The sequence below is a fragment of the Olivibacter sp. EAT-5 genome, assembly GCF_044784325.1.
In the GTDB taxonomy this organism is placed as follows: domain Bacteria; phylum Bacteroidota; class Bacteroidia; order Sphingobacteriales; family Sphingobacteriaceae; genus Olivibacter; species Olivibacter oleidegradans.
The window spans coordinates 1211102-1268772 of record NZ_CP173028.1 but is presented as its reverse complement, the minus strand read 5'-3'; the positions used below and the strand labels follow the sequence as shown (position 1 = coordinate 1268772).

The 57671-nt window shown below is 41.0% G+C and carries 49 protein-coding genes (2 of these 49 running past the window's edge); 26 read left to right on the top strand and 23 right to left on the bottom strand.

The genetic code is table 11. The annotated features are described in order from the left end of the window. The 5 genes from ACH11B_RS05230 to ACH11B_RS05210 form a co-directional block, all read left to right on the top strand. Window positions 1-702 carry the 3' portion of an AraC family transcriptional regulator gene (locus tag ACH11B_RS05230; protein ID WP_013664291.1) on the top strand. 177 nt of this gene lie to the left of the window's left edge, so the window shows 702 of its 879 coding nt (coding positions 178-879); its start codon lies off the left edge, out of view; it ends in the stop codon at window positions 700-702. Between the two features lie 138 nt (window positions 703-840). After that, window positions 841-1770 carry a dihydrodipicolinate synthase family protein gene (locus ACH11B_RS05225; protein WP_377612004.1) on the top strand — a complete coding sequence of 310 codons (930 nt, stop codon included), beginning with the start codon at window positions 841-843 and terminating at the stop codon, window positions 1768-1770. Window positions 1771-1788: 18 nt separating this feature from the next. After that, window positions 1789-3276, top strand: coding sequence for an aldehyde dehydrogenase (NADP(+)) (locus tag ACH11B_RS05220; RefSeq protein WP_377612002.1), 1488 nt, complete (start codon window positions 1789-1791; stop codon window positions 3274-3276). 106 nt (window positions 3277-3382) lie between these two features. Further along, on the top strand, window positions 3383-4381 hold the full coding sequence (locus ACH11B_RS05215) for a 4-hydroxyproline epimerase (protein WP_149105110.1): 999 nt from the start codon (window positions 3383-3385) through the stop codon (window positions 4379-4381). A 122-nt stretch (window positions 4382-4503) separates the two neighbouring features. Continuing rightward, on the top strand, window positions 4504-5766 hold the full coding sequence (locus tag ACH11B_RS05210; RefSeq protein WP_130854845.1) for an FAD-binding oxidoreductase: 1263 nt from the start codon (window positions 4504-4506) through the stop codon (window positions 5764-5766). A 114-nt stretch (window positions 5767-5880) separates the two neighbouring features. Here the strand turns inward: ACH11B_RS05210 and ACH11B_RS05205 are convergent, their stop codons facing one another. The 3 genes from ACH11B_RS05205 to ACH11B_RS05195 form a co-directional block, all read right to left on the bottom strand. Next, a complete protein-coding gene (locus ACH11B_RS05205; RefSeq protein WP_013664286.1) occupies window positions 5881-6057 on the bottom strand; it encodes a hypothetical protein in 177 nt (58 codons plus the stop codon). 92 nt (window positions 6058-6149) lie between these two features. Continuing rightward, entirely contained in the window at window positions 6150-6824 is a 675-nt protein-coding gene (locus tag ACH11B_RS05200) for a lipid-binding SYLF domain-containing protein (RefSeq protein WP_130854846.1), read from the bottom strand. A 96-nt stretch (window positions 6825-6920) separates the two neighbouring features. Next, window positions 6921-7793, bottom strand: coding sequence for an AraC family transcriptional regulator (locus ACH11B_RS05195; RefSeq protein ID WP_013664284.1), 873 nt, complete (start codon window positions 7791-7793; stop codon window positions 6921-6923). A gap of 348 nt (window positions 7794-8141) precedes the next feature. Here ACH11B_RS05195 and ACH11B_RS05190 point away from each other — a divergent pair, with 348 nt between their 5' ends. The 6 genes from ACH11B_RS05190 to ACH11B_RS05165 all read left to right on the top strand — a co-directional run bounded on the left by ACH11B_RS05190 (window position 8142) and on the right by ACH11B_RS05165 (window position 18313). Then, on the top strand, window positions 8142-9299 hold the full coding sequence (locus tag ACH11B_RS05190) for an iron-containing alcohol dehydrogenase (RefSeq protein ID WP_377612000.1): 1158 nt from the start codon (window positions 8142-8144) through the stop codon (window positions 9297-9299). A gap of 57 nt (window positions 9300-9356) precedes the next feature. Further along, entirely contained in the window at window positions 9357-10295 is a 939-nt protein-coding gene (locus ACH11B_RS05185; protein ID WP_013664282.1) for a dihydrodipicolinate synthase family protein, read from the top strand. Further along, window positions 10288-11328 carry a 4-hydroxythreonine-4-phosphate dehydrogenase PdxA gene (pdxA, locus tag ACH11B_RS05180; RefSeq protein WP_013664281.1) on the top strand — a complete coding sequence of 347 codons (1041 nt, stop codon included), beginning with the start codon at window positions 10288-10290 and terminating at the stop codon, window positions 11326-11328. The genes ACH11B_RS05185 and pdxA overlap by 8 nt, the downstream gene beginning before the upstream one ends. Next, entirely contained in the window at window positions 11325-12479 is a 1155-nt protein-coding gene (locus ACH11B_RS05175; RefSeq protein ID WP_377611997.1) for a four-carbon acid sugar kinase family protein, read from the top strand. The genes pdxA and ACH11B_RS05175 overlap by 4 nt, the downstream gene beginning before the upstream one ends. Before the next feature lie 31 nt (window positions 12480-12510). Next, window positions 12511-14163: a sodium:solute symporter gene (locus tag ACH11B_RS05170; RefSeq protein ID WP_377611995.1), complete on the top strand. Its 1653-nt coding sequence runs from the start codon at window positions 12511-12513 to the stop codon at window positions 14161-14163. 79 nt (window positions 14164-14242) lie between these two features. After that, window positions 14243-18313, top strand: coding sequence for a two-component regulator propeller domain-containing protein (locus tag ACH11B_RS05165; RefSeq protein ID WP_377611993.1), 4071 nt, complete (start codon window positions 14243-14245; stop codon window positions 18311-18313). A 385-nt stretch (window positions 18314-18698) separates the two neighbouring features. Here the strand turns inward: ACH11B_RS05165 and ACH11B_RS05160 are convergent, their stop codons facing one another. The 3 genes from ACH11B_RS05160 to ACH11B_RS05150 all read right to left on the bottom strand — a co-directional run bounded on the left by ACH11B_RS05160 (window position 18699) and on the right by ACH11B_RS05150 (window position 21053). Next, the gene (locus ACH11B_RS05160; RefSeq protein WP_130854852.1) at window positions 18699-18911 is read right to left on the bottom strand and encodes a hypothetical protein; all 213 of its coding nucleotides are present in this window, start codon (window positions 18909-18911) and stop codon (window positions 18699-18701) included. Window positions 18912-19032: 121 nt separating this feature from the next. Beyond that, on the bottom strand, window positions 19033-20355 hold the full coding sequence (locus ACH11B_RS05155; protein WP_377611991.1) for a sensor histidine kinase: 1323 nt from the start codon (window positions 20353-20355) through the stop codon (window positions 19033-19035). A 17-nt stretch (window positions 20356-20372) separates the two neighbouring features. Continuing rightward, window positions 20373-21053 carry a response regulator transcription factor gene (locus ACH11B_RS05150; protein WP_130854854.1) on the bottom strand — a complete coding sequence of 227 codons (681 nt, stop codon included), beginning with the start codon at window positions 21051-21053 and terminating at the stop codon, window positions 20373-20375. A 220-nt stretch (window positions 21054-21273) separates the two neighbouring features. Between ACH11B_RS05150 and ACH11B_RS05145 the strand changes: the two genes are divergently transcribed. The 3 genes from ACH11B_RS05145 to ACH11B_RS05135 all read left to right on the top strand — a co-directional run bounded on the left by ACH11B_RS05145 (window position 21274) and on the right by ACH11B_RS05135 (window position 27459). Beyond that, on the top strand, window positions 21274-24504 hold the full coding sequence (locus ACH11B_RS05145; protein ID WP_377611989.1) for a SusC/RagA family TonB-linked outer membrane protein: 3231 nt from the start codon (window positions 21274-21276) through the stop codon (window positions 24502-24504). A gap of 11 nt (window positions 24505-24515) precedes the next feature. Beyond that, complete coding sequence (locus ACH11B_RS05140; RefSeq protein ID WP_377611987.1) at window positions 24516-26510, top strand: RagB/SusD family nutrient uptake outer membrane protein; 1995 nt, start codon at window positions 24516-24518, stop codon at window positions 26508-26510. A gap of 85 nt (window positions 26511-26595) precedes the next feature. Next, the gene (locus ACH11B_RS05135; RefSeq protein WP_013664277.1) at window positions 26596-27459 is read left to right on the top strand and encodes a family 16 glycosylhydrolase; all 864 of its coding nucleotides are present in this window, start codon (window positions 26596-26598) and stop codon (window positions 27457-27459) included. 190 nt (window positions 27460-27649) lie between these two features. Here the strand turns inward: ACH11B_RS05135 and ACH11B_RS05130 are convergent, their stop codons facing one another. Next, the gene (locus ACH11B_RS05130) at window positions 27650-29233 is read right to left on the bottom strand and encodes an ABC-F family ATP-binding cassette domain-containing protein (protein WP_377611985.1); all 1584 of its coding nucleotides are present in this window, start codon (window positions 29231-29233) and stop codon (window positions 27650-27652) included. Between the two features lie 241 nt (window positions 29234-29474). Further along, the gene (locus ACH11B_RS05125) at window positions 29475-30143 is read right to left on the bottom strand and encodes an NAD(P)H-dependent oxidoreductase (RefSeq protein ID WP_377611983.1); all 669 of its coding nucleotides are present in this window, start codon (window positions 30141-30143) and stop codon (window positions 29475-29477) included. A 117-nt stretch (window positions 30144-30260) separates the two neighbouring features. Between ACH11B_RS05125 and ACH11B_RS05120 the strand changes: the two genes are divergently transcribed. From ACH11B_RS05120 to ACH11B_RS05095, 6 genes are all read left to right on the top strand, one after another. Next, complete coding sequence (locus tag ACH11B_RS05120; RefSeq protein WP_377611981.1) at window positions 30261-30632, top strand: winged helix-turn-helix transcriptional regulator; 372 nt, start codon at window positions 30261-30263, stop codon at window positions 30630-30632. Window positions 30633-30691: 59 nt separating this feature from the next. After that, window positions 30692-31291, top strand: coding sequence for an RNA polymerase sigma factor (locus ACH11B_RS05115; RefSeq protein ID WP_377611979.1), 600 nt, complete (start codon window positions 30692-30694; stop codon window positions 31289-31291). Window positions 31292-31359: 68 nt separating this feature from the next. After that, window positions 31360-32343, top strand: a complete 984-nt coding sequence (locus ACH11B_RS05110) for a FecR family protein (protein ID WP_377611977.1) — start codon at window positions 31360-31362, stop codon at window positions 32341-32343. Between the two features lie 69 nt (window positions 32344-32412). Further along, window positions 32413-35901: a SusC/RagA family TonB-linked outer membrane protein gene (locus ACH11B_RS05105; RefSeq protein WP_377611975.1), complete on the top strand. Its 3489-nt coding sequence runs from the start codon at window positions 32413-32415 to the stop codon at window positions 35899-35901. 10 nt (window positions 35902-35911) lie between these two features. Further along, window positions 35912-37450, top strand: a complete 1539-nt coding sequence (locus ACH11B_RS05100; RefSeq protein WP_377611973.1) for a SusD/RagB family nutrient-binding outer membrane lipoprotein — start codon at window positions 35912-35914, stop codon at window positions 37448-37450. Between the two features lie 9 nt (window positions 37451-37459). Continuing rightward, the gene (locus tag ACH11B_RS05095; RefSeq protein ID WP_377611971.1) at window positions 37460-39289 is read left to right on the top strand and encodes an alkaline phosphatase; all 1830 of its coding nucleotides are present in this window, start codon (window positions 37460-37462) and stop codon (window positions 39287-39289) included. 62 nt (window positions 39290-39351) lie between these two features. Here the strand turns inward: ACH11B_RS05095 and ACH11B_RS05090 are convergent, their stop codons facing one another. The 5 genes from ACH11B_RS05090 to ACH11B_RS05070 form a co-directional block, all read right to left on the bottom strand. Continuing rightward, a complete protein-coding gene (locus tag ACH11B_RS05090; protein WP_165446912.1) occupies window positions 39352-40080 on the bottom strand; it encodes a LytTR family DNA-binding domain-containing protein in 729 nt (242 codons plus the stop codon). Further along, window positions 40058-41140, bottom strand: coding sequence for a sensor histidine kinase (locus ACH11B_RS05085; protein WP_377611969.1), 1083 nt, complete (start codon window positions 41138-41140; stop codon window positions 40058-40060). Before ACH11B_RS05085 ends, ACH11B_RS05090 begins: the two co-directional genes overlap by 23 nt. Window positions 41141-41317: 177 nt before the next feature. Further along, the gene (locus tag ACH11B_RS05080; RefSeq protein ID WP_377611967.1) at window positions 41318-43768 is read right to left on the bottom strand and encodes an FtsX-like permease family protein; all 2451 of its coding nucleotides are present in this window, start codon (window positions 43766-43768) and stop codon (window positions 41318-41320) included. Between the two features lie 194 nt (window positions 43769-43962). After that, window positions 43963-44607 carry a hypothetical protein gene (locus tag ACH11B_RS05075; protein ID WP_013664265.1) on the bottom strand — a complete coding sequence of 215 codons (645 nt, stop codon included), beginning with the start codon at window positions 44605-44607 and terminating at the stop codon, window positions 43963-43965. A gap of 105 nt (window positions 44608-44712) precedes the next feature. Next, window positions 44713-44982: a DUF6010 family protein gene (locus tag ACH11B_RS05070; RefSeq protein WP_377611965.1), complete on the bottom strand. Its 270-nt coding sequence runs from the start codon at window positions 44980-44982 to the stop codon at window positions 44713-44715. Between ACH11B_RS05070 and ACH11B_RS05065 the strand changes: the two genes are divergently transcribed. Further along, on the top strand, window positions 44961-45569 hold the full coding sequence (locus ACH11B_RS05065) for a very short patch repair endonuclease (RefSeq protein ID WP_246860240.1): 609 nt from the start codon (window positions 44961-44963) through the stop codon (window positions 45567-45569). The genes ACH11B_RS05070 and ACH11B_RS05065 overlap by 22 nt on opposite strands. A 195-nt stretch (window positions 45570-45764) precedes the next feature. Here ACH11B_RS05065 and ACH11B_RS05060 read toward each other — a convergent pair whose 3' ends face one another. The 7 genes from ACH11B_RS05060 to ACH11B_RS05030 form a co-directional block, all read right to left on the bottom strand. Further along, the gene (locus tag ACH11B_RS05060) at window positions 45765-46331 is read right to left on the bottom strand and encodes a DUF4256 domain-containing protein (RefSeq protein WP_130854868.1); all 567 of its coding nucleotides are present in this window, start codon (window positions 46329-46331) and stop codon (window positions 45765-45767) included. A gap of 74 nt (window positions 46332-46405) precedes the next feature. Next, the gene (locus tag ACH11B_RS05055; RefSeq protein WP_013664262.1) at window positions 46406-47005 is read right to left on the bottom strand and encodes a YdeI family protein; all 600 of its coding nucleotides are present in this window, start codon (window positions 47003-47005) and stop codon (window positions 46406-46408) included. Between the two features lie 50 nt (window positions 47006-47055). After that, window positions 47056-47460: a DoxX family protein gene (locus tag ACH11B_RS05050; protein ID WP_013664261.1), complete on the bottom strand. Its 405-nt coding sequence runs from the start codon at window positions 47458-47460 to the stop codon at window positions 47056-47058. Beyond that, the gene (locus ACH11B_RS05045) at window positions 47457-47933 is read right to left on the bottom strand and encodes an SRPBCC domain-containing protein (RefSeq protein ID WP_041387097.1); all 477 of its coding nucleotides are present in this window, start codon (window positions 47931-47933) and stop codon (window positions 47457-47459) included. Before ACH11B_RS05045 ends, ACH11B_RS05050 begins: the two co-directional genes overlap by 4 nt. Before the next feature lie 5 nt (window positions 47934-47938). Beyond that, window positions 47939-48262 carry a helix-turn-helix transcriptional regulator gene (locus ACH11B_RS05040; protein WP_041387956.1) on the bottom strand — a complete coding sequence of 108 codons (324 nt, stop codon included), beginning with the start codon at window positions 48260-48262 and terminating at the stop codon, window positions 47939-47941. A gap of 135 nt (window positions 48263-48397) precedes the next feature. Then, window positions 48398-48835 carry an NIPSNAP family protein gene (locus ACH11B_RS05035; protein ID WP_013664258.1) on the bottom strand — a complete coding sequence of 146 codons (438 nt, stop codon included), beginning with the start codon at window positions 48833-48835 and terminating at the stop codon, window positions 48398-48400. Window positions 48836-48884: 49 nt separating this feature from the next. Continuing rightward, on the bottom strand, window positions 48885-50513 hold the full coding sequence (locus tag ACH11B_RS05030; RefSeq protein WP_377611962.1) for an arylsulfatase: 1629 nt from the start codon (window positions 50511-50513) through the stop codon (window positions 48885-48887). 293 nt (window positions 50514-50806) lie between these two features. Here ACH11B_RS05030 and ACH11B_RS05025 point away from each other — a divergent pair, with 293 nt between their 5' ends. Next, on the top strand, window positions 50807-51601 hold the full coding sequence (locus tag ACH11B_RS05025; RefSeq protein ID WP_377611961.1) for a DUF6597 domain-containing transcriptional factor: 795 nt from the start codon (window positions 50807-50809) through the stop codon (window positions 51599-51601). A 136-nt stretch (window positions 51602-51737) separates the two neighbouring features. Continuing rightward, on the top strand, window positions 51738-52589 hold the full coding sequence (locus ACH11B_RS05020; RefSeq protein WP_377611959.1) for a class I SAM-dependent methyltransferase: 852 nt from the start codon (window positions 51738-51740) through the stop codon (window positions 52587-52589). A gap of 5 nt (window positions 52590-52594) precedes the next feature. Here ACH11B_RS05020 and ACH11B_RS05015 read toward each other — a convergent pair whose 3' ends face one another. After that, window positions 52595-53788 (bottom strand): MFS transporter, encoded by a 1194-nt coding sequence (locus ACH11B_RS05015; protein WP_377611957.1) that lies wholly within the window; start codon window positions 53786-53788, stop codon window positions 52595-52597. Between the two features lie 230 nt (window positions 53789-54018). Continuing rightward, the gene (locus tag ACH11B_RS05010; protein ID WP_157622183.1) at window positions 54019-54162 is read right to left on the bottom strand and encodes a hypothetical protein; all 144 of its coding nucleotides are present in this window, start codon (window positions 54160-54162) and stop codon (window positions 54019-54021) included. A gap of 530 nt (window positions 54163-54692) precedes the next feature. Here ACH11B_RS05010 and ACH11B_RS05005 point away from each other — a divergent pair. The 3 genes from ACH11B_RS05005 (at window position 54693) to ACH11B_RS04995 (ending at window position 57296) form a co-directional block, all read left to right on the top strand. Next, the gene (locus ACH11B_RS05005) at window positions 54693-55070 is read left to right on the top strand and encodes a hypothetical protein (protein ID WP_013664252.1); all 378 of its coding nucleotides are present in this window, start codon (window positions 54693-54695) and stop codon (window positions 55068-55070) included. A 161-nt stretch (window positions 55071-55231) separates the two neighbouring features. Then, the gene (locus ACH11B_RS05000) at window positions 55232-56035 is read left to right on the top strand and encodes an HAEPLYID family protein (protein WP_377611955.1); all 804 of its coding nucleotides are present in this window, start codon (window positions 55232-55234) and stop codon (window positions 56033-56035) included. Window positions 56036-56225: 190 nt separating this feature from the next. Continuing rightward, window positions 56226-57296, top strand: a complete 1071-nt coding sequence (locus ACH11B_RS04995; protein WP_377611953.1) for an NAD(P)H-dependent flavin oxidoreductase — start codon at window positions 56226-56228, stop codon at window positions 57294-57296. Between the two features lie 37 nt (window positions 57297-57333). On the opposite strand, the gene ACH11B_RS04990 is transcribed toward ACH11B_RS04995, so the two are convergent. Continuing rightward, window positions 57334-57671, bottom strand: the 3' portion of a protein-coding gene (locus tag ACH11B_RS04990) for a DinB family protein (protein ID WP_013664248.1). It continues 166 nt past the right edge of the window; only the last 338 of its 504 coding nucleotides appear in the window; its start codon lies off the right edge, out of view; its stop codon occupies window positions 57334-57336.

Sequence of the window (57671 nt, the reverse complement as noted above, 5' to 3'; positions counted from 1 at the left end):
AACGACATTTTCTTGCTCGGCGCCAATCAATCGCATGTTTTTAAAAGTAATGCGGAGTACTTTGACGAGGCTCATCCGAAGCAGGTCCGCTCGATTTCCGTGTTCTTCGATCCAAACGGAAAGTTGGCTTCCTTGTTTAACTTGCCGGAGCTTTATATGCTTCAAAGCTTTGTGAAGGATTACGAAAGAGGCTTTAAAGTGCCGAATGAGTATTTTAAAGAAGTGTCAAGGCGCGTATTGCGCTTAAAGGAAGCCAGTCAAATGGATCAGCTTATGCACTTCTTTTATTTGTTGCGTACGTTATGCCATGTATCAAAGCAAGTAAATGCGTTATCGGGCGGTAAAAACTCCTCGATTTCTGAAAATGAAGGTATCCGTATTGGTTCTATTTACAATTACATAGCCCAAAACTTCACGAAGCCAATCACCTTGGAGGAAGTTGCCGATCAGGCAAATTTAACTCCTCAAGCTTTTTGCCGATATTTTAAAAAGCACACAGGAAATACTTTTGTCGCATTTTTAAACGAAATGCGTGTACACGAGGCTTGTAAAAAATTAACACACCATAAATGTGAAAGTATATCCGGCGTTGCCTATAACTGTGGATTCAATAGTATTACGAACTTTAATAGGGTGTTTAAAAGTGTAATTGGTAATTCGCCAAAAGAATACATGGTGAATTTTCAGCGAAACGTACAGTAGAGATACATTCTTTGATTTGGCTATTTACGCGAGGCAAAGTGCCTTGCTAAAAAAGTTAAAATATGCGCATGATTGATTAATACATGGATGGATACCTTTAAATGTTCGTTTTACTTTTGAAAAAAAATAAGAACTATAATGAGTAAAGAACTTTGGAAAGGAATTTATCCTGCATTATTAACTCCATTTAAAGAAAGTGGAGAGATCGATTTTGATATGTTCGGTAAGAATCTGACTGCCCAACTTGAAGGGGGCGTACATGGTTTGATTTTAGCGGGCTCATTAGGTGAAGCCAGTACGTTAACTACACAGGAAAAATACGATTTATTGACATATACCGTTAACTTTGTAACGGGTAAAGACGTTCCTGTTATTTTGGGTATTGCGGAACAAGCTACCGCTGAAGCGATCAAAATCGCCCGGAAAGCAGAGGAATTAGGTGCAGATGGATTGATGGTATTGCCACCTATGCGCTATAAGGCAGATGATAGAGAAACAGTAATTTTTTTCACAACGATAGCGAACAGTACAAGTCTTCCTATCATGGTTTACAACAACCCTGTTGACTATGGTAATCTGGTAACGTTGGATATGTTTGAACAGCTGGCTATTGTACCCAATATCCAGGCCGTTAAGGAGTCTACGCGCGATTTGACCAATATCACCCGTATGATCAATCGATTTGGCGGCCGTTTTAAGATTTTAGGTGGAGTTGATACCATTACTACAGAAGCTTTACTAATGGGAGCGGATGGGATTGTGGCCGGCTTAGTGGACGCTTATCCAAAAGAAACGGTTGCGATCTATGATTATGTAAAAGCGGGTAAAATAGAAAAAGCATTAGCTATATTCCGTTGGTTTTTGCCTTTACTAGAGTTAGATATCCATGCCAAACTAGTTCAATACATCAAATTAGCGGCAACGAGTGAGGGTATTAGTAATGAAACCGTGCGTGCACCTCGCTTACCGTTAGTAGGTGAAGAACGCGAACGTATATTGAAAGTTATTGCCGATAGTAAGGTGAATAGGCCAAACTTGGAAACAAAGGGTTCCGGTAGCCTAGTTTAATTATTGAAAGGAAATAGAATGTACACAGAAACACCACAGGAACAAGTCAAGGAATTACTGCACAAGGCAGAAGAAGCATTTCAATACCTAAAAGGAAGAAGCGCAATCGATAGAGCAGGTTTAATGTATGCGATTGCAGCCAAAATAGAGGGATTGGGGACTGAATTGATCGCAACAGCAATGGAAGAGAGCCACCTTCCCGAGGCTCGTCTGATCGGAGAGAAAGCCCGGACTGTCTTTCAATGGAGAAGCTATGCCGATCATATAAAAGAGGGCCTATGTTTTGAAGCAAGAATTGATACAGCGATTCCAGACAGAACACCACCGAAGCCGGATTTGCGTAAAATCAAGGTTGGGGTTGGTCCGGTAGTTGTTTTTGGTGCAAGTAATTTCCCCTTTGCTTTTTCGACCGCCGGTGGAGACACGGCGAGCGCTATCGCAGCGGGTTGCCCGGTAATTCTTAAAGCACATCCGGGACATCCCAAGACTTCAGCATTAATGGCGGAGGCTATTTTCGGCGCGATAAAAGAAGAGGGATGGCATGATGGAATTTTTTCCCACATATACGGTAATTCAAACGAGTCGGGGGCTTATCTTGTTCAACATCCTATAGTCAAATCGGTTGCGTTTACGGGCTCTTATGGAGGAGGGAAAGCGTTATTTGATTTGGCTAATCAACGAAAGGAGCCCATACCGGTATTCGCTGAGATGGGTAGTGTAAACCCAGTCTTTGCGCTGCCGGAAAAAATGGCGACTGATCCGCGAGGTTTAGCGAACCAGTATTTAAGTTCGCTAACGCTCGGTGTGGGTCAATTTTGTACCAATCCAGGTGTACTCATCGCTGTCAAGGGGAAAGATCTTGAGACATTTAAAGAAGTTCTCCGCCAAGAAGTTTTAAGTTGCCCTCCAGCGAACATGCTTCATGCAGGTATTGCTAAAGCTTACCATGCCAATAGCGAACGCATGTTAACGGAATCCACCATTCGCGTAATAGGCAAAGCAGAACAAATCGCTGCAGAAGGCCAAGGAGCTGCGCTGCTTGTTGAAACCGATGCGAAAAGCGTTGTAGAAAATGACGCTTTACTTGAAGAGGTGTTTGGTCCTTTCGGATTAATCGTGGCGTGCGAGAGCGAAGAGGAAATGCTGAATATTGCCGATCATATAAAAGGACAGCTAACAATTACTGTGGCTGCCACCGAGGCGGATGCCGTCAGACATAGTAAATTAATAAGTCTTTTACAGGATAAGTGTGGGCGATTGTTGTTTAACGGTATGCCTACCGGCGTAGAGGTATGTATAGCTATGCAGCATGGAGGGCCTTTTCCGGCAACGACAGATGCACGGTTCACCTCCGTTGGATCAGATGCTGTGCAGCGTTTTCTACGTCCCATCTCTTTTCAAAATTGGCCGAACGCACTATTGCCTGATGCCTTGAAAAATGAAAATCCCCTAGGTATTTATCGTACTGTAAATAACGTATTGACGAAGGACGCTTCTGCGTTGTAAGTTATAAATTTTAAGGAAGGTAGTGGGGCTTTTCAAGCGAATAAAATTAATAGCTAAAATATTTAATTTAACAGCAGCTAATAGCTAAAGGCTAATTGCTACAACAATGAAAAAAACTTTTTTCTGTATAGACGCCCATACCTGTGGCTGCCCGGTACGGCTCGTTGCAGGCGGCGGCCCACTGTTGGAGGGGAATTCCATGATGGAGCGACGTTTGCACTTCATGAAAGAATACGATTGGATTCGGAAGGGGCTGATGTTTGAGCCACGGGGCCATGATATGATGAGTGGAAGTATATTGTATCCACCTTGCGATCCGGCGAATGATATCGGCGTACTATATATAGAAACCAGTGGCTGTTTGCCCATGTGTGGACATGGCACAATCGGGACGGTTACTATTGCTATTGAAGAGGGCTTGGTTGAACCCAAGACACCGGGTAAATTACGTCTCGAAACACCGGCAGGTCTGGTCTTAATTGATTACAAACAAGAAGGTAAACGGGTTAAGTCCGTTAAATTGACGAATGTTAAATCGTTCTTATACGCGGAAGGACTTGAAGTAGTTTGCCCTGATTTAGGGATGATACGTGTTGATGTTTCCTTTGGAGGTAATTTCTATGGTATCATTGATCCACAGGAAAATTTCGAGGACATCAACCGGTTTTCTGCCAGCCAACTCATTTACTACGGTAAAGTAATTCGAAAGCTATTAAATGAAAAGTATCAGTTTATTCATCCGGAGAACAGTAATATTTCGGGTCTAAGCCATATACAATGGACAGGGAGTGTTTTGGATCCTTCGTCGACTGGGCGAAATGCAGTACTTGTAGGAGAGAATGCATTAGATAGGTCTCCATGTGGCACCGGCACTTCTGCACGAATGGCTCAATGGTACGCCAAGGGCAAGCTGAAAAAAGGAGATCGGTTTATTCACGAAAGTTATATCGGGTCAAAATTTCTTGGTACGATCGAGGAAGAGGCGACGATAAATGGAAAACCGGCTATTATACCCGGTGTAGAGGGCTGGGCTTTAATTACAGGATATAATCATATCATCATTGATGATGAGGACCCTTATGCTTTCGGTTTTCAGGTGATTTAAATTCAAAAGTAAAAAGTAAAAATTCAAAAGTAAAAAAGTCTGTTATGCGTTTCAGTTTGGTTCTTGGTAAATTCAAAAAGCCGAGAACGGACAAAGAAAGCTGACAACTAGTATGCTAACACATGGATAAAGAAAATAAGGGGAGTGTTCTGATTATTGGAGGAGGTATTGCTGGATTATGTTCAGCCTATTATCTGTTAAAAGATGGTTGGAAAGTTACGCTTCTAGACAGCGGTGATTTAAAAGACAACTGTTCTTATGGTAACGCCGGAATGCTGGTTCCCAGTCACTTTACACCACTCGCGGCTCCAGGTATTGTGGCGCAGGGAATCAAGTGGATGTTTAACAGCAAGAGCCCATTTTATGTAAAACCGAGTTTGAGTGCTAATCTTATCTCTTGGGGGTTAAAGTTCATTAAACACGCGAATGCTACCCATGTTAACCGTTCTGCACCAAGTATTCGCGACCTAAATCTCCTGAGCAGTAACTTATACGACGAAATGGTGAAAACGGATGAATTCTCCTTTGAATTAGCACATAAAGGAATTCTCATGCTATATAAAACAGAGAAAATGGCAGAGGAAGAAATCCATTTGGCTGAAACGGCGAAAGCACTGGGTTTGGACGTAGAGGCTTTGTCGAAAGAGCAAGTACAATTGTTGGAACCAAATAATAAGCTTGATGTATTGGGCGCGGTACACTATCGTTGCGATGGTCATTTATATCCACAAGCGCTAATGGCGCAGCTTATTGCTTTTGTGAGACAAAAGGGTGCAGTGATACATGAGCACACTACGGTAACGGGTTTTGAATCCGGTATGGGAAAATTGCAGGCCGTTATTGCCGGAAACAAGAAGTTCAGTGCCGATAAATTTGTGATGACCGGAGGCGCTTGGTTGCCGGCAATTGCAAAAAAGGCGGGACTTCGGATTCCGTTAATGCCGGGAAAGGGTTACTCGTTTATGTATAAACCTCAGGAGCATACGTTATCGCATCCATCATTGTTACTCGAAGCGAGGGTGGCCGTAACTCCCATGCATGGTCATATTCGCTTCGGAGGAACCATGGAATTGGCCGCTTTGAACGAAGATATTAACATGAACCGCGTACAGGGCATCGTTGAAGCTATTCCCCGCTACTATCCCGAATTAAAAGTGGCTATGCCGGAGCGAAAAGACGTTTGGTTCGGTTTCCGACCTTGTTCGCCCGATGGCTTGCCATACCTTGGGTACACTAAACAGTTAAAGAACTTGATTATAGCCGGAGGGGGTGGAATGATGGGACTTAGTTTAGGGCCTGCCTATGGAAAGGTCGTCTGCGAATTGGCAAATGAGCTGCCAAGTTCATCTGATATATCGCTATTTTCACCCGAACGTTTTGCTTAATTAGCCGTAAACTCACTGGCCCCGTCAGCAAATATTTGAATAGAACTTAATAATCAAATGATCAAAAGAAGCCTGCCTTACTAAGCACAGGCTTTTTTTGATCCTTGTAAGCAATTATTTCGCATTTTTCTTTTCCGTTACTTCATTACGGATGTCTTGAGCTAACGCTTTAGTTTGTTGTAATGCGCCTCTTAATCTTGTGCCAGCGGCCTTATTTCCTTTTTCGTAGAATGCAAGAGCGTCTTTTTCAGCTTGAGCAATAAGTTCTTTCAGTTTAGAGAATTTTTCCATAATACTTATAAATTTTTATGGGTTTATAAAATTAAGTTAATGATTTTGCTAAACTACGTTTTTTTATTAAAATGCAATAGGCTTTTTAAATTTTATTTGCCCCCTAACGCATTTCTCAGTGCAGTTACTTCTGCACTCGTATGTTTTGCTCCCGAAAACAGTTTCTGTGTGTCCGAATTAGCCCCGTAATAATTACTATTGGCTGTTTTATCAAAAGCTATATTAGAACCATTAATACTGATGCCGGCAAAAAGCCCCTTACTTCTCGAATAGGAATAAACTTCTGCGTCCAGTTTATAATCTGTATTGGCGCTCGTACTTCGGCCTACAGGACCTGCCGCAGCCGAAAGATCGCCACCAATGGTAAAGTCTCCGTTCTTAGCATTTGTTAAAGCTTCTTTATGCTTAAATAAAAGCACTAAATCTACTGCTTGCACCCCTGCTTGAAATCCAATACTACCACCGGTAATCGTTACAAATACCGGATCACTCCATTCTCCGGAAGCAAGTTTTACCATTGCAACACCCTTTCCTCGTTTTCCACCTATACCAAATCCTGCGTTGATCATTTTTGGGATAATGACGATTCCCTTTGAGTCTTCCAGCATGGATGCGGGTATACTTTCTTTCATGTTTGTGAAGTCTTCAAAGACACTTGCTGCTTTTTGAATCCGTTCAGCTTCTTTATCTACGATATATGACGAGCTCAGCACGCATATTAGGGCCAATAAAATTGGGGCCGCTATCCATTTTCTAATTATCTTCATACGCTTTATTAACGGTTTACCAATTAAAATAGTGTGCGCTAACTGCTATGGGTTATAAATTTTAAGTTCTATGGGTTTGAGCTTAAAACCTACAACTTATCTTGAAAGGTGGATGCGCTTATATTCCAGTGGAGTAACGCCTTTTTGTTTTTTGAAATGCCGATAGAAATTAGATACATTGTTAAATCCACATTCGAAGCAAATGACTTCCGTTGGTAAAATATTCTCGATCAATAAACGGCAAGCGTGGCTAATCCGAATCTCAATTAGAAAATCGTAATAGCTTTTTCTGGTCATCATTTTGAAGTAGCGACAAAAAGAAGTTACGCTAAGGTTGCTGATCGCCGCGATTTCTTTCAATGTTATCTCCGATTTATAATTACTAAAGGTGTAGGTATAGACTTTATTCAACCGAATGGTGTCGGCTTCATTGGGCGAAGTGAAGGCATGGTATTTATTCGTTATAAGCCTATACTCATCGCTTTCCGCTAATGTTTTTAAAATAGATAACAATAGAATAATACGTTCCAAATTTTCAGCAGTAGCACAATCATGCATTAGCTGTGCAACTTTTTTCTGCGTTTCTCCGTAAAATATCATTCCGCTCTTGGCTTTTTCGTACAATTTTGGAATAAGGTAGGCTTCCGGTATATTAATCCAATCCTTGCCCAGACAATCCGGCAAAAACTGCATAACGATGGCTTCAATATTAAAATTCGGATCTTGTTGAAAATACTCTTCTCGACAGCGCCAGGCATGAGGTAGGTTTTCGCCTAATAAAATAATTTCACCCGAAGAAAAATTGTCTATGTGATCACCAATAAACCGTACACCCTCCCCTTTAATATTGTAGTGCAACTCCAATTCGGGATGGTAATGCCAAACATTACCAAAGTTCGGCATGATATCATGATTGATGCTAAAGGAACTCTCTGATTTTACAGGAACTTTTTTTAAACGAGGTTTCATTGCGTACTTTTTTAACGAGTATCTTATAATATCCGACCAATCTATCACCACTTTATGTCATATGATAACTCGATCCTTAAAGGTATGTAAACAAGTTTGGTTAGCTTGTTATGCTTGTTATAGCATGATTTCCTCAAATGTAAGATGTTTATAGTTTCTATGCAAATATTGTATAGGATGAGGGGAAAATTGTACAACAAAGTGGTTTTACCGAGCCCTATATTTGAATTTCATTTATAGCCGGTGTAAGTCTCTAATAATAAGGAAAGATAGCGGCCATTATAAACTTTTGGGACTTCTGGGGAAGACCCATTGAAATTCATATAGAAGCTGACAATTGCGTTTTTGATGATGACAGTTCTACGAGATATAAGTGTTAATTTTCCAAACAAGATACTTTTTGGAAGCGGATGTTTGAATCAAATAGCATCTGATATTGCGCCTTTAGGCCTAAAGAAGGTACTGATCGTCAGTATAGCACCTTTATTGCCCACTATACAAAGCTTGATCAAGCAATTAGATAACATCGGGATACAAGTTTTTCTTCATACAGGAATAGAACAAGAACCTTCTTTCGATGATTTTAATCAGCTGATAAATAGCTATGTATCGGAAAATATCGATGGCGTAATAGGTATTGGCGGTGGCAGCGTACTGGATATAGCAAAACTTGCAGCCGTGCAGTTAAAAAGTGATCAAAAGCTGGGAGCGATTGTCGGTAAAAATTTAATTCGAGAGAGACGGATTAAGCTAATCTGTGTACCAACCACTGCGGGTACGGGAAGTGAAGCTTCGCCTAATGCGATTTTTATCGATCCGGTCGACCATCAAAAAAAAGGAATAATCAGCCCTTTTTTGGTACCCGATCTAGTTTGTGTGGATCCTTTATTGACGCATAGCGTACCTGCAGGGGTAACCGCCGCTACCGGGCTTGATGCGCTTACACACTGCTTGGAAGCATATACGAATAAATTTGCTCATCCTTTTATCGATATATACGCTTTAGAAGGAATAAAGTTAATAGCAGCCAATTTAGTAAAGGCTGTTGAGGACGGTAGCCATGAGTTTGCTCGCGCGCAAGTAGCGATGGGAAGCTTATTCGGTGGGATTTGCCTTGGACCGGTCAATACGGCGGCCGTGCACGCCCTGGCTTATCCTTTAGGGACGCGTTTCCAAATAGCGCATGGCTTATCCAATGCGTTACTTCTACCCCATGTGATGACTTTTAACATTCCCGCAGCACCCGATCGTTACGCAGCGGTTGCGCTCGCATTGGGATGTGAAAAGTTAGCCGATGACCGAGGGACTGCTATGGCGGGTGTTGAAAAAATAAAGCAAATTATTCGAGCATGTAATCTTCCGGCTAGATTAAGAGATTTAAATATTCCGGAAACTTCGATACCTCAGTTGGCCGAAGATGCCATGAAAATAACAAGATTATTAGTAAACAATCCAAGGGAAATTACCATAGATGATGCAATATCTATTTATCGCGAGGCTTATTAAACGACTGACGCCTGAATGCCAAAATAGATAGATGTAAACAAAACAAAAGACTGACAGATGAAGACAAAAAAGAAATACCATGGTACCATTGTTCCCTTAGTAACACCCATAAATACAAAATATCAACTTGATAAAGAAGCGGTCGCCCGAATTTTGGAGAATTTAAAACAGTTCAATGCGTCTCCCTTTATTTTGGGTACAACCGGCGAGTCCGCATTGCTGACTAACCAATTGAAACTAGAGTATCTTGAAACAGTTGCCGGTATTCGATCAACTGAACATAAGCTATATGTTGGAATATCATCCAATTCAATGAAGGAAACCATTGATTTTTCGAAACGTTGTTTCGAGTTTGGCGCGGATGCGGTGGTTGCTACGCTTCCATTTTATTACAAGCTATCAGAACGTCAAATAAAGAAGTATTTTCTGCAATTAGCCGATCATGTGGACGGTCCAATGGTTATTTATAATATACCCGCTACCACCCATATGTCTATACCGCTAAATCTATTAGACGAGTTAAGTCTGCACGACAATATCGTAGCTACCAAAGATTCCGAACGATCAGAAGAACGTCTTCAGGAATCATTGTCTCGTTGGGCCGATAGGCCTGATTTTAGTCATCTGCTCGGTTGGGCTGCGAAGTCCGCGTATGCACTTCTACATGGTAGCGACGGTTTGGTACCTAGTACGGGGAATTTAGCGCCTTCCATTTACGACGAAATGTACAAGGCCATTGCTGAAGGCTCCGAAGAGAAAGCATACTATTATCAACGACAATCGGACCTATTGGGCGATCTTTATCAAAAAGGAAGAACCTTAGGCGAATCTCTATGGGCGCTAAAAATCCTGATGCAATCAGTTGGTTTATGTGAACCCCATGTGATGCCGCCGCTTCAAGGGTCATCCACAGAAGAAATCAATCTTTTAAAGGAGTCGTTTCAGCAACTTATTAAGGAAGAAGGAATAAAACTGAATATTTATAATCATGTCTGAGAAGCCAATTATTGGAATTACTATGGGCGATCCGGCTAGTATCGGGCCTGAAATTGCCGTTAAGGCGCTACTATCAAAAAAAGTCTATGATGCATGCCGACCGCTACTGATAGGAAATGCCAACGTATTTCAACATATCATAAATGCATTGGATATTCAGGTTTCAATCCATTCAATACAACATATAGAAGACGCAAAGTTTATTTATGGCCAACTGGATGTATATGATTTGGGACCTGTTGATTTAAATGCGATTCATTTTGGACAAGTGTCGGCTGCGGCGGGAGATGCTGCCTTTCGATCGGTAAAAAAGGTGATTGAATTGGCGATGGACGGTCAGATTAATGCCACGGTGACAGGCCCCATTAATAAAAAATCGATTAGTGAAGCTGGGCATCAATATCCCGGACATACCGAAATCTATGCACATTATACCAATACCAAAAAATATGCGATGCTATTGGTAGAAGAGCAAATGCGCGTTATTCACGTATCAACACACGTTTCCCTCCGTCAAGCCTGTGATCTGGTAAAGAAGGATCGTATTTTAGAGGTGATTGAATTGCTTCAAAACGGGCTGATCAGTTTAGGCTTAAGAAATTTAAAGATCGGTGTGGCCGGCCTTAATCCACATGCAGGCGATTCAGGACTGTTCGGAACGGAAGACGACGAAGAGATTGCCCCTGCTGTAGCGGAGGCAGGGCAGCTTGGATATGATGTGGAGGGGCCTGTACCTGCAGATACCCTGTTTTCCAAGGCCGCTACCGGCTATTACGGAGGAATTGTAGCCATGTATCATGATCAAGGCCATATTCCCTTTAAATTAACCGGATTCAAATGGAATCCTGAAAAGAAGCAGATGGATAGCGTGAAGGGAGTTAATATCACCATGGGATTGCCCATTATTCGCACGTCCGTGGATCACGGTACGGCCTTTGAAATCGCAGGCAAGGGTATTGCCAGTGAGGACGCGATGCTCTTGGCGATCGAAGCAGCAACACAATTAGCATTAAACAAAGTGTCTAGCACATGATTATTGTAATCGCAGATGATTTAACCGGAGCCACTGAATTAGGAGGGGTCGCCCTACGTTATAACCTTCAGGTAGAAATTACGAATCAAATAGACGTTTCTATAACTTCGGGAACCGATCTGTTGGTAATCAATACAGACACGCGGTCAATGGCTATAGAGCAGGCGATGGAGCGGTTGGACAACGTACTGAGATGGATAAAGACGCTTTCCTTTACACATATATTTAAAAAGGTAGATTCTGTATTAAGAGGACATATAGTTGCTGAGCTTACAGCGCAAATGCTTGCTATTGGTGCCAAACGGGCATTATTGCTCCCTGCTAATCCACGGTTAGGCCGGACAATCCGAAAGGGAAAATACTATGTGCAAGATAAACCAATTCATGAGACGGCTTTTTCGTGCGATCCCGAATTTCCTGTTAAAAATGCCAATGTCTTGGAAATGCTTGGAGCGCAAGGAGACGTGCAGATAAAATCATGGAGTGACACGTTACCTGCACATGGCCTTGTTGTAGGCGAAATAGCGACAGAACAGGACATTAGTAAATGGGTACAAATTGCACCGGAGGATACCCTGCTTGCAGGCGGGTCTTCCGCATTTATTGCTTTTCTTGAGCATAAAGCAAAGGCATTAAGGTGCGAACCATTGGAGGAAAATAAGTCATTTACAGGATTCAGGAGACCTTCATTATACATCTGCGGAAGCAATTACGAGAAAAGTATACAAAGAATTAAGGCTTGGCGTATGGTGAATGAACCTGTTTGCTACCTTCCGATCAGTAAACCGGGGGAAAATATGGATGAAGAAGAGCTCTACCGTTGGATGGAACGGGTGAAGGCTGCGCTAATGCATCATCAAAAAGCAATAATCGCCTTTGATAATGAGCTAGTATCCAGTATGCCATTAACTCCAAGCTTCTTAAGGATAAGCATGGCAAAAATTGTCGATCGCCTCTTGAATGAAGTCACCATCCAAGAACTGATAATAGAAGGGGGAGCCACGGCCGGAACGATATTAGCACATCGGCAGATCGGACAATTAAAACCAGTGGAAGAATTAGCTCCAGGGGTAATTCGCTGTAGCATATATAAAGAGCCAAAAATATGGATAACTTTAAAACCGGGTAGTTACAACTGGTATACGCTATAGCACAAATACTAACACTAAAACAACCAACATTATGACAAAAACTGCATTAGGGGCGGTGGATTATGGTATCATAGTTATCGTTATTATGATAACCCTGTATATGGGGATGCGCTATGCAAAAAATCAAACGTCTACGCACTCATTTTTTTCGGCAAGGGGTAGGGTTCCGTCATGGGCTATCGGTATTTCGCTCTTGGCCACGCTGATAAGCAGTGTCACTTTTCTCGGCTACCCAAGCGAAGGATTCACATCCAACTGGATTTTATTGGTCCAAGGGTTAATGGTGCCAATTGTATTGCTGCTTAGTATATGGTTTATCGTACCTATGTACAGAAAGGTAATCGGATTAAGCACCTATGAATATTTTGAAAAGCGCTTCGGATCATTCGCCCGTTATTACAGTTCCATTGCCTTTGTTCTGCGCCAATTCTCCGGAATGGGAACCGTGTTATACCTATTGGCAGTTGCTTTAAGTAGTATGACAGGAGCCAATACTTTTTGGGTAATCGCCGGTACCGGGGCTATTATCATTACTATTAATTTGCTTGGTGGTTTGGAGGCCGTTATCTGGTTAGATGTTTTTCAGGGATTTATGCTGTTTTTAAGCGGAATCATCTGTCTGCTATTGATATTCTTTGCCGTTGATGGCGGTGCTAAACAAGTATGGCATATTGCCCAAATGAATCATCGAACCGGCTTCGGACCTTATGACTTCGATTTTAAAAATCTGACCTTCATCGTCGTTGCCATTAATGGCTTATTTTATGGAATACAAAAATACGGTACTGACCAAACGGTTGTTCAGCGATACTTAACTGCTAAGACAGACAAGGGAGCTATTGGAGCTTCGCTATTAGGTATCTTACTTACCGTACCCGTTTGGGCGCTGTTCATGTTCATTGGAACTGCCTTATTTGCATACTATACTCAGCAACCGCTACCAGCAAATGTAAATGCCAATAGTGTGTTCCCCTATTTTATTATGACCGAACTGCCAACAGGTGTTGTGGGGTTTGTGTTAGCGGCCATGATCTCTGCTGCAATTTGTAGTTTAAGTGCCGATCTTAACTCCTTGGCAGCAGTAGGGGTAGAAGATTACTATAAAAAGATAAAACCGGGAAAAACAGATCGTATCTATTTAGCTAGTAGTAGATGGATTGTAGTATTATCGGGCATCATTACCATCATAATAGGCTTCGTATATGCTTATTTGGGAAGTGAAGGGATTTTAGGGGTTATTTTTACATTATATGCTATATTTTCAGGTGGCATTGTCGGAATCTTTCTGTTAGGGCTGTTTTCAAGTAGGGCCAATGAAAAAGGCGTTAATATTGCTATTGTAACATGTATATTTTTCACAGCTTATGCACTTTTAACGTCAACGGAAGTCGGTATAGGAGATAATAAGTACAAACTGCTGGATTTAGGCACCTTTAATTTTACCCATCACAAGCTTATGCTTGGTGTATATAGCCATATTCTGGTGGTCGTAGTAGGCTATATTAGCAGCCTATTCTTTCCAAAACCGTCAATCAATGAAAATTTGCTTTACAGTGGCTGGTTGAAGCTAAGAAGGGAGAGAAAGCAACAACAACAAGCTCATACCGTAATAAGCGAAAAGTTTAAAGAAGGGGGTGAAACCTCTGCAAGAGAAAACGGGAAGCGAAAGCTCTTTGTTGGCTAACCTGATCACCGGATAAAGCTATTTGATTTTAGCGAGTTAATTCCTATGTTTGGGTAAAACTAATATCAAGCCTAAAGATATGTTTTATTTTTACCCTTCAAGCGGAAAGAAACCGGTCATTTTAATTTTATTGATAATTGTTTCTTTGACAGTTAATGCGCAGTTTAAGCGTATCGGTTTAAAGGAGGGTTTATCCAATAATTCCGTTACCACGATTTTCCAAGATCGATATGGATTTATGTGGGTGGGTACTTTTGATGGTTTAAACCAATATGATGGCTATCAGTTTAGGACTTTCAAAAACAGCCTTGATGATTCTTTATCCTTACCAAACAATAGAGTATCAGCCATCGAAGAAGATGGCGCCGCTAATCTTTGGGTAGGAACCAAAATGGGCGTTTATCGTCTCGATAAATCTAAATGGAGTTTCTTCCCTCTTTTTTATAGGGAGGAAAACAAACCAATCAACCCCGATAGAAAGGTTACCACTCCTATAAATGCCTTACTAAAAATGGAAAACGGCAACCTGCTGATTTGTACGGCTGGACAGGGTTTGCTGCTTCATGACCCAAATACAAATAGAGCAAAGCAAATTCCGTTAAAATGTGATAAACAGTTAACCTATCAATTTCACGCACAGGCTGCTGTAATGAGTAGTAAACAAACGGTTTGGGTCTTCGTGCAGAATGTAGGGCTCATGTATTATGATGCTACGAAGGGATTCCTGGAATTGGTCGACCACAAGGTTTGGCAGGCTAACTGCTTGGTGTCCGATAAGCAGGGAAGTATATGGATAGGTAATAATAAGGGTCTTCATCGACTTCGAAAATCGCAGAATAATAGATTCATCTATCAGCATTATGCAGCCATGGGTAGTCAACCTGTCATGAGCCTAAGTCTCGATAAACAAGGGCAAATATGGGTTGGATCAGATGGAGGAGGTGTTTTTCAGATTAATCCTCAAACGGAAGAACACCAAGGCTTTTTTGCAGGCGACGCGGCCGATAATCTATCAAGCGCTGCCGTATACGCAATATATATAGATAATGCCGATCGGAAATGGATTGGCACCTTAAGAGGCGGTCTAAATATACTGGATAAAACGGCTAATCGGTTTAAATTGGTGCAACGTAATGGTAATCATCCGAATGCCTTAAGCAGTAACTTTATTATTTCTTTTTGTGAACAAGATCGTGATCATGTTTGGATAGGTACCGACGGTTCGGGAATAAGCTTGTGGAACCGATCTACCAATACATTTAAAAACTTTAAGCACGATCCTCACAATAGCAATAGCATCAGTAATAATTATGTGGTGAATATTATAAAAGACGATGAAGAAAATCTGTGGATTGCAACTTATGGCGGCGGAATTAACAAGTTTAACCTTCGAACCCGTCAATTTAAGCGATATCGTTGCGTTAATACCGTGTACCGATATGAAGAAGCGAACGTATGGGCACTTTATAAAGATAGCAAAGGAGGTATATGGGCAGGAACCTTGTCGGACGGAGGGCTTTATCGGCTTAATAAGAAAGGAGATTACTTTGAGCTTGCGGACCATTCGATTACCAACCTGCTTACTATTACGGAAGATGAAGACGGACAGTTATGGGGAGGAACGTTCAACAGTTTGATAAAAATAGATCTCCAAGCCAAACAGCATGTCCGGTTTCCTTTGGGTAGTGCGATACGTGCCATTAAGCCGAGTGGAAAGGGAAAATTCTGGTTAGCCACCGAAGGTAAGGGCTTAATGCTTTTTGATAAGGTGAAAAGATCATTTAAAACCTATTCAGAATCCGATGGGTTGCCCGAAAATGCCGTATTGAATATCTTGGAAGACAATAGCAACCATTTGTGGTTGAGTACCTTCAACGGTTTATCAGAATTTTCTCCTCGCGACAATACCTTTCGTAATTTCTTTGCTGCCGACGGGTTACAGAGCAATCAGTTTAACTATAATGCAGCGTTGAAACTATCTACCGGCGAATTGTTGTTCGGCGGTATAAATGGATTCAATATCTTTCTTCCAGAGACGATAACATCGTTAGAAAGTAAAGCACCGTTGCGCATTACGGGCATCCGAATAAATAATAAGCCGATAGAAAATTCGGATTTAAATACCGACGAGAACGGATTTAGTGAGATTACTACGCTTAAACTTCCTTATGATCGTGCGGTACTTTCGGTAGATTTTGCAGCTTTAAATTATAGTTTTCAAGATAAAATCAATTATGCATTCTACTTAGCGGGCTGGGAAGACAATTGGAATTATGTCGGCCATACTCGGAGTGCAAATTATGGGAAATTGCCTCCGGGAAAATACGTTTTACATATTAAAGCCTCCGATGCCGATGGGCAGTGGATGCCAAATGAACGCTTACTTTACATACAGGTATCACCGCCCTGGTGGGCTACTTGGTGGGCTTATGGTTTGTATGGTATTATCTTTCTATTTACTGTGACAGGTTATAATCGCTATAGAAAAAGCAGTTTGCAACTAAAATATGAAGTGGAAAGGGCAAAAGTGGAGAAAGAAAAGGAACACGAATTGAATGAAAAGAAAATCGCGTTTTTCACACACGTTTCGCATGAACTTCGTACACCCTTAACGCTCATTATTAATCCAATTAGAACCTTGCTGATGAAAGAAAAGGCACAGGATCTAGAGATTTTGCAAAGCGTATACCGGAATAGTAAACGGCTTTTAAGTATGGTAGATCAATTGCTTTTATTTAAAAAGGCAGAAAGTGATTTGGATAACCTAAAGATCGTTCAGCTTAATGCCGACGAGCTGTGTCAGGAAATTTATCAATGTTATGAGCAGCAGGCTAAGTTAGCATCGATTGACTTTTTTTTGGAATTGCCCGAAACAACCGAGCCTATCTATGCTGACCGGGAAAAAATAGAAGTTATTTTGTTTAATCTGCTCACCAATGCCTTTAAGTTTACTGCAACAAGAGGCACGGTGACATTGAAACTACGTTTTCACGAGGATAAAGTTCAGTTCCTGGTAGAAGACAATGGTTGTGGAATACCGTGTGAATATCAGAACGAACTGTTTGAGAAATTTGCGCGACATGCACATGGACAACAAAGTGGCTTCGGAATAGGCTTATACCTCTCCAAAAAATTTGCCGAACAACATGTGGGAACGCTGGATTATTTCAATCGGCCTGATGGGGGTAGTACCTTTATCCTTTCTTTACCGCGTGGGCGACAGCATTTGCAAGATCGCTTAATTTACGAAGACATCGGTCAGAAATCGATGTTCTTGGAAGAACTTTTGGAAGAGCCGATCAGTAGACCGCAAATAATAGATTCGTACGCTAAAGGCAAGACAATGGTGCCTACAACTTTAATCAATAAAAAGCCGTTGATGATGATAATCGACGATAACCAAGAAATCGTTGATTATCTATATAGGTGCTTTGAACCAAGCTTTTCTTTGATGGTTTTTCATAACGCTAAGGATGCATTGGCAGCTTTGCCGAGTAAAATAGCTGACATTGTTCTTTGTGATGTGATGATGCCGGATATGGATGGACTTCAGTTTGTAGAGGAGCTGAAAAAAAACAAACTTTGGCATAAAATTCCTGTGATTTTATTGACTGCAAGTACTTCAGAAGAAAATAAACTTAAAGGTATAGAGTTAGGGGCTGACGATTATGTTAGCAAACCCTTTAATGAAGTTCATTTGCAGGCAAGAATACAGGCCCTGTTAAAACAAAAAAAGGTAATTGAAGAAACATTTTATGAACAGGTAACTTTGTCAACCCGCATCGGCATTTCTGAAGAAGAGGTAGCTTTTTTACAACGCTGCGAGGACATTGTTCTCAAACACTTGCATCATGAATTTACTATTAAGAGCCTTGCGGCCGAAATAGGGATGAGTCATTCGGCACTTTATAAAAAGATTAAGAGTCTGTCAGGACGTACCGCCAATGAGTTTATGCGTCTGATTAAACTAAGAAAAGCAGCGCAAACACTGTTAAAAGAGGACGTAAATATCAATGAAGTGTCAATAATCGCGGGGTTCAATGATGTAAAGTACTTTCGCGAGCAGTTTCAAAAGGAATTTAGCATGACGCCTTCTGAATATGTAAGAAAGTATAAAGGATTATTTCAAAAGAAGTATCAAATTAGTTGATCGCTGTCTGTATTAAAATCAAATCGACTTCTCCAGTCCGGAGAAGAACTGGTTCCTCTTGTGTTTACCTTCAGCGGATATTTTGGTTATATACTAACAGTATCCGCTATATAGAAAATGAAAGAAAAGCGAAGAGATAGTAAAGGAGTAGTGAAGGATACGTGGACCTGACGTGGATTAAAGGTGGACTTGACGTGGAGTTCATGTGGATTATTGGATTGTTTTTTTTAAGAGAAAGAAATGATCACGGGTTGTATAGAAGGTAATGCAAAAATACGAATTGATTTAATATTTCGGAATTTTACTACCGGAAGTCAAGCAAAAAAGCCAACGGCATTTACACCGTTGGCTCTTATGAACAAGCATTATCTGTTTATTTACCAAATTATTTGACCTCTTTTTTTGCGGTAGCTGTTTGCACGACGGCTGAGGTTTTACTTTCTCCTTTTAACGCATGGCTTTTACGATGCTTTTTTACACCTTCACCTTTTTTTTGAACTTCAGTTTTAGCTGATACTGTTTCTTTTTTAACATTTTGTTGTGCGAATGCGCCGAAAGTTGATGCAACTAATGCAAGCGCTAAAATTGTTTTTTTCATGGTATTTATCTTTTTAATACATCGGAAGCTTTTGACGGCTCTTTCAATTTATGTCTTTGCTTCCGTTGTTTTGTTATACCAAAGTTGAGAAGTTAACATGAAGATTTGATGAAGATGAAATTCAATGACGTGTAATAGGTATATGCAATGCAATAGTGGTCCCTCCGTGAAGAATACTGGAAGCCTGGATATCCATCGTGTGGAAAGCAGCGATACTTTTGGCAATCGCCAGCCCTAAGCCATGCCCTTCTTCCTGTGAAGTACTGAAACGTTCATAGCGATTAAATATGTGTTGTAATGTTTCCGCTGTCATGCCAATTCCAGAATCCTCAAAGAAAAGAACGAGATGGTCGTTTTTTATCTCGTTGTAGACACGAATTGTGCCATGCTGTTGGTTATATTTTATGGCATTTTTGATGAGGTTGGCAAAAAGAATGTGAATCAGTGTTGAATTTCCGATGATATTGAGCTTCGGCGATAATTGGTTGTGTAATTGGACCTCTTTATTAGCCAGTAAATCGTCCATCTCAACTCGAATCTCTTCAATCAAGTTTGTGAAATCGATTTTCTCGAATTTTTCGTATTGTCCATTGTCAATCTTCGCAATCAAAAGTAGATCTTTTATGGTTCTTTTTAAAAATGCGAGCGTCATTAACGAATCACTTATTTTCTGAACGGCTGAAGTGGATAGACTTTCATCGTTAAGCATATTTTCAAATCGGCTACTTAAGGTACTGATCGGAGTAAGTAGTTCATGTGAAACATTTGAAGTGAATTGCTTTTCGACATCCAACTGTCGACTTACTTTTTCCATTAGTTGCATCAGGCTTCTATCTAACAGTAGGAAATCTTCTGTACTTGTTTTCTCGGGAATATAGCTAAACTGTAAGGGATCGTTAATTTTATTCAGCTTCTTTTCGACAATATTGTAAAATGGTTGTAGCAATTTATTAGTAAAAGATATATCAATGATTAAGGTTATAATGATGGAGATAAGAAGTGCTAAGCAGGTAAATAACCAGATATTTTTCTCCAATTTACTTAACACAACCGTAGTTTCGCCTATTTCCAGGCGATAATTGTTTTGATGAAATCTAAAATAGTAAGTATAAATGAGGTAAGGTTGTGTTTCCCCCTCTATTTCTCGCGTTTGTTTGATGAAATTACCATGGTTGTTTTTAACGAGTTGCTTAATGGGAGTTAAAATAATAAACTCTTCCTTTAAAATGTTATAGTCGGTAAAGTTGGCTTGGCTTTGAATAAGGTGGTCGATCTGTTCCTGCGTAAGTCCATGCATGAATTTCTTGCGCTTGTCTACGAGGCGCTGCTGCAAATGATGATTCGAAATGCTATCCGTAAAAAGGTAAATAACAAAACTGAACACCAAGATGATGATTACTTTGGTAAGTGAATTATATAGCGCTATTTTATTGGAGAGTTTCATAAGCGACGCCAAATAGGTTACAATTTAACTCGGTAGCCAACCCCGCGAACGGTTTCGAGCCAATCGACCTCGGCATGTTGTTGTAGTTTTTTACGTAAGTTCTTTATATGAACATCTACAAAATTGGAGTCAACATAAGCATCGTAGAGATCACCCCATATATGTTCTGTGAGACTCATCCTCGCCACTACTTTGTTTTTGTTCAACACTAAATAAGCAAGTATATCATATTCTTTTTTGGTGAGATTTAATACCACATTCCCGTAACAGAAGGTCCTTTGCTGTATATTTAACGAAAAGTCACGTACGGGAATGTTATTATCGTTCACCTGATGTTTCCTGCGTATAATTGCATGAATCCTAGCGCGCAATTCCGGCAATGAGAATGGTTTAGGCAAATAGTCATCTGCTCCCAGCTCTAAGCCTGCTATGCGATCGTCAATAGCCCCTCTGGCCGAAAGAACAATCACTGCATCCCTTCTGTCTTTGAATTTTTTTAGCTCGTTTATTATGTCCAAACCGTTGCCATCCGGTAGTGTAATATCCAATAAAATGAAATCATAGGTGCTTTCTGTTATTTTTTCCAATGCAGAGCTTTTTTTCCATGCATGGTCGATTACGCATCCCTCTTCTGTAAACAGAAATTCAGCCACTTCGAGCGCAAGGTCTTTCTGATCTTCAACAATAAGGATTTTCATGTTTATCCAATAAACACATTTATGAACGCTTTGTCTTTATATTAAAATATTAAAGCAAAGTTAATACTATTTTACCCCCTAAACTATCATATTTTGCCACCCCTGCCATCCGTAAAAATCTTTCATAATTGCATACGATAGATGATGTCAACGACTAAACCATATGGCCATCAGCTATTGAAATCAACCAACAACATTATGGAACGTATTTTTTTAAATTATGAGCAAATCTAGGACCTATTGTTTCCAATATGGAAGTTTATTATTCATTTCTCTCCTGCTGGCGAATGTACAGCTGGTAGCAGCTCAAAATGTTCAAGTTACAGGCCTTGTAAAAGATAGCCGGGGGCCTGTTGCTGGGGTATCTATAAGAGAGCAGCGTAACGGAAAGGCTTTGGGGCAAACAGGAGATCAGGGAACCTTTAAAATTGAGGCCACGGAGGGCGCGGTTTTGATTTTTTCATGTATCGGCTATAAATCGAAAGAAATAGGCCTTACTACATTGGCACCAAACCGCCAGGGGAACTACAATGTAAACGTGGAGTTATTGCCCGACGATGCTAATGATTTGGATGAAGTGGTTGTAGTTGGTTTCGGAACGCAGAAGAAAGTGAACCTCACAGGCGCCGTGGGAATTGTCAGCGCTAAAGATTTGGAAGCGCGGCCTGTACAGAATGTTACACAGGCACTTCAAGGAGTTCTACCTGGGTTAAATATCTCTACACAAGGATTAGGTGGAACCTTGAATGCAGGTAGAAGCGTTAATGTAAGAGGGACGGGTACAATTAGCGGTTTTTCGTCTGGAAGCCCCCTAGTGCTGATTGATGGGTCGGAAGGGTCTTTAGATGCCTTGAATCCGCAAGATATAGAGAGTATATCGGTATTAAAAGATGCCGCCTCTTCTGCAGTATACGGCTCAAGGGCACCCTTTGGAGTTATTTTGGTAACGACAAAAAAAGGAGCTTCCGGAAAAGCTAGGGTAAATTATAACAATAGTTTCCGCTGGAGCACGCCTGTATTGCTGTTAAAAATGATGAATTCGTATGAGTTTGCTACTTATTGGAATGACGCTGATTATAATGGTGGAGGAAGTGGCCAGAAATTTAGCCCAACGGTGGTTCAAAAGATGAAGGACTATATAGATGGGCTTTTGGATCCAAGCGACGTAGCTGTAGCCAGACCCGACGGTAAATGGGATTATGATAATACTTACGGAAATGTAGACTGGATGAGGGAATATTATCGCGACTGGGCGCCTGCGAATGAACATAATCTGAGTATCAGCGGAGGCTCTGATAAATGGACTTATTATTTGTCGGGTAATTACCTTAACCAAGGAGGTTTTATGCGCTATGGAACAGATAAGTTTAATCGCTATGGAGTTACTGCGAAGATAAGTGGACAATTACGCGATAATCTTAATGTCGAGTACATGAGTCGATTAATTCGAACGAATTATGGGCGGCCCACCAGCATGACCGATGGGTTCTATGATAACGTTATGCGCAGAGCTAGACCTAATCGGGCGCTTTATGATCCGAATGGATTTTATATGTCGGATATCAATTATGTAGATGCCTTGCAAAATGGTGGTAGGCGTACGGATGAGCAAGATTATATAACACAACAGCTGAAAATGACCTATACGCCTATAAAAGATTTAAATATTATAGGCGAACTGAATTATAGGACAGAAACGCAATTTGTTCATGAAGACGCATTTAAAGTGTATTCACGTAATGCTGACGGAGTAGGTCAATATGTTTCTTTACTTAGTCCCGCGAATGATTATGTTTATGAATATGCCCGAAAACTGTATTTCTTCAATCCCAATCTATATGCAAATTATACAAAAAGTATAAATGACCATAACGTTCAATTGATGATGGGTTTTCAATCTGAATGGACAAGAACAAAGAATTTTAACGCCCAAAGAATGGACTTGATCACTACAGAATTGCCGGTATTGGGATTAACCGGTAATCCTGTTCCTACTGTGGGAGGTGGCTTGGATAAATGGTCAACGGCGGGCTTTTTTGGGCGTATTAACTACGATTATAAAGGCAGATACTTACTAGAAGGTAATCTGCGATACGATGGATCTTCACGTTTCAGAAGAGATGCACGATGGAATTGGTTTCCTTCTGTTTCAGCAGGATGGAATATCGCGCAGGAAGATTTCTTTCGTTCCGTTACTAATACCGTGCAAATGCTGAAGCTTCGTGCTTCTTATGGTAAGTTGGGTAATCAAAATACATTAGATAATTGGAATCCAGCATATTATCCTACTTATCAAACTATTCCAACAGGTACAGCAAATGGTAATTGGTTAGTAGACGGTGCTAGGCCAAATACGTCGGGTGCGCCGGGCTTAATCAGTACCTCCTTAACATGGGAGAAGATTCGGAATTGGAACTTTGGTTTGGATTGGCAGCTCTTGAACGGTCGATTAAGTGGCTCGTTCGATTATTATATGCGTTATACAGATGATGGTCTCGGTCGGGGTCAAACCTTACCAGCTACGCTGGGAACAAGTGTTCCACTAGTTAACAATATCGATATCGTTACAAAAGGTTTTGAATTTACGTTGGCGTGGGATGATAAGATTGGAGAGGTTTCCTATGGAGCAAGATTAAATCTTTCCGATTCAAGAACGAAGGTTCTCAACTTCTATAATCTAACCAATGACATTGGATCATATATTGCCGGACAATACATTAATAATATATGGGGATATCATACCATTGGTATTGCCAGAACTAAAGAAGAAATGGATGCCCATTTAGCTTCCCTTCCAAATGGAGGTCAAAATGCCATTTCGGGTGGGGCTTGGGAAGCTGGAGATATTATGTATGCCGATCTTAATGGCGATGGAAAGGTGGATGGAGGCGCTAACTCTTTGGCAAATCCGGGTGATAGAACCATTATCGGAAATTCTACTCCCCGCTATGCAATCGGAGTGAATTTCAATGCTAGTTGGAAGGGGTTTGATGTAAGTATGTTCTGGCAAGGTATTCTAAAAAGAGACTGGGCGCCATCGGGCATGGTATTTTGGGGTACCACCGGTGCCGGCGATTTTTGGTCAACGGCCTTGAAGGACCATTTAGATTATTTCCGTGCCGACCCAAATCACCCACTTGGCCAAAATCTCGACTCCTATTATCCGAGACCATTATTTAGCGGGAAAAACCAACAGGCACAAACGGGGTATCTACTAGATGCTTCCTACATTAGGCTCAAAAACTTCCAGCTTGGCTACACCTTGCCTAATACTTTAACCAGAAACATAAAAATGTCTAATGTTCGCTTATTTGTTTCAGGCGAAAACCTATTGACATTTACTAAGCTCAATGATACACTTGATCCGGAATCAATAGGGATAGGACGTCAAGGAGGAACAGTATATCCTTTACAAAAGGTGTTCGCCTTTGGGATTAACGCAAATTTTTAAGTTAAACAAGCATGAAAACAAATAAATTTGATATAAAAATAACACTTCTCTGTTTTTTGACTATCCTAATCGTAGGATGTAATAAGCATTTGGATATTGCGCCGCAGGCAGCAGTATCGCCGGAGAACTATTTTAATGAAGAAAGCCATCTTAGTGCTTATACAATAGCGCGTTATCAAGATGTTTTCAGAACTACTGATGGATCAGGTGGTGCCGGGCTCTATTTAGATGATGCGACTACCGACAATATGACGAATCGAGGCAGCAATAACCGGTTTTTGCCAGGGCAATGGCGCGTAGGTGCTACAGGTGGTGGCTGGTCTTTTGGGACAATTTTTCAATTGAATTATTTTTTACAGACCGCCTTGGCAAAAGTAGAGGCAGGAGCGGTTATGGGCAATGTTAATAACATCAATCATTATATAGGCGAAGCATATTTAATGCGAGCATTTGTCTATTTCGGAAGGTTAATGGAAATGGGAGATTTTCCCATTATTACGGAGGTGCTACCCGATCAACAAGCTGCGTTGGTAGAAGCAAGCAAACGAAGGCCACGTAATGAGGTCGCGCGTTTTATTCTCAGTGATCTTGATAAGGCTGCCGAACTATTGTTAACCGTTCCTCCAGTTGGTGGGCGAACCCGGATATCAAAAGATCTGGCTTACTTAGTCAAGTCTAGAGTGGCATTATTTGAAGCAACATGGTTAAAATATCATCAGGGAACTGCTTTAGTACCTAACGGTCCGAATTGGCCTGGAGCGACTAAGGACTATAATAGAGGCTATCAATTTCCTACAGGAAGTATAACCAATGAGATTGATTTTTTCTTGGGAGAAGCAATGGCGGCAGCAAAGATTGTAGCAGATGCTCATGCCTTGACGGTTAATTCGATGCATATTAAACAAGGTGTTTCCGATCCTAGTAATCCTTATTTTGAGATGTTTAACTCTGAAAATCTCGCTGCGTATGATGAAGTGCTGCTGTGGAGAGATTTTGATTTGACATTAGGTGTTGTACAATATTGGAATCACTATATATACTATGGTAATGGTTACGGATATACCCGTCAGTTTGTTGATAATTTTTTGATGGGAAATGGTTTGCCTATATATGCTGCCGCTTCCGGGTATGAGGGTGACGATTTTGTGGGTAATGTAAAAGTAAATAGAGACTGGAGGCTTAAGTTATTTATGCGTGCTCCGGGGGAAACCAAAGCGTTTATAAACCTACCCACGGGATCCTCACCGGAAGTGGAGCCAACGGTTCCTAATATAGACCTTGCTAGCAGGTTTTTGGAGGGTACAGGTTATTCTATCAAAAAAGGTTTGTCTTATGACAATAATATGCAATCTATCGTTGGGCGTGATGTGACTGCCATCGTATGTTTTAGAGCTGCGGAGGCTTATCTTAATTACATTGAAGCTTGCTTTGAGAAGAATGGTGGGCTTGATGGTAGCGCTGTTAGTTATTGGCAAGCTATAAGAAATCGAGCTGGAGTAAATCCCGATTTCAATGTAACTGTCGCGGCAACGGATATGAGTAAAGAAGGATTGAACGACTGGGGTGCATATTCGCATGGTAACTTAATAAACCCTACACTTTATAATATACGCCGTGAAAGAAGAGCTGAACTCATGGTAGAGGGGCTACGTTATATGGATTTGATACGTTGGCGGGCAATGGATCAGCTAAACGGGTTTAAGATAGAGGGAATCAAGGTTTGGGGACCAATGAAGGATATATATGGCAGTAGATTAAAATATGGAGGAACGACTACCAATACGGTTTCTGATCCGTCGCTGAGCCGTTATCTCAGGGTACATCAAATATCGCCTAACAATCAGTTCTATAATGGGTATTTTTTCACAGAAGCACATTATTTAAGTCCTATCGCTACCGAGCATTTTCTGATTTCTTCGTCCGATGGTCAGTCAACGGAGACCTCACCTATTTATCAAAATCCGGGATGGCCCGTTACAGCTGGCGCGGGGCCTATTGGCTATTAAAATAAGAACTCCGCCAAATAGATTTTTAAATTTAGTACTAATAATAAACTGGTAACGATAAACCAAGATACAAAACTGACATAGAATGAATAATTATATAGAACTTTTAGCCATCATATTTACAATTAGTTTTTCCTCTGTTTTTGCGCAACGTGTCGTAAATGATCATGTAGGAAAATATGAAAAGGAGGGATACCATTTAGTTTGGTCGGACGAGTTTGACCAGACCGGAGTACCCGATACGGCTAACTGGAAATTCGAGGAAGGCTTTGTCAGGAACAAAGAGAAACAGTGGTATCAAAAAGACAACGCTTGGTGCGATGGCGGGTTATTGATTATTGAAGCACGTAAAGAAGACAAAGCCAATCCGAATTATAATGCGGATAGCAAGCAATGGAGCGAAAGCAGATCAAAAATAACGCATACTTCTTCCTCAATCAATACCCGCGGTTTGCATAGCTGGCAATATGGCCGTTTTGAAATGAGAGGACGAATTAATATCAGTGCCGGACTTTGGCCGGCTTTTTGGACTTTAGGCATTTCAAAGCAATGGCCATCTAATGGTGAGATTGATATCATGGAATACTACAAAGGTAATATCCTTGCCAATATTGCTTGCGGCACCGATCAGCCCTACCAGGCGAAATGGTATAGTAAAACAAAAGCGGTAAAAGAATTAGGGGGCAAAAAGTGGGCATCAGAATTCCACGTGTGGCGAATGGATTGGGATGAAGAAGCAATTGCTTTATACGTAGACGATATCCTATTGAATAAGGTTCCATTGGACGAATTGGTGAATCGAGATGGCTCGGGCTTTAACCCATTTAAGCAGCCTCATTATATCCTGCTGAATCTGGCGATGGGCGGGATCAATGGAGGAGATTTAGGAAATACCCAATTCCCTAATCGTTTTGTAGTCGATTATGTACGAGTTTATCAAAAAAAGTAAATTATCGCTTCACGATAAAAGATAAAGCAACATCATGGCGGTGCCCGACTTGAAATGTTGAAGCGATATCTTAGCTTTATTGGCTTCGGTATTGATACAGGCGGATTCGTGCTAAATAGATTTAATAAATGAACGAATAATTTATTCGGTTAGGCTTAAAAGATAAAACCAGCCACCTGTGGACCGCCGCCTATAAATAAATCATTCGCTCAATGCCGATCTGCTCCAAAAAGTAGGTATCGTGTGATACTACAATCAGCGTGCCCCTATACTCCTTGATCGCTATGGTTAATATCTCAATATTTTGGATGTCCAAGTTATTGGTTGGCTCATCAAGTATAATTACATCCGGAGAATTGTTGCCTAGATTAAGGCAACACAGTATCAATCGCATCCTTTCGCCACCACTTAAGGTGCTACAAGGCTTGTTCCAATCATCTTTTGTAAATAAAAAGCGATTGAGACGAACCTTAACTTCATGCTCCTCGAGGGCAGCTTCGTTATATCTTTGTGCTTGTTCATATACCGTGAGCTCATTCCGGATTAGTGAGTAATCTTGATCTATGTAAATTGCCTTGTTGATCGCTCGCCAAGTGTTACCCAAAGAAGGACTTAATTGTCCCAAAATAATATTGATTAAAGTCGTTTTTCCTGAACCATTCGAACCCGCTAGGTTAATGCGCTCTCCGCTGGCGATCTGAAAGCTTAAATTTTTTCTCCAAAGTTGATGCTCCTTGTAAGCGAAGTTGATATCGACGGCCGTAAATAGTAATTTCCCTTTATGCAGCACAGAATCTTCGAAACCAAGCTTTATTTTATCTAGATCGGCTACAGCCGAACGTAAGGTGTGTAACTCTTGCGAAATACCGTCGATTTTCTCTGTGTGTACGCTTTTAATTTTGGAACTGCTCTTCTCCGCATTGTTTCTTAATGTATTCATCATAATGCGCGCAATACCTGCTTTTTCCTGTTTCTTCTTTCCACGCGCATCCAATTTCTGTTGTCTTTCTATAGTTTCCCGTTCGCGCTCTTTAGCTTTACGTAGCGCTTTCTCCTTACTTTTGATATCCTGATTTAACGCTATCGTTTCTGTATTCTTCTGATCGATATAAAAATCGTAATTCCCTCCGTATACAGCGATACCTTGTTTATTCAATTCGCAAACCGTATTCAACAAGTTCAATAGTGTTCTGTCATGGCTTACTATAAGCAGCGTGCTCGAAGTGGATTCGATAAACTCATAAAGTAATTTTCGACTTACAGCATCTAAATGATTGCTGGGTTCGTCGAGCAGTATGAAATCTGGTTGGTGAATGGAGATTCCTGCTAGGAAAACTTTTGTTCGCTGTCCGCCACTTAAAGTATCCATCCCTTGTTCCAAGTTTAAGTCTTTGAGCTGCCAGCGATCCAAAGCCTCTCTACAACGTTCATCAATGGTCCAGTCGTCAGCTAACAAATCCATCAGTTCTTCCGTAGCTCGCCCTTCTAGTATCTCTCTTAAGGCATGTAGTTTTTCTTCGACACGCAAAGCCTGGGCAATAGTCAGGTGATTGAATTGTCCAAAGATCTGAGGAACGTAATAAGGACTTGTGACCGTCATCACCTCTCCGGTAGCTTTCAGTTCGCCGCTGATAATTTTAAGTAACGTAGATTTTCCGGAACCGTTATTACCGATCAAGGCGATTTTATCGTGATTGTTTACGGTCAGATTAATGTTATCAAACAGCAATTCTTTGTCCGGATGTATATAGGAAACATTTCGTAGGATAAGCATGAATTTCTTTCTTAAAGGGTACAAGCATAGACCTGGTTGCTATTATTGGCAACGCATGTTCATTTGTTATTGAAAGAAATTAAATCCTACATTTAATGCCTTGTATGGTTTATGATGCAAATATATAATTTTTGTAATGACTATAAAAGTACATTCTTTCTAAGCCAAAGTGTCATGCCGGAAAAATAACCCTGATCTAGCCTGATTGAGCAAAAAGATCGCGTGAAGGCTTGGACGTGTCTTAGTATTCTCCAACCGAGATAGCTTGCTCTTCGAAAATTTGAATTAGTCGTTCACTCCAGATTTCAAGTTCACGCTCACGATCCGCTGGCGATAACCTTGCGGGGCCGTAGACGACGTGAGGAGACAGTATCTCGAAACCGGTAAATTCAAAAATCCCCCGATGAAGCGGACGCAGGATTCCTGCAAGATCCCCGTTAAAACCACCTTTTAGATAATCGCTCTTACCGCCGCCTGTAGTAAGCGATAGTAAAGCCTTTTTATTACTAAAGACGCCCTTTTCATAAATGCGACCGTTCCCATAGAAGCGTCCCATAGCAAATACACGGTCCACCCATCCCTTTAAAATAGCAGGTACACTAAACCACCAAAGCGGAAATTGCCAGATCATCAAGTCACACCATTCAACCTTTTGTTGCTCTGCCTCAATGTCGTCAGCAAAGCCGTTTATTTTCGTGGCATGGACTTCCTCTAATTGCTGTTTATAAAATTCCGGATTGTGAACGCTGACAAAATTGCTTCGATCTGAGATAGCGTTAAAACGCATTTCGTATAAATCAGATACCTTTACTTCATGCCCGGCTTTGGTAAGGGTATCGATGGCCATTTTAAACAAGGCTCCGTTCATGCTTTGAGGTTCCGGATGTGCATATACAATGAGAATTTTCATACAAATAATATTTATGTTTTAATAAAGCGTCGACAAAATTATTGGCTGATCCTTATATTTGCCAGTATGCAGCCCTTTGTATGAGGCACACAAAATTGTAAGTAATGAGTTTGCATAATGAGTAAGAGAAAGCCTACATCCACCAATAGCATTAACCGAGAAAAGTTGATAGACTTTTGCGGGATGATGTATGCGGTTGATATGTTGGGAGGACGATGGAAGCTGATCATTCTATATAAACTTGAAAAAAAGACACTACGTTTTAGTGAGCTAAAAAAAATTATTCCCGGCATTACCGATCGTATGTTGACTTTGCATTTACAGGAACTGGAAAGAGATGGATTGGTCGAACGTACAGTTTACGCAGAGGTCCCGCCTCGGGTCGACTATCGACTCACAGCAAGCGCGCAAGCGCTTATCCCCGTTTGGCAACAACTCGAACAATGGGGAGTGGCGCACAAACAATGCAGAGAAGAACGAGATTCTTAGCTTAAGATTTAACGTTGCCATAATATAGACCCCTTATCTTTGCTGTAAGAGTTAATTGAATGCAACCTGTCCTGGAAACATGCGAAAAGGTCTTAATGGAAAGCATGCGGAACGATGACGCCGCGGCTTTTGAGCAGCTCTTCGAACGATATTGGGAGCATCTTTATCAGCGAGCTTATTATAGGCTCCGTAGTCGGGAACTGGCCGAAGACCTTGTACAAGATGTTTTTGCTGATTTTTGGATTCAACGGCACAATTTACAGATTCAAAGCGATCTCGGAGGCTATCTCGGCGCTATGCTTAAATATAAAATTATTCGTTGGGCAAGCCAACAAGAACGCGAGGAGGAATTGCATGCGCACTTATTTCAGCGAATGGAAGAGATCGAAGACGGCGTTATTAGTCTTCTAGAAGTTGCATCCCTACAACAAACCATAAATGAGGCAGTGCGAGCCTTTCCGGAGAACATGCGGAGCGTTTTTCTGCTGCGTATGCAAGACTATACGATAGGTGAGATAGCCGAAGTATTGCAACTAGCCGACCAAACCATTCGAAACAACCACACGGAAGCGCTGCGACGGTTGAAAACCAAACTCATTGAGTCGCATCCCCATTTGCCTATTTATTCTTTACTGACAATCCTGTTTACAAAAACTTAACAATTTAACCATCTTTTCTTGAAGTATAGATCGTGCACTTTATACACTATAGTATAAAATCAGCAGTTGTGAAATTTAGTGTATATAAAGATTTATTGAAAAGATATTATGCAGGTGAGAGCACCAAAGTGGAGCGGCAGCTTGTAGACATATGGTACGATTCATTTGAAGAGGAGAGAGCGGTGGCGGAAGTTCGCCCCGGCGAAGAAGAAAAGTTACGTGTAAAAGAACGTTTGAGAAAACATATTGACGCGAATAAGCAGGAGGAGCCAAAGCTTAAACGTAATAAGCAAAAACGTCTTGCACCATGGTTGAGAGTCGCGGCGGCAGTTATCATGCTGATCCTCGGAATCACTTGGTTCAAGCCTACTGATTTTGGTCTACCGTCCCGTAAATACCATACCAAAGAGCCGATTGTGATGCACTTTTCTACCAACTCGGGAGAATATAAAACAGTAAAACTTTCGGACGGCTCTGTCGTGACGTTAAATGCTAATTCGTCATTGGTGTTGAAAGATGGTTATGGAGAAAAACAACGTTTTGTTCAGTTGCGAGGGGAGGCATTTTTTGAAATCCGGCCACTTACTGATCGCCCTTTCTGGGTACAAACGGATGAGTTGTTTATACAGGTTTTAGGTACATCTTTTAACGTAAAAGCGTATGATTACAGGCCTAAAGCAGAAATAACAGTTAGCACTGGTCGTGTACAGGTAAGCAGTGAAAATAAGGGGCAATCATTGCTGTTGCATAGAGGTGATGGATATATATATGATCGGGCAAATAAGCAATTCAGAAAGAAAGCTGTTCCCGCTACGCTGGCTTGGCGCGACGGGTCAATATCCTTAGCGCAGGTGTCTTTTTCAGAGCTGGCGCTGTGTTTTCGCGATGTCTATGGGATATCCTTGATTAGTACCGACGCAGCTGTGCTAAGTCATCGGTACACGCTCAAACTGAAGTATGAACGGAGTGCTTCACAAACATTGGAGATTATCTGCCATATGTTGAACAAACAATACAGAAAGGAGGCGAATGGATCCTTGAATATCTTCTAATACATTAAGGATAGCTTCCGTAAAGGAAGTAATATCAATCAATCTTTAAAAATTCAACCCTTAACTCAAATGAAATTAATACGCTGGCGCTTTAAATTGCCAATACTACAATCGCTCGCATTACTAGTTAATATGTGCGCGGTAATTACAATGGCTTCGGCAAATAAACCCGAACAAGGACTTGAGAAGCGAATTCATCTCTCTTTTAATAAAGTAAATGCTTATACACTGCTGAAGGAAATCGAACGAAAGGCATCTGTCGATTTTGCATTTACAGAAGATGTCCAACTGGAAAGGTTGGTTTTCAGTCACATACATTATCAGAATAGTAAACTATCCGAAATACTGTCTGATCTATTTAAAGCAGAAAAAATTGTTTTTGAAGAACAAGCCGGCACTATCTCACTTCGCCGTGTTCAACAGGGATTAGCCGTTAACGGGCAAGTGCGTGATGCTACTAGCGGTAGTCCTGTCATCGGCGCAAATATACAGGTGAAGGGCACATCTCAGCGAGCGACTACCGATCATAATGGTCATTATCAATTGCAAGTTCCAACTTCACAAAGCGTACTTGTTTTTAGTTATATTGGTTATCGGTCACATGAAGTAACTGTCAATGGGCAGGCCCGAATCGACGTGACTTTGCAAGAAGATAACAACCCTTTGAACGAGGTGGTTGTTACTGCCTTAGGAATATCGAGGGAAGCAAAATCGATTGGTTTTTCTCAGCAGAAAGTAGAAGGCCAAACTATTCAAGAATCTCACGAAACAAATTTGCTTAATACCTTGAATGGAAGAGTGGCAGGTGTGCGCATCACCAATTCGAGTGGCGGAATTGGCTCCTCCGCCAACATACAAATTCGTGGACAAAATTTTGTGAGTGGTTACAATTATAATAACTCGCCCTTATTTGTTGTAGACGGTGTTCCGATCAGTAACAATAATGAGCAGTCGACCAGGGCTTATACTGGAAGGCAAGATTTTAATAATCCGAATTTCACTGCCGGAGAAGGAGAAGTAGATTATGGAAATGCGGCGGGAGAACTTGACCCCAATGATATTGAGAGCATAACCGTTTTAAAAGGACCAAATGCTGCGGCGCTTTATGGTTCGCGTGCAGCAAACGGCGTTGTATTAATTACTACCAAGTCGGGTAAGGGAACAAAGGGTGTTGGCGTTAGTTTCAATTCGCAAGCGAGCGCAGAGGCTCCACTTAAATTACCGGATTATCAGTACGAATATGGCCAGGGCCGCGATGGCGAATATAGCTATGTAGACGGCATGGGAGGTGGCTTAAACGATAATGTGATGGAAAACTGGGGGCCACGCCTGAATGGCCAGCTAATTCCGCAATTTGACTCACCAATCGATCCAGCTACCGGGCAGCGTATACCTACCCCCTTTATTGCCTATCCAAATCAATTGAAAGACTTTTTTCAAACAGGACAAACTTTCACTAATAATTTAGCTATAGCGGGAAGTAATGAAAAGTTAAATTTCCGATTTTCTTATACAAATACCTCTCAGCGCGGAATTGTACCGAATACCGATTTAAGTCGTAATGCTGTTGGGTTAAATGCAGGTTATGCTATTACTCCTAAGTTAAAAATAGATGTGAATATGAACTATGTTAATTCAGGAAGTGATAACCGCGCAAGTTATGGTGCCAAGAATGAGGATGCCATCATGAAAATCTTCCTATATATGCCTCGAAATGTAAACATAAATAGCTTGCGTAATTATTGGGCAGATGGTTCATTGCGAACGAGGCAACTTTCGCCCATTTGGGGTTTAAACAGCAGTCGATTAAACAATCCTTATTTTGTTGCTTACGAAAATCTAAACGGTAACAACCGTGATCGGGTTTACGGTAATGTAAAGTTTACCTATAACTTCTTGCCGAACTTAAGTCTCATGCTGCGTACCGGTCGTGATTTCTATAATGATAAGCGTACGATGCGTCATGCAGTGTCATCGGCACAATATGTTAATGGATATTATCAGGAAGATGATGTTTATTTTCTTGAAACGAATCATGATGCCTTACTTTCTTATCATACCAAGATCAACGACGATTTTAGCGTAAATGCATCCTTGGGAGGGAATTTGATGAATCAGGAATCAAAACGGCTCGGCGCTATTGTAGATCGTCTATCAATTCCCAATGTGTACAACCTGACGAATAACGCTTCTCCCATTGTGGCAGGTAATATTCGTCAACAAAAAAAAATAAATTCAGTTTATGGAACTGCTCAGGTTGGCTATAAAGACGCTCTTTTTTTAGATCTCACCGGGAGAAACGACTGGTCAAGTGCATTACCAAAACAAAATAGATCTTATTTCTATCCATCGGCATCCCTCAGTTTGGTGGCAACTGAACTTTTCGGTTGGCGTAGCGACGCCTTAAGCTATTTAAAACTTCGCAGTAGCCTTTCTTCGGTAAGGCGAGATCTCGAGCCCTACCAGACGATGCCAAATTTCCAGGTTACACAGGGATGGAATGGTGAGACGGTTGCTGTACACAATAATAATTATCCCAATCCGGACATTCGGCCCGAGAAAGTTAGCTCATATGAATTTGGTTTTGATTCAAGATTTTTCAATAACCGCTTGGGGATCGACTTTACTTATTATAGAAGCACTACCACCGATCTGATTATTCCCGTTACGCTAAACCCTTCGGCAGGATACGATACGAAGTTAATGAATGTAGGTAAAATGAAGAATAATGGTGTTGAACTAATGATAGATGTAACCCCCATAAGAACGAATCAATTTAGTTGGAACGTAAATGTGAACTTTGGACTAAATAGAAATCGAGTGCTCTACTTGGCGGAAGATTTAGGCATTTCGCGTATCCGTCAGCTTGAGCGTTGGGCATCTTTGGAAATGCGTACCGAAAATACAAAAGGTGATGGTTCTTTCGGCTCTCTGTACGGTGATTACCTGATTTATCAGAACGGTACACTGACGCATCGTAACGGTTTACCCCAAGAAGAAAATGGCGACTGGGGATACTTGGGTAATGTGAATCCTGATTATACCGGAGGGATTACTAACCAATTTTCCTATCGCAATTTTGACCTCAGCTTCCTCTTCGGATTTCAGAAAGGAGGTGTTGTACATTCACGTACTTATATTGAGGGAATCAATAGTGGCTCTTTGAAGGAATCCTTGGTAAATCGGGATGCAAATGGTGGTGGTACAATGATTGGTGAAGGGGTTGATATTGATACGGGCGAACCGAACGATACAGAAGTTACGGTGCGTAACTATTGGCGAGCTTACTATAACAACGACCGCATTGCCACTTTTGATGCTTCTTATATAAAACTGAGGGAGGTGAAAATTACATACCGACTGCCCGAAAAATTATTGAAGCGTACACCGATAAGACAGGCAAGCTTTTCGCTAGTGGGACGTAACCTTGTCCTATGGTCGGACGTGCCCAACATTGATCCTGAAGTATCCGGTTACGATGGCCAATTTCAGGGTTTAGAAGCCTTTTCACTTCCTTCACTACGTAGCTTTGGCGCTGCGTTAAATATTAACTTTTAGAGAAAGCACCATGAAGAAGTTGATCTATTTTTCACTGTCGATCCTTTTACTCATTTTTGGATCGTGTAAAGACTTTGAAGCAATTAACATTAATCCTAATAATCCGGATATTGTACCTCCTGAAATGCTATTACCCCCCATACTCAGTGGTGCTGTTAGCACCATGACTGCCAGTGGAGGCAGTAGGGCCGGACAATTTGTTCAGCATATTGCCTATTTGGGCGGAACAAGTGAGGAGGATGGCCGGTACAATCTGACGGGAGCCTCTTTTCGTGAGGAATGGAACGGCGCGATGCGTCTGATTAAAGATGTGAATCAGCTACGTTTACTTGCACAGGAGAATCAATTGCCGCATTATGAAGCGGTTGCCTTGATTTGCAAGGTTTATATTTTATCGATCATGAGCGACGCCTATGGGGATATACCTTATGACGAAGCTGGAAAAGGGGATGTGGCAGGATTGGAATTTCCACATTATCAATCGCAGCAGGAGGTATATGGACTAATGCTTAACGATCTGGAGCAAGCCAATCAATTATTAAAAGGCATAGATCCCTCATTGACTATCAATCGCGATATCCTATATAATGGAAACACCGGTGCTTGGCGTAAATTCGCCAACTCTTTAAAAATCCGTATATTGATGCGCCAATCGCAAAAAGCAGATGTCGCAGCTGCGGTAAGCGCCATTTTTAATAATCCTTCGGAATATCCAATATTCGAAAAAGTGGAAGATCAAGCTACATTAGTTTATAATAATAATGCCGATTTATACCGGTGGTTTATTCTTAATCCGCCTGCAGATGGTAGTGGTGTAAACTTCGATGGGAACGATCGTGTAAGCGAAACGATGGTAGATATGTTGCAGAAAGTGGCCGACCCTCGGATGAAAATTTATGTAGCCCCGACAAAAAATTCCTATAACGCCCATCGTAGTAACTCTACTGTTCCTTATGTTTATCGTGGACAGCGGGTTGGGTTGAGTTCATTGGAGCAGAACGCTTTGTACCAGCAAACAGGCCTCAATAAAGATGATTATTCCGTATTGGGTAAACGAATAAGAAAAGAAAATAGGGCCTTCCTCTTCACTTATAGTGAACTTCTGTTTTTAAAAGCAGAGGCAATCGTGAGAAATATGGGGGTGCAGGGAGATGCGGCGGCTGTTTATTTAGAGGGGATAGCCGCTTCATTGGCTAAATGGCCACAAGTAGGTCAGGCATCCAACGAGGAAACGCCTTATATCAGCCAAGCGGAGACAACGGGTTTCTTAAGGCGTACCGATATAGCACTTCGGGAAGAAACAGCTTTGCAACAGATCGCCGAGCAGCAATGGATAGATGCTTTTTTAAATGGCTATGAGGCTTGGGCTTCTTGGAGACGTACCGGTTATCCACAGTTAAAGCCCGGACCATCGGTATTGGCACCTATTCCTGTTCGATATGTGTATTCGGATAATGAACAAAATAACCCCAATCTGATTCAATGGGTAAATGACACAATGGGAGGTAACATGCCTACTCATAATACAAAAGTTTGGTTTCAACCATAAAAGTATTAGATGAATATAAAAAAATGGATATGTGCGTGCAGCTTGGCAAGTAGCGGGCTGTTTGCGCACGCACAGCAGTACACGGTTAACAAAAACGCGCATTCGCACAACGATTATTTACAAGCACAGCCTTTTTATACAGCTTATGCGAATCGTTTTGCTTCCATCGAAATAGACGTGTTTCTGAAAAATGATTCACTTTATGTAGCACACGAAGAGGAGGAGATTAAACCCGGACACACCATTCAGAATCTCTATCTAAAGCCCTTATTGCAACAGATATCTTTGCATAATGGTAAGGTATACCCTGAAGGTGGGCAACTACAATTTTTGATCGACTTAAAAACAGATGGAGAGCCTACCTTGAAAGCATTGGAGCGCCAACTTGCCCCCATTCGGGCTTATTTTGATGTAAACCGAAATCCGGATGCCGTGCGTTTAGTAATTAGTGGTGATATGCCTAAGCCGGAGCGTTTCGGGGCCTTTGATCCAATATTTTACTTTGACGGCCGTACACAACTTCGCTATAGCGATGAACAGCTTAAACGAGTCGCATTCTATAGTGCACCTTTTCAGTCTTTCAGTGTTTGGAACGGTTTGGGAAGAATAACTGAGCCGGAGCGGAACAAAGTAAAGCATTTTATCGATTCGGTGCATGCAGTTGGTAAACCCGTACGCTTCTGGGGCTGTCCCGACACCAAAACGGCCTGGCAGGCCTTTATAAAATTGGGAGTAGATTACCTAAATACCGATTCACCGAATATTCTGGCTAGCTTTTTAAATAGATACGAGGTGAATAGTTATACCCGTAAAAATAAGCATGAAATATATCGGCCAAGCTATAAGCAGGATGGTACGAAAGGAAAGGTGAAGCGGGTCATTTTGCTTATCAGCGACGGAGCAGGTTTCAACCAGCAATGGGCAGCAGCGACCATCAATGGTGGCCAATTGAATATGACACAGTTTAAGCATATTGGTTTTCAGAACACTGCACCGGCGGATGATTACAACACTGATTCCGCAGCAGGTGCGACAGCTTTTGCTACGGGTGAAAAAACAAAAAATCGCTACATCGGTAACGATAGTACCGGCAAAGCTTTGCCCAATTTACCGGAGAAGTTGAATAACATACAGATACCAAGTGCTATTCTCACAAACGATCGACTTACCGGCGCAACACCCGCCTCTTTCTTTGCACATCAAAGCGAGCGCGACTATTCGACATCCATCGCTTATGATATCCTTAAAAGCCCTGTAAAGCTATTTGTAGGTGGCAGCCACCCAAGCTTAGTCGCAGACAGCGCTAAACTGAAACAGCAATTAATGACAAAAGGTACCGTTATTTGTACCGACCCACATGAGCTGGATACCGTTTCGGCCGGGCAGCTTATTTGTCTAGCTCAAGATGATCCTTCTAGGGGCTATCATATGCTGGAAGATGCATTTGACGGTGCCTTGCGTCTAATGGAAAAGCGGCATGATCGTTTTTTTATGATGGTTGAAGGCGCTAAAATTGACGGGGGTGGACACAGCAATAAGATTGCACAATGTATTGAGGAATATCTAAGCTTTGATAGGATATTGGGAAAGGCCTTGCAATATGCCGATAAAAATGAAGGAACACTGGTAGTGGTGACCTCTGATCATGAAACAGGCGGATTAGTATTGGTGGATGGTGACTATGAGAAGGGCTTCGTACTCGGTGAGTTCGTTACAAATGACCATACCGGTGCCCCTATTCCTGTATACGGTTATGGCCCCAGAGCCGCTAGGTTTACTGGTTTTATGCAAAACAGCGATATCGGGAAGCGCATTTTTGAACTACTCTCCGCTAAATAATCCATTCTTTACCCCACTCTATGAGCAGGAGTGGGGTATTGATATTTAAACTAATGGGAGTGCTAGTTGCGTCGCTTAGAGATCAATAAACTTTGGTTGACTTTTTCAGATAATATTTTTCGATAGCCGGGACTTGCTAAAATTGTCAATTCATTGCCAAGTAAAATCTTATTGCCTTCAATCGACTTAATATTTTTTGGATTGACGATAATAGACTTATGCACTCTGACAAAATCATATGGCTTTAAATATTCCTCTGCTTCAGTTAAGGTTATATAAGTCATATAGCTTTCAGTAGGTGTATAAATGGTGATATAATTGGCCGTCGACTCGATGTACAGAATTTTGTCTATTAAAACACGGATCAACTTACCCTTTATATCGCTTTTAATAAAGAAGTAATTTTCTTTTTTGCTTGGCTGTTGGGTGCTCTGCTTAAGTTTTTGATAACGCGATACCGCTTTTAAAAATCGTTCGTATCCAAAAGGTTTAGCAATGTAGTCGATAACGTCACGATCAAATGCTTCTAAACCGTATTGCGTATGAGCTGTAGTAAAGACAATATGCGTATAGTCTTTAATTAAATTGGCTAATTCCAAACCTGATATTTCAGGCATATTAATGTCAAGAAAGGTGATGTCGGCCCTGATTTCATTTTGTTGAAATTTTTGTAAAGCTTCCAAGGGATTTAATGAGGATCCCAATAATTCAAGGGTGGGCGTTTTGTTTATGAATTTGCTTAGCAGGCTTACAGAAGCTGCTTCATCATCAACTACATAACAACGTATCATGCGCATATCTAATTTTGAGCTCAATCAAGAAGTCATGAACTCTGTTTTCAATGGATAGGCTAAAACGGTCATTGTAAAAGCTTTGCAGTCTTTCGCGCGCATTTGAAATGCCGACGAAAGTCCCCTGAACAGGCATATGTGTACGTTTTTTATTCCAGGTTTTAAATACAAGTTCACCATGTTCGGCAATTACGTAAACAATACCGGGAGCCTGGTGGTCCGTTAAATCGCCATGTTTATACATGTTCTCCACAAAGGTAGTAAACAAAAGAGGAAGAATTTTTAATTCATTCAGGTCATAGTCTACCAAATTGATTTCTAGGGTGATATTTAACTTGCCATTGGTTCTTATGTGGTTTATTCTAATGAGATTTCGGATGTTCTCCAGTTCCATCTGAAGCGGTACCTCATGGTCATCATCTGTTTTCTGCAAGGTATAGCGCATGATGTCCGACAAGAGCAAAACTGCCTCGCCTGCTTTTTCTGATACGCCTTCTACTGCATCATAGATGAAGTTCATGGTGTTGAAAATGAAATGCGGTTCAATTTGCGTACGCAGTTTAGCATTTTGTGATTTTATTAATTTCATTTTCAGTTCTGCCTGTTTTTGCTCATTTTCAGCACGTTCTTGTTCTAATTTCGCTACTTGTCGGTGCTTCTGCAGCGCATTAATAAAAATCCAATATACTGTGCTCAGCATTATAAAGAAAAGGGCGCGATAACTATGTTTTATAATCAACGATTTTTCGGAGAAGGAGGGGCGATTTTCATAATCAAATAACTTCAAATAATCTAAAAACATTATGGTTTCATAATAAATTAGAACTTCGAGGGGTATAAGTAAAAGTAACCATTGTCGATTTTTTCTGGTTAACGCCCAGTGAGCATGAAAATAAAATAGCGCAATAGCGAGAATATACGCGAAAACAACGACAAAAGGCGTTACTTTTGCTCCGAAGGCTATCACAAAACTTACCTCATAAGCGATCAGGATAAACCAGCCTACGATATGCCAAAGCACCACTTTTCTCTTCCGCAAAAAATCTGTTGCAAAAATCATTTTAGGTGTCCGATGTTTATTGAAATGCAAATTTCCATTGGCATCGATGCCAATTTACATAAAATTGCTAAAACAAGCTGACAATATCCACTGACAGCTCAAAGATAGGCCCCGTCGGGTAAGGAGAGGTGTTACCCGAGGTGATTACATAGATTTAGGCGAGGCAATTAAATATAGTCATTCATTCCTTAAACTATCTACCGGATTGACAAGGGCTGCACGGATGGCCTGCCAACTAACCGTCAGCAAAGCGATGGTGATTGCCGAAGCGGCTGCTACCACAAACATCCACCATTCAATATTAATTTTATAGACAAAGTTTTCTAACCATTTATTCATCGCCCACCAGGCAACGGGCGACGCCACAATTAGGGCAATTACTACAAGCTTTATAAAATCCTTCGATAACATGGTTACTATGCCCATGGCCGTTGCACCTAACACTTTTCGTATGCCAATTTCCTTTGTGCGCTGGAAAGCAGTCAACGTAACCAAGCCAAATAAGCCAAGACAACTGATGAAGAGTGTTATCGCCATCGCTAGGTTAATAAGTTTAGCAATTTGCCTTTCTTGTTTGTACATGGCCTCGATTGTTTCATCATAAAAGGTGTATCGAAAACCTTCAGGTGGATAGAAGTTACGCCACTGATGTTCAATTGCTTTAAGCGTTGCTTGCCATTGATCCGTATTCTCTGTATCTAATTTAATATTCAATGTAGACAGGCTTGACTTGTCTGACATCATGACCAAAGGCTCTATTGAAGTATAAAAATCTTGTGTATGAAAGTCTTTCACGACACCTACAATAGCATGTTTGGTGTTGCCTAACTGATTGATCATTTTACCGAGAGCCTCTTTGGGAGAAGGAAAGCCAAAAGCCTTAACAGCGGTCTCGTTAATCACAAATTCGCTGATCGTATCAGAAGGAAGTATATTTCTTCCTGCAACGAGTTGCATTTGATAAAGTCGGAGGTACGCTGTATCTATGTTCTTTTTAAACATTTTTATCATGTTTAAGTCTTTGCCATCCACTGCAGTCTGGAAAGGACTGGACGAATACCCGGAGGAAAGGGGCGGGATACCTAAGGCTACAGATTTGATGCCTGGTTGTTTGCGTAGTTCAGACAACAACGTAAACTGCTTATTGCTATAACGAGCATCACCAAGATATTTCCAGGGTATATCAATCAGCACGATGGCTTCTTTATTAAATCCCATGTCTGCTTTCAACGTATGGCGCAATTGTGCACCTACAATAATGGTACAGATAATAAACACCATGGCAATGGCAAACTGAAATATAATCAATACCTGTTGTAAGCTGAATCGCGAGCCCGAGCGGATCACAGTGAAGGAATTTTTAAACACTTCCACTGTTTTTACCCTTGTGATAAGCCAGCTTGGATAAAGGCCCGCTAAACATGTTATTAGTATTATAATGATGCTTACGAATAGCGGGAATACATGAGGTTCGCCGCTAAAGGTAACTCCTGTAGGAATAAGCTCCTTTAATATTGAAAATCCGATTTTGCCGAAAGCAAACGCCAATATCGACGCTATAAATGTAGTCAATAGCGTTTCCACTAAAAATTGGTTCATCAAATGCCATTTACTGCTTCCCAAGGTCTTTCGCACGCCTATTTCCTTTCCCCGTTGCGGCATTTGGGCAACGCTTGTATTGATATAGTTGATGCAGGCAAGTATCAATAAAAAAACACCGATGCCTACTAGTCCAAACATGACCGGTTTACTGGTTTTACTAATACCATAATCGCTTACATCAGTTGCAAAATGCACCTCTTGTATAGGTAATAATTCATACGATTTGGTTTTCTTTAATTCACTTCCCCGTTCATCTGCAAAAGCTTTCCAATGTCTTTTATCAAGCTCGTTAATCTGCTTGAGCTTGGCGATTACATTTGCATCTTTTTTGAATTGTAGATAAAGACGATCACCTCCATTTGTGTTTGTCCACATGTAGCTTTCATAAACTTTTCCAGGCAGGGCAATCATTTCCTCCGCGATAAATTCGGAAGGTTTATTAAAATCGGATACGATGCCGGTTACCGTTCGTTGTACAGTATCCCGTCCATAATAAGTAATCGTTTGATGTAACATATCTTCCGGTTTTGCATTTGGAAAATATTCCTTTGCACGACGCTCGGTAAGGACAACACTTTTTGGATCTGTTAAGGCCGTTACTTTGTCGCCAGCTAACCAATTATAGGGCAACATTTGAAAGTATTGGTTATTCGTTGCTGCGACATGCTGTGGGTCCTCTAATGTAAACTTTTCTCCATTCCGCTGCGTTTCCGCGCGGTTAATTCCCTGAAAGAATACGGGAACTACGTGCTCCAATCCGGTAATTTCTTCCTGGATTCCTTGGTATAAGGGTGCCGCCACGCCCCCCATTTTTGAAGTTTTATCTTCAGAAACGAAAGAGGAAATAACTTTGTAGATATGTTCCTTATTAGGGAGTTGTGCATCATAGCTGAATTCGTAACCAATAATACGATATATAATCCAGCAAGCGGAGATGCTGATACACAGGCCGAAAACATTTAAAGTAGTAAAAAGGCGATTGCGCCATAAATGGCGCAGGGCAATTTTCAAGGTATTATTGATCATTTTACAAATAAATCTGCCTACTGGTTCAACACCATCGCATTAAAAGTAGGGGTGTAACCGATACCTACCAAGAAGCTTGCCACCTTTAAAAGCGCTTTTTTTTTGTGTTTGCTAACGATTTTAATTCTCTATCACTGTTCGATTATGAACACTGGCGTTCGAAAATGATCATAATTTAAATTTGGAGTAGTTAATCACAGTTTTCTATATTCCGTACGTAAAGCACCGATAGACCATTCGATATTTCCGTTTTTCAATCGACGTATCGTATTGGGATTACCCATGTAAAACCATTCAAAAAAACGCTTATTATAGCGTATTTCCGTGCTATCGAGTTTTGTTTTAAGAAAGTACTGGTCGTCTTGCTTCGAAATTTCAATGGAATCCGGATTGGTTGTTTTTATGTCAATCCACTTACCTACGAAGAAGCTTGGATCATAAAATTCGTTTATCTTTTTTTTGCGCTCAGTTGCCACCGCTTCAGATATTTTGGAAAGTTCGTTTGACATACCGGCGATATCCATTTGCAGGCGCTTGCTTTCACTTAGATAAAGTGCTTTCACATCGACCAAATTACCTGTAGGCATCGGTAGTTTGGCAAGGATAGATTTTCCCTCCCGATCAAACATAGCCGGTAATTCAGTCTGCTCACCATTAACATTCATCACGATATAAAGCTTCCCATTTTTTTGCTTAATTTCTGTCGGTATCGCCAACTCATCGCCCGGGTCTAGCCAAAAGCCTATATATTTTTCCGGATCCTTGCCGTTCGAACAGGCGGCGTGAAAAAAAATAATCAACGATAAAAGATGGAAGATAAACAATTTGTGTGATGCCATTAGTGCTCGGTTTATATGTTCTACTGAAGTAACGCGCTACTTAGCAAACGGTTTTTAAAATTGCCATAAATGCCTTCCAACAATAAAATGATACATGCGATAACGTTATTGGAGTTCTACAAATGTTCTCTTTTTGAAAAGCTCGAAAACGGAGGGAGCGCCCATAAAGAACCAGATAGCGAGCACCGGATCGCATACGGCACACCCTGCTGATGAGCTTGGTGACATAGGGACAATGGGATTTCCGTAAAAATGATGGAGCAAGTCGTAAACAGTATGGACTAGCCATCCAATAGCAATGTAATTGTAATTCTTAAGTCCTTTATATGACAGAAAAATCATGACGATACGTAATGGAAATTCAAGAAGGCCCAAGCCCCCGCTCCAATAAGTGGCGCCAGCGATTCTTACGCATGTACATTGTAATAGACAGCCTTAAAACAAGCCTCATTAAAGAGTGTTATCTTTGTGTTATGGTATTTCATCCCGCAGGCGAAGATCCCATTAAGGTGCCACGTTTTGAAGAGGCGGCCGGCTTTTATACTACGAAGCAGCGTAGTTACAACATGTCGCGTGTGAAAGGCAAAAACTCTAAACCGGAGTTGACGCTGCGTCGTGCGCTTTGGGCCAAAAATCTGCGTTTTAGATTACATGATAAGGCCTTACCCGGCAAACCCGATATCGTTATAAAAAAATACAAATTGGCAATTTTTGTTGACGGTGAATTTTGGCATGGTTATAATTGGGAAAAGAACAAACATCAAATTAAAAGCAACAAGGCATTCTGGATACCCAAAATTGAACGTAACATGCAGAAAGACCGTATCAATCATGAAAAACTTAGAGAAATGGGCTATACTGTTTTTCGTTTTTGGTCAGACGAGGTGAAAAGAAATCTACCACGGGTTGTCAATCAGATTATGCTTTATGTAGAAACGGCCAGAGAGATTAAAATACCTTGATCCGAGTAATTCAATTTATGAGTTTACGGTTACAAGACGCAGATGGTATTCCTCGCGGATTTTAATCTTAGTGATACCAATTTAAAAAGATAAACGTTAAAATAATATATTAAATATTTATATGTACTTGTTTCGAACCCCGGCTAATGCCGGGGTTTATTTTGTTTAGGTCTAATATTTGCCCTCTAAATCAAATTAGATCCTAAGCGAACCACGAAAACCCCTAGCAGCATAATAAGAGTCGGCACCATTGTGATATACAAAGACATGGTCATACCGCCGATCGCAAAAAAGAGCACCGCCAAGTTTTCGAATATTTTCGGGTGTTATTATCCAGCTGGATGTCTTCATGTCGAACTTTCCAAGCTCCTGTAAGGAGCGATACTGTTCTTCCGTTAACATTTCAATACCCATTTCAGCAGCCATATCCATCGCGCTATTTTTCGGTTTATGTTCTTTTCTTGAATCCAGTGCGACGCGGTCATAGCAAATGCTTCGACGCCCCTTTGGGCTTTCCGCTGAACAATCAAAAAAGATGTATTCATCTGTAGTTTGATCTAAGCCGACAACGTCCGGTTCACCTTCAGTCACTTCCATTTCATGTAGAGACCAGAGCTTTTCAGGATTTCCCTCCAATCGTGCCTGTATTTTTGTCCAGTCAAGATTCTTATGACGTTGCATATTTTTTTCAAAGCGCATTTTCAATGTCTTGAATAGCTCTTCAGATTGCTCTTTAGACAACCTCTTTGTATTATTTGCCATATTATTTTTGCTTTGTTATTCAGTTCAATTAAGATGATTTAGTTTACGACTTCAGAAAGCATCAAACCAACATATTAATCGTTTAATCCTTTTCCCTCCAGTATTAGTGGTATACACTTTTCAATCCTCGCTTCTCTTGTCTTCGCCTGTTTAGGCTGAGAAAAATGAAAGATATAGGCTCTTTGCCGGCCTGGCGTCAATGCTTCAAATGCAGCTTTCAAAACCGGTGTTTTATTTAGCTTATGCAGAAATTCGTCCGGGATTGTAAAATCCGCAGTCTTTTTGAAATTTACTTTCAATCCTGCTTTTTCTACTTCAATCGCTTCATAGATGTAAGCCTTTATGAGGGCTTCCATCTCGATTATCTGTTGCACATGCGTGAATCGGATTTGGCGCGCTGCCTGCACATTTTCTGTTTGCTGAATTAAGATGCCGTTGATGTCCTGCAAGAGAGCTCCTTTGAAAAACAGAAGGGCGCAATATTCTTTAAATCCGTGGATTAAAACGATGTTTCTTTCTTGGTTATCAGGAGAAGTGTTTCGGAACGTGTAACAAGGATTACCCCACTTCAGTTCTTCGCTTAGCTGACAGTCAAGTATAATCGTTCTTAGTCTTTTAAATGCGTTTTGCCACTTTTGTTCCTCATTGAAGAAGAAATCAACTTTAGGATTCATGTTTTTTTTAGTTTTTTAATAGTCTGCGGTAGCATACCAGGTCTATTCGATTATCGGTTAGCTGTGACAAGCGTTCTCTCCGCCGGTCTGAAATACCAAGATATTACCGTTAAAACTAAAAGAAGTAGCGGCGGAAATATTTCTTTCACCGGATCGCAGGATGCTATGTGAGAAAATATCGCTCCCGACATAGCAAAGAAAAAACCTGCATAAGCCCATTCCTTTAATAAAGCAAATTTAGGAATAAGCACCGTTACAACACCTAAAATTTTCCAAATACCTATTATTGTTAATAAATAGATCGGATAGCCTAAATGTAATGTCACATCGACCTCCTCTTTTATTTTTATTAATTGGACAATTCCGGTCGAAAGCATTCCCAATGAAAGCCAAAGTGTAGCAATCCAATAAGTAATTTTTCGTGCTTTGCCAGCGGAGCGATTTAGCATATTCATCTTTCTTGTTTTAATTTGTTTACCATGTTTTGTAGACGGTTATGTGCCATGTTAATGCCTTGGGCAAAAGGTAACTTTAGCATTTCGTCGCGAAGAGCTACCGATCTAAATATTGTGTGTATCGTGAGTTTGCTTGTGTCGACCGTAAGTTGTTCAAATTCCAGAAACTCAAGTTGAACGTCAAAAGGTGCATTTTCCATTTCGAATGTCCGTATGATTTTTTGGTTTGGAATAAACGCGTGGATTGTTCCGTTGGCCCGAAAAAGAACGTTTCCCTGCTCATCTCTTGTTTCGAATTGCCAACTACCATGCTTTTTACCTTCAAGTTTTAATACATTCGTTCCCATCCACTGTTTAACAATTTCAGGCTCTACATGAGCCTTAAAAAGAAGTTCTAGAGGTAAATCAAATTCTCTCGTAATCATTAATTCCTGCTTACCATCTACGGCATGCACCTGCGTCTTATATTTCATAATTTTTATTGATCTATTTTGTAGTTTTTCATAATATGCTCGAGCTTGTCGAATCGATCCTCCCATAATTGCCTGAATTGTTCAATAAAATCCGCAATTTCTTTCATCTTTCGAGGGTTTAAGTGATAGTAAATCTCTCTTCCATTTTGCTCTTGAGCAAGCAATTCGCACGCTGTAAGTATTTGAAGATGTTTGGAAACGGTCGGCCTGGCGGTATCAAAGTTGGAAGCGATGGTGCCCGCAGTCATCGATTGCGAAGCAAGCAATAAAAGTATAGCCCTTCTGGTTGGATCAGCTATGGCTTGGAATACGTCTCTTCTTAAGTTCATCATGTAGCTATTTGACTACAAATATATGTGTAGTTATTTAGCTACGCAATTTTTTTAAAAGAAATTCTCAATTATCTTTTAGCCGGTACTGCACACTTAGGTTGCCCTAATGCAGGGAATATCCTTTAGTATTGATCAGTTGCCACGAGTGAAGTGGTTGGATAAACCGGAGGTAGGGAAATAAGGGACAGAATTCATTCTTATATCTTCAATTTCGCCGACCATAACACCATGCGTTTTTCCCGTTTCCTGTTTAATGTTTTTCCATTCTTCATCTGCCATGAATTTACTCCAAGAGCTTTCCATCGTTTGCGTATCAGGCCATTCTAATAAATAGATAAATTTAGTTTTATCATCAGTTTTAGCTTCCCACATACCTAAAATATGAAAGTTATAAGACTTCATGATACGCAGCGCATGATCGTTAAATCTTTTATGAAATGCGTCTTTATTATGATCAAAAATCTCATAGATTCTTAATTGATGAATCTTTTTTGATGTTGTTTGCTCGGGTTGCTGGGCGTAGCCCGTTGCCGTAAAAAGAATCAGCGTAAAAAAAATTAAGAAGTTCATAAAGTCACTTTTTGATACATGAAAGATACAAATTGTAGGCGAGTATAAATTATTTTATTGTTTCGCTTTTCGCTTTTTCATAATCATAGAACCACTTCACTCCTTTATCCCATGCTTCGGCGCCTACACGCTTAAACCACGATTCATATTGTTGTTTTAAGCGCCCGGCCACTTCCGGTTCTTCCAATATCAAGTTGTGCAATTCGGTGCGGTCGGCTTGTAGATCATAGAGTTGCCATGTTTCAGGCCACTCGGCAACAAGCTTCCATCTGCCATCTAGTACAGCCTTATTCCCTTCGTGTTCCCAAAAGATGGGCTGCGATCTTTTAAGTCTTTGACCAGCTAAGACAGGTTTTAAACTAATCCCTTCAGGCGGTAAAATTGCCTTTCCTTTCCAGCTGTTCGGGTAGTCGGCCCTGCCGATCTCAGCGAGCGTTGCTAGTATGTCTACAATATGCGCAGATTGCCGCTCAAACGCTCCATTTCGCGAGGTAGGAATGCCATTTGGCCAGGAAATAATGGCAGGAGAAGAAATCCCTCCCTCATGGGTATGATGCTTATATGACCAAAATGGTGTACAGGCAGCTTCCGCCCACCCTTGTCCTAAAAACACGGTCGACTGTGAGGATCCAGGATCAGGGCCTTCGTACTTAGCTTCATAGCCCGGTTCTGCGTTTCCTCCATTATCGGATATAAAAAGAATCAGTGTGTTGTCCAATACACCCCTTTTTTCCAGTCCCGATACCAAATCACCAATACTTTTATCAAGATGCGTTATTACAGCGGCGTAAATAGCCATGATGTGATCATACTTTTCTTTTTCTTTCTTACTGAGGGTTTCCCATTTAGGTACATTAGGGTTGAATGGTGGCAATTTCCAAGACGGATCAATCAGCCCAAGTTTCTTTTGTTTTTCATAGCGTTCCCGTCGTAATGCGTCCCAACCTTTCATATATTTACCTTTAAATTTTTCAATTTCAGCAGCCGGAGCCTGTAATGGAAAGTGGGGAGCATTGTGCGCCAGATATAATAAGAAGGGCTTTTTTTCTGAAATAGCTTCATCAATGAAGCGCAATCCATAGTCTGTCCATAAGTCGGTTGAGTACCAGTTCTTGGGTAATTCTTTAGCGTTATTGTCTAATGCACGGCCATTTAAAAAAAGTTTTGCGTTCTTTCCGTTACCGTAGTAAAAACCACCTGCCGGTGCATTCAGTGAACGATCGAAGCCTCTCTTCCAGGGAACTACGCCATGAGGCTGGCCGACATGCCATTTGCCGGTCATAGCGGTAAAATAGCCTGCGTTTTTCAATAATTCGGCGATGGTGATTGTGTGATCATTCAACTGTCCGCGATATCCCGGATGTTCAGGCCCTTTGTCGTCCATCATGTGCCCAATACCGGCTTGGTAAGTGTAAACGCCTGTAAGCAAAGTCGCACGAGAAGGGCAACAGCGAGCAGTATTATAGAAATTGGTAAAGCGGATACCTCGTTTAGCTAAATTATCCAGGTTTGGTGTTGGAATTTCACTTCCATAACACCCTAAGTCGGCATATCCTAAATCGTCTGCCAAGATCACAATAATATTCGGACGATCTTGCGCAAGCGTTCTAAAATAAGATAGCAAAAAAGTCAAGACAAGAAGTGGTATTATATGATTTATTTTCGGTTTTCTTTTCATGTTATTTGTGGCTTTTGAGGCATTCGTGATACTTACTACTATAGCCGATGAAACTTATTTACAGGTAAAAATAATAAATACACCTACATGAAATTACGAAAGAAAGATACTTATTATGTGAATAAATTGTACCGATTTCTTTGAAAGGCCATTGATGTCAACAGTTAATGGAGATCATGCGTCTTTGTTAAAGATCAACGTTCTCTTATTAAAGCGTTAAATCCGGCCTTATGGGTATCTGCTCTTTTTTTATTTTTTTTGATCCCGTATTTTAGCAAAGCAAAGTTTAGAATATGAATTATCGGACAATAGCGCCGCCGCCATCGTTAGCACGATATATTAGTTGCCTATGGTCTTTGGAAGCACCCGTCGATGATATGTCACAAAGGGTATTTACGGTTATGTCCAGTGGCTTTCCCGGACTCATTTTTCAGCGAGATCCCGCCGTATTTACTGGTTTTGGAGGGGAGCGATTACCACAGTTGTTTATTTTTGGCCAAGCAACGCACTATGGAAATTTACAAGCGAAAGGGCGTATTCAGCTAAGCGGTATAAATTTTCGGCCGACGGCCCTTAAAACTTTATTCAATCTGAATGCCAACGAGCTAAGGGACGAGCATATAAATATTCATGATCTGATTAAAACCTCTTTGACCGAACAGTTGCTCCATGCTGATTCGCTGGAAGAACAAGCAAATTGTCTTTTTACCTGCTTTAACAGGCTTGCGGGTCGTCGTCAAGATTCGGGTACAATGCTGACCTATGCCATAGAGATATTGCAGAGAGGGGGTAACATTCCTCATCTTTTGAACAAGCTTAACCTATCTGAACGTTCATTGGAACGCCTTTTTCAAAGCTATATTGGCATTAGTCCAAAGTTATACATCCGTATAATGCGTTTCCAACGATCGATTACATTGTTGAAAGAGCGCAGCAGTGCTTCATTAACAGATATTGCGTATTCGCTTGACTATTTCGACCAATCCCATTTTATTCACGATTTTAAACGGTTTTCGGGAGTAAGCCCCAAGATATATAAAAGAGATGCTGTGGAACGTATGCCGGGATTTCCCGAACGGAGACCCTAAACAAGTCGTGTCGGTTTTTTACAATTTTCAAAAGTTCAGGGGCGTTATTTTTGCACGCTGTGAATTGAAAATTTAAAAGCATGAAAAATACCATTAACTGGTTGGACTTAGCTCCCATGCAGAAAGGAAAAAACATATGGAACAAAAGATAATGGAACCGGATAATACAGCGGTAAGAACCGCTTTATGGAGAGCTTTACATTTAGAAGTGGACGGAAAACCGCCTATAATAGAAGATGACCTAGGGTTGAGGCTCGTTGCACCCGATGCCGGTTGGCGGGAACGACCCGACATGCACCCGGAATTTACGAAGCGTCTTCGCGCTTCAATTGTTGCCCGCGCCCGTTTCATTGAGGACTTAATCATTGACCAAAGTGCGCACGGTATTCAGCAGTATGTAATTCTTGGTGCCGGGCTCGATACCTTCGTACAACGCAGGCCGGATATTGCGTCCAAGCTTCAAGTGTTTGAGATAGACCAACCAAGTACGCTAGCATGGAAACAAAAGCGGCTTATTGATTTAGGGTATAATATACCCGATTATTTACACTTTGTACCGGTCGATTTTGAAGCCACCTCGTGGTTGGAAGAACTGCTAAAATCAAAATTTAACGCAAATAAAGCTGCCGTAGTGGTTTGTACAGGTGTAACCCTATATCTTACTCGGGAAGCTATTGTATCCACCCTGAAGCAGATCGCTTCACTCGCCACGGGCTCGCAACTTGCTATGACTTTCTATCTACCGCTAGCATTGATGGATGAAGAAGACAAACCTTTACAACAAATTGCGGAAAAGGGCGCCCGTGAAGCAGGAACACCATTTGTGAGTTTTTTTGCACCACAAGAGGTATTGGCCTTAGCTAAGGAAGCAGGTTTTAAGGAGGCGCGGGTATTTTCTACTAAAGAGATGGAGCAAACCTATTTCAAAGACAGAGCTGATCAGCTTTTGCCTGCGAGTGGAGAAGTGTTTTTATTGGCAGCAACTTAACACGATTAAGACCCGGCCGTGCTTGGCCGTTTATCTCCGAATACTAAAGCAAGGGTAACAATTCCAATTAAAAAAAAGGAGGCAATCAATGGGAATACCGTGTTGGCCAGCAGATTGCTTATAAACGAGCCCAAGGCCGCCCCAATGAAAAAGAATGAAGTTCCATATATAGCCGATGCCATTCCTGCCCTGTCGCCCATTGGTTCCATTGCCAATGCACTACTGTTTGGTTCAACTGCTAAATTAAGGCCAACCAATAAAGCAATGGCAATAAAAAATAAAGTCATCTGTGGCGGATCTCCCCAAGCAAAGGTGCAGGCAAGCAATAATGCTCCTACGAGGCTGTAAACAATCAACAGCCCTCGTATGGTTCGTCTTGCGCCAAACTTAGATGAAAGCCGTGAATTAGTAAGTGCTGATAAGGCAGCAATAAAACCAACGCTTGCAAAGATCCATGCAAATAGTTCCGGTCTTCCGTATATTTCTCCCAAAATATGTTCAGAGCTAGAAACCCAAGAACTTAAACCTGTGAAAAGAAACGTGGTAACTGCTGTATATCTTAGAAATACGCTATTGCTAAGAATGGATCGTATGGATTGACTGATAGTGTTCCAGTTCAGTTTACTGCGTTTCTCAAGCGGCAGCGACTCTTCCATCCGCAATGACCAAACAAATACTACAACCGCAAATAAGGGTGGTGTTAAGAATACGGCACGCCAAGTCGAAAAAGATAGAATCGCCAGACCTAAGAAGGGAGCAAAAACAGGTGTGAACAAAAATATGGTGAAGATCAGCGATAAGATGCTAGCCATTTTATCGCCAACAAACCGGTCCCTCACACCGGCGATCGCGGTCATAAAAACAGCTGATGCTCCCATTCCGGCTATAAAGCGGGCGACTAACATAATGCTTAGGCTGGGTGCATAAGTTGCAGCAATGCCGCCGATAATATATAGAGGAAATCCAATTCGCAAAATAATTAATCTGCCAAAACGATCAGAAAGTGCACCGAAAACGAGTTGTGCAATCTGCCCCATAAAAAAGAATACTATTATTTGCGCCGTGGCGTTTGATTCCGCAGCGAGGCCAAAATGTTTCCGAATTTCACTAAATGCGGGCAGCATAATATCAATTCCCAAGGCGGTAAGCATCATCGTGCAAGCGGAGAGTGTAATAAATTCAGCCGATTTCATTTTCATAGACTAAAGGGACTAAGTCGTTCATTTGTTTTTTTCAAATGTTCTTTTAAAAATTCGTTTGTCAATGTACAAAACTACTAGCCTACGGTCGATTATAACGGGTGTGAATTAGACATTGTTGGAGGTTGATTTGGACAGATCCCAGCGTACCAACCGCATGAATATCCGTTGCCTTTCGGTAAAGGGAAGATCCTATGGGCTCCGAGATAAAACTTTTTTTTGTGTTATTATCATTTGGGAGCTACTTTATTTTCAAGTAAACTCATCAGATCCTCTAAAACTGCTTGATAAATATTTCTTTTGAGTTCGTTGGGTTCCAACTCAATCAGGCGTTGGTATTTTTTTATGAGCATGGATACTTTAAGTTCTTTCATGAGGTAACCGATAAGTGACTTACAAAGTTATGGAAATATATTAATCCTTATAATCATTTTTGGTGCGATGGATCGTTTCTCCATTTGTAATTACTAGGTTAACGGCCATGAAAATAGTTACCTTTGATGTAGTACTAGAGATCAAAATAAATACGATTACCGGCCGCATGGATCGATGTAGGGTTAATAACGCAAAAGCCCCTCTTTCGAGGAGCTTTATAACTAGTAAAAACAAAATTTATTGTTAATAATTAACCGTCAAGTTGATGTATTGTTTTTAGTTCTACAAAAAAATCTTAAAACTATAAAGGAAATAGCGAATCTGTTTCTTTATTGGGTTTTTTGTTTTAATCTGCTCACAAATTTTATGTGCCTGCTTTGAGGATTTGTGATATTGAGGCGAAATCAAATGAAAGTTTCAGCATTTTTTCTCAAAAACAGGAAATTTCCTGTGTTAATTTAGGTATTAATCCTTCTGTTACTTTTTACTTTATTTCTCACCTTTGTGCTACTGAAATAAAAACATACCTATGGACAAACATTATGGCGAAATTATCGAAATGGTAATTAGGCGCAACGGTTACAGTATTAGTGAGTTAAGTCGTTTGATGAAAGTGAATAGAAGATCAATTTATAACTGGTTCGGGCAACCACGAGTTAAATCAGAGATTATTTTCAAGATCGGTGTAACACTACGTCACGACTTTTCGCGGGAATTCCCCGAGCTTTTCAACTCCGAAGATTTTCAAATGGAGTTCGAACGCAAAAAAGAAGTGTTCCACGATTCTATCCAACATGTGGAGGAGGTATCGTATTGGAAAGATAAATATATTTCGTTACTTGAGGAGTATAATACTGCATTAGCTCGTCAATCACAGCGATACGGTATATCTGCTGCGATGGCATAGCATCAAACCTAATAGATAGGAAAGGCGGCTTAGGTCGCCTTTCTTTTTTTTGAGAGGATTCATTCTTGTAACACACCTAAATAAAATAAAAGAGATTTACGCAATTCCAACTTCTTTCCAGTTTCCCTTTCTAAGCTTGCCATTAAACAAAGGAACATTGGATGATAAAATGGATACTATTGATGTTGCTGCTTGCGACTACCAAAAACAGCTGTGCCCAAGTGGAGTCAGGTACATTACCGCTAAAGCTAAAGCATGCCGAACCACTTTATATGGATTTAATACGTGATCTCGGCGCTCACAAAGGAGAAAAAGAGATTAACATCGGTTTGAGTTACGGAATAAACGGGAGATACAAGGAAATGGGAGGGTTTGCGGAGTTCGAATTCGCTGTCGCAAATCGATGGGGAATGGAGGTGGAAACTGATTTTTCGTTTTATAAAGGAAATCATTCGGATCCGTTGGCAAATGTTCCGAGTAATCGGATAGAAGGGCTTAAGTGGGCGAACCAGTATACCTTTTTGGTGTCTGAAGATTGGCAAACTTCCATGGCATTTGCTTTTATACATGAATTTCGTTTTCACTCTTTTTATTCTATTCGCCATCGACACCAATTAATGAAAGGAGTCTCAGAGAATCCAATACTAATCATAGCAAGACGATGGGGAAAACATGTCCACTCCTTATTGTACACCGGGCCCGAGTGGATGTTTTCTTCCAGTAAAAGGGATAATTACATAGGATATCAATTACATACAAGTATCCATTATGTATGGGATGGAGGATATTTTTTGGGAATAGAATGTAACCAGGAAAAGGATGTGGCCGGATGGCATAGTGTACTGCATCCACAGCTAAAGCTGGCATTAAACCATGCAGTATCTGTCGGCCTCGTAATAGGAGTGCCATTAAGGAATACAACTGAGAGGGCTGGTTTCATGACACGATTGATTTTGGAACTCTAGTGAAGTAAAGTTCGTCTTGAATCTCGTTACGTCAACGCTGAATGACAATTTTGGCTTATCCATTCAAAGGGTATAGAATTGACAACACCTAAAAGTAAAAACCTAACAAATTATTCCATTGCAGGATACTTTTAAATATATTAGAGGCATAAGTATAATTCCGGGCAAGGCATAATAAAAACGAATAGAAATGTGGAATCAAACAAAAATCACCGAATTGTTTGGTATTAAATACCCGATTTTACTCGGTCCAATGGGAGGAGGGTTTTCAACACCCGAATTATTGGCAGCTGTTTCTAATGCGGGCGGTTTAGGTAGCTTTGGTGCTTACACGTTAACGCCTCAAGAGATAAGGGAAGCGGATAAAGCTATTCGCCGGTTAACTGATAAACCTTATAACTTTAATTTATGGGTATCAGATGTTGATGAACGGCTGACGGACTATTCCGTGAAAAAGGTGGAACAGGTGAAGCAACAATTCAAGCCCTATTTCGATGAACTAAGCATTCCAATGCCAGACTTATCCACAGATATCCCATCCAAATTCGAAAGTCAGGTTGAGGTTATATTCGAAATTAAGCCGACAGTATTCAGCTTTATATTCGGTGCGCCATCATCTGAGATCCTTCGAGAATGTAAACGACTGAATATTCGAACAGTGGGTGCTGCCACAACGCTTGATGAAGCACTTCTGTTAGAAGAAGCAGGAGTTGATGCCCTCGTGGCTGCCGGCTTTGAAGCAGGTGGGCATCGACCTTCTTTTCTTCGCTCGCCTCAGGAGTCGTTTACCGGATTGTTCGCCCTTCTACAGCAACTGAAGTCCAAGGTTAAAATTCCAATCATTGCAGCGGGGGGGATATCCAATGGGAAGGGGATTGCAGCGGCATTCAATTTGGGAGCTGATGCCGTACAGTTGGGCACAGCCTTCGTTGCTTGCGAAGAGTGTAACGCAACCGCGACGCATCGTGCTAAGCTTTTTTCAGACGAGAGTAGATATACCGTTGTATCGAAATCGCTTACCGGAAGAATGGGTAGGATGATCAAAAATCGTATTGCTGACGAAATCCCCTTTGAGCAAGAGGTACTGCCATTTCCCTTACATACAAAATTGTTGGCACCGTTAAAAAAAGCTGCGTTAGAGCAGGGAAAAACAGATTTAGTAAACTTTTGGGCAGGCCAGCACGCACAAAGCTTTATTCATCGTAATGCAGCCGGATTAATGGGATCCTTAGTTCAAGAAGCATCCATTTTATTAGCTTGATACCTTATGTTGTTGCATCTGCTTGACAGGGGCTTTATTAGCGCCCTGTCATTTCTTCGTAGGTTGGTCCGTAAAGGCCTGGCACCTTATTGCCGGTGGCACGAAGATAAACAATCAATTCGCCACGGTGATGATAAATATGATTAAAAAGAAAACTTCGCGCTACAATACCTCGCGGCATCGGTCCAAGTACCGTACGTTCGCCCACTTTCATGGTCCACGGGTCTTGCAAGTTTTCTTCCTTTATCGATTTCAATGCCGCCCGTGCCCTTTCCACATTTTCTTCAAAAAGTTCAATAGTTGCTTTGATATCAACCGCCTCTCCGCGTTCAAGGTGATCTGCCGCTAAGTCGTACACATCTTGTGTAAGTGTAC

What these genes read in the sequence shown, in the direction of transcription:
- ACH11B_RS05225 (WP_377612004.1), top strand. Translation starts at nt 841, where the DNA reads ATGAGTAAAGAACTTTGGAAAGGAATTTATCCTGCATTATTAACTCCA.
- ACH11B_RS05220 (WP_377612002.1), top strand. Translation starts at nt 1,789, where the DNA reads ATGTACACAGAAACACCACAGGAACAAGTCAAGGAATTACTGCACAAG.
- ACH11B_RS05215 (WP_149105110.1), top strand. Translation starts at nt 3,383, where the DNA reads ATGAAAAAAACTTTTTTCTGTATAGACGCCCATACCTGTGGCTGCCCG.
- ACH11B_RS05210 (WP_130854845.1), top strand. Translation starts at nt 4,504, where the DNA reads ATGGATAAAGAAAATAAGGGGAGTGTTCTGATTATTGGAGGAGGTATT.
- ACH11B_RS05205 (WP_013664286.1), bottom strand. Translation starts at nt 6,057, where the DNA reads ATGGAAAAATTCTCTAAACTGAAAGAACTTATTGCTCAAGCTGAAAAA.
- ACH11B_RS05200 (WP_130854846.1), bottom strand. Translation starts at nt 6,824, where the DNA reads ATGAAGATAATTAGAAAATGGATAGCGGCCCCAATTTTATTGGCCCTA.
- ACH11B_RS05195 (WP_013664284.1), bottom strand. Translation starts at nt 7,793, where the DNA reads ATGAAACCTCGTTTAAAAAAAGTTCCTGTAAAATCAGAGAGTTCCTTT.
- ACH11B_RS05190 (WP_377612000.1), top strand. Translation starts at nt 8,142, where the DNA reads ATGATGACAGTTCTACGAGATATAAGTGTTAATTTTCCAAACAAGATA.
- ACH11B_RS05185 (WP_013664282.1), top strand. Translation starts at nt 9,357, where the DNA reads ATGAAGACAAAAAAGAAATACCATGGTACCATTGTTCCCTTAGTAACA.
- pdxA (WP_013664281.1), top strand. Translation starts at nt 10,288, where the DNA reads ATGTCTGAGAAGCCAATTATTGGAATTACTATGGGCGATCCGGCTAGT.
- ACH11B_RS05175 (WP_377611997.1), top strand. Translation starts at nt 11,325, where the DNA reads ATGATTATTGTAATCGCAGATGATTTAACCGGAGCCACTGAATTAGGA.
- ACH11B_RS05170 (WP_377611995.1), top strand. Translation starts at nt 12,511, where the DNA reads ATGACAAAAACTGCATTAGGGGCGGTGGATTATGGTATCATAGTTATC.
- ACH11B_RS05165 (WP_377611993.1), top strand. Translation starts at nt 14,243, where the DNA reads ATGTTTTATTTTTACCCTTCAAGCGGAAAGAAACCGGTCATTTTAATT.
- ACH11B_RS05160 (WP_130854852.1), bottom strand. Translation starts at nt 18,911, where the DNA reads ATGAAAAAAACAATTTTAGCGCTTGCATTAGTTGCATCAACTTTCGGC.
- ACH11B_RS05155 (WP_377611991.1), bottom strand. Translation starts at nt 20,355, where the DNA reads ATGAAACTCTCCAATAAAATAGCGCTATATAATTCACTTACCAAAGTA.
- ACH11B_RS05150 (WP_130854854.1), bottom strand. Translation starts at nt 21,053, where the DNA reads ATGAAAATCCTTATTGTTGAAGATCAGAAAGACCTTGCGCTCGAAGTG.
- ACH11B_RS05145 (WP_377611989.1), top strand. Translation starts at nt 21,274, where the DNA reads ATGAGCAAATCTAGGACCTATTGTTTCCAATATGGAAGTTTATTATTC.
- ACH11B_RS05140 (WP_377611987.1), top strand. Translation starts at nt 24,516, where the DNA reads ATGAAAACAAATAAATTTGATATAAAAATAACACTTCTCTGTTTTTTG.
- ACH11B_RS05135 (WP_013664277.1), top strand. Translation starts at nt 26,596, where the DNA reads ATGAATAATTATATAGAACTTTTAGCCATCATATTTACAATTAGTTTT.
- ACH11B_RS05130 (WP_377611985.1), bottom strand. Translation starts at nt 29,233, where the DNA reads ATGCTTATCCTACGAAATGTTTCCTATATACATCCGGACAAAGAATTG.
- ACH11B_RS05125 (WP_377611983.1), bottom strand. Translation starts at nt 30,143, where the DNA reads ATGAAAATTCTCATTGTATATGCACATCCGGAACCTCAAAGCATGAAC.
- ACH11B_RS05120 (WP_377611981.1), top strand. Translation starts at nt 30,261, where the DNA reads ATGAGTAAGAGAAAGCCTACATCCACCAATAGCATTAACCGAGAAAAG.
- ACH11B_RS05115 (WP_377611979.1), top strand. Translation starts at nt 30,692, where the DNA reads ATGCAACCTGTCCTGGAAACATGCGAAAAGGTCTTAATGGAAAGCATG.
- ACH11B_RS05105 (WP_377611975.1), top strand. Translation starts at nt 32,413, where the DNA reads ATGAAATTAATACGCTGGCGCTTTAAATTGCCAATACTACAATCGCTC.
- ACH11B_RS05100 (WP_377611973.1), top strand. Translation starts at nt 35,912, where the DNA reads ATGAAGAAGTTGATCTATTTTTCACTGTCGATCCTTTTACTCATTTTT.
- ACH11B_RS05095 (WP_377611971.1), top strand. Translation starts at nt 37,460, where the DNA reads ATGAATATAAAAAAATGGATATGTGCGTGCAGCTTGGCAAGTAGCGGG.
- ACH11B_RS05090 (WP_165446912.1), bottom strand. Translation starts at nt 40,080, where the DNA reads ATGATACGTTGTTATGTAGTTGATGATGAAGCAGCTTCTGTAAGCCTG.
- ACH11B_RS05085 (WP_377611969.1), bottom strand. Translation starts at nt 41,140, where the DNA reads ATGATTTTTGCAACAGATTTTTTGCGGAAGAGAAAAGTGGTGCTTTGG.
- ACH11B_RS05080 (WP_377611967.1), bottom strand. Translation starts at nt 43,768, where the DNA reads ATGATCAATAATACCTTGAAAATTGCCCTGCGCCATTTATGGCGCAAT.
- ACH11B_RS05075 (WP_013664265.1), bottom strand. Translation starts at nt 44,607, where the DNA reads ATGGCATCACACAAATTGTTTATCTTCCATCTTTTATCGTTGATTATT.
- ACH11B_RS05065 (WP_246860240.1), top strand. Translation starts at nt 44,961, where the DNA reads ATGGAAATTCAAGAAGGCCCAAGCCCCCGCTCCAATAAGTGGCGCCAG.
- ACH11B_RS05060 (WP_130854868.1), bottom strand. Translation starts at nt 46,331, where the DNA reads ATGGCAAATAATACAAAGAGGTTGTCTAAAGAGCAATCTGAAGAGCTA.
- ACH11B_RS05055 (WP_013664262.1), bottom strand. Translation starts at nt 47,005, where the DNA reads ATGAATCCTAAAGTTGATTTCTTCTTCAATGAGGAACAAAAGTGGCAA.
- ACH11B_RS05050 (WP_013664261.1), bottom strand. Translation starts at nt 47,460, where the DNA reads ATGAATATGCTAAATCGCTCCGCTGGCAAAGCACGAAAAATTACTTAT.
- ACH11B_RS05045 (WP_041387097.1), bottom strand. Translation starts at nt 47,933, where the DNA reads ATGAAATATAAGACGCAGGTGCATGCCGTAGATGGTAAGCAGGAATTA.
- ACH11B_RS05040 (WP_041387956.1), bottom strand. Translation starts at nt 48,262, where the DNA reads ATGAACTTAAGAAGAGACGTATTCCAAGCCATAGCTGATCCAACCAGA.
- ACH11B_RS05035 (WP_013664258.1), bottom strand. Translation starts at nt 48,835, where the DNA reads ATGAACTTCTTAATTTTTTTTACGCTGATTCTTTTTACGGCAACGGGC.
- ACH11B_RS05030 (WP_377611962.1), bottom strand. Translation starts at nt 50,513, where the DNA reads ATGAAAAGAAAACCGAAAATAAATCATATAATACCACTTCTTGTCTTG.
- ACH11B_RS05025 (WP_377611961.1), top strand. Translation starts at nt 50,807, where the DNA reads ATGAATTATCGGACAATAGCGCCGCCGCCATCGTTAGCACGATATATT.
- ACH11B_RS05020 (WP_377611959.1), top strand. Translation starts at nt 51,738, where the DNA reads ATGGAACAAAAGATAATGGAACCGGATAATACAGCGGTAAGAACCGCT.
- ACH11B_RS05015 (WP_377611957.1), bottom strand. Translation starts at nt 53,788, where the DNA reads ATGAAAATGAAATCGGCTGAATTTATTACACTCTCCGCTTGCACGATG.
- ACH11B_RS05010 (WP_157622183.1), bottom strand. Translation starts at nt 54,162, where the DNA reads ATGAAAGAACTTAAAGTATCCATGCTCATAAAAAAATACCAACGCCTG.
- ACH11B_RS05005 (WP_013664252.1), top strand. Translation starts at nt 54,693, where the DNA reads ATGGACAAACATTATGGCGAAATTATCGAAATGGTAATTAGGCGCAAC.
- ACH11B_RS05000 (WP_377611955.1), top strand. Translation starts at nt 55,232, where the DNA reads ATGATAAAATGGATACTATTGATGTTGCTGCTTGCGACTACCAAAAAC.
- ACH11B_RS04995 (WP_377611953.1), top strand. Translation starts at nt 56,226, where the DNA reads ATGTGGAATCAAACAAAAATCACCGAATTGTTTGGTATTAAATACCCG.